At 70.7% G+C, this 54,791-nt stretch carries 61 protein-coding genes (2 of these 61 cut by a window edge); 25 read left to right on the top strand and 36 right to left on the bottom strand.

Going from position 1 to position 54,791, the window contains the following annotated elements:
• From CRP56_RS24725 to hemL, 4 genes are all read right to left on the bottom strand, one after another.
• A protein-coding gene (locus CRP56_RS24725) for a TlpA family protein disulfide reductase (protein ID WP_097267449.1) crosses the window boundary here: on the bottom strand, window positions 1–176 show its start. It extends 457 nt beyond the left edge of the window; 176 of the gene's 633 nt are visible here — the first part of the coding sequence; it begins with the start codon at window positions 174–176; its stop codon lies off the left edge, out of view.
• Between the two features lie 66 nt (window positions 177–242).
• Entirely contained in the window at window positions 243–1,523 is a 1,281-nt protein-coding gene (locus CRP56_RS24720) for a hypothetical protein (protein ID WP_097267447.1), read from the bottom strand.
• Between the two features lie 111 nt (window positions 1,524–1,634).
• Window positions 1,635–2,318 (bottom strand): histidine phosphatase family protein, encoded by a 684-nt coding sequence (locus CRP56_RS24715; protein WP_097267445.1) that lies wholly within the window; start codon window positions 2,316–2,318, stop codon window positions 1,635–1,637.
• Window positions 2,315–3,634 carry a glutamate-1-semialdehyde 2,1-aminomutase gene (gene hemL / locus CRP56_RS24710; protein ID WP_097267443.1) on the bottom strand — a complete coding sequence of 440 codons (1,320 nt, stop codon included), beginning with the start codon at window positions 3,632–3,634 and terminating at the stop codon, window positions 2,315–2,317. The genes CRP56_RS24715 and hemL overlap by 4 nt, the downstream gene beginning before the upstream one ends.
• Before the next feature lie 488 nt (window positions 3,635–4,122).
• Here hemL and CRP56_RS24705 point away from each other — a divergent pair, with 488 nt between their 5' ends.
• Window positions 4,123–4,560, top strand: coding sequence for a hypothetical protein (locus CRP56_RS24705; RefSeq protein WP_003974483.1), 438 nt, complete (start codon window positions 4,123–4,125; stop codon window positions 4,558–4,560).
• Window positions 4,561–4,676: 116 nt separating this feature from the next.
• Here CRP56_RS24705 and CRP56_RS24700 read toward each other — a convergent pair whose 3' ends face one another.
• Window positions 4,677–5,153, bottom strand: coding sequence for an SRPBCC family protein (locus tag CRP56_RS24700; RefSeq protein WP_097267441.1), 477 nt, complete (start codon window positions 5,151–5,153; stop codon window positions 4,677–4,679).
• 107 nt (window positions 5,154–5,260) lie between these two features.
• Between CRP56_RS24700 and CRP56_RS24695 the strand changes: the two genes are divergently transcribed.
• The 6 genes from CRP56_RS24695 to CRP56_RS24670 all read left to right on the top strand — a co-directional run bounded on the left by CRP56_RS24695 (window position 5,261) and on the right by CRP56_RS24670 (window position 9,405).
• The gene (locus CRP56_RS24695) at window positions 5,261–5,614 is read left to right on the top strand and encodes a DUF3040 domain-containing protein (protein ID WP_257040982.1); all 354 of its coding nucleotides are present in this window, start codon (window positions 5,261–5,263) and stop codon (window positions 5,612–5,614) included.
• 37 nt (window positions 5,615–5,651) lie between these two features.
• Complete coding sequence (locus CRP56_RS24690; RefSeq protein WP_097267437.1) at window positions 5,652–7,184, top strand: FAD-dependent oxidoreductase; 1,533 nt, start codon at window positions 5,652–5,654, stop codon at window positions 7,182–7,184.
• Window positions 7,185–7,273: 89 nt separating this feature from the next.
• Window positions 7,274–7,459 carry a hypothetical protein gene (locus CRP56_RS24685; protein WP_097267435.1) on the top strand — a complete coding sequence of 62 codons (186 nt, stop codon included), beginning with the start codon at window positions 7,274–7,276 and terminating at the stop codon, window positions 7,457–7,459.
• Between the two features lie 44 nt (window positions 7,460–7,503).
• Entirely contained in the window at window positions 7,504–8,190 is a 687-nt protein-coding gene (locus tag CRP56_RS24680) for a HemK2/MTQ2 family protein methyltransferase (RefSeq protein ID WP_097267433.1), read from the top strand.
• Window positions 8,174–8,410, top strand: a complete 237-nt coding sequence (locus tag CRP56_RS24675) for a CDGSH iron-sulfur domain-containing protein (protein WP_097267431.1) — start codon at window positions 8,174–8,176, stop codon at window positions 8,408–8,410. Before CRP56_RS24680 ends, CRP56_RS24675 begins: the two co-directional genes overlap by 17 nt.
• Complete coding sequence (locus CRP56_RS24670) at window positions 8,407–9,405, top strand: iron-containing redox enzyme family protein (protein ID WP_097267429.1); 999 nt, start codon at window positions 8,407–8,409, stop codon at window positions 9,403–9,405. The genes CRP56_RS24675 and CRP56_RS24670 overlap by 4 nt, the downstream gene beginning before the upstream one ends.
• 29 nt (window positions 9,406–9,434) lie before the next feature.
• Here CRP56_RS24670 and CRP56_RS24665 read toward each other — a convergent pair whose 3' ends face one another.
• The 6 genes from CRP56_RS24665 to CRP56_RS24640 all read right to left on the bottom strand — a co-directional run bounded on the left by CRP56_RS24665 (window position 9,435) and on the right by CRP56_RS24640 (window position 14,003).
• Window positions 9,435–10,241: an MBL fold metallo-hydrolase gene (locus CRP56_RS24665; RefSeq protein ID WP_097267427.1), complete on the bottom strand. Its 807-nt coding sequence runs from the start codon at window positions 10,239–10,241 to the stop codon at window positions 9,435–9,437.
• A gap of 50 nt (window positions 10,242–10,291) precedes the next feature.
• The gene (locus CRP56_RS24660; RefSeq protein ID WP_097267425.1) at window positions 10,292–10,909 is read right to left on the bottom strand and encodes a DsbA family protein; all 618 of its coding nucleotides are present in this window, start codon (window positions 10,907–10,909) and stop codon (window positions 10,292–10,294) included.
• Between the two features lie 217 nt (window positions 10,910–11,126).
• Window positions 11,127–11,621, bottom strand: a complete 495-nt coding sequence (locus tag CRP56_RS24655; RefSeq protein ID WP_097267424.1) for a MarR family winged helix-turn-helix transcriptional regulator — start codon at window positions 11,619–11,621, stop codon at window positions 11,127–11,129.
• A gap of 74 nt (window positions 11,622–11,695) precedes the next feature.
• Complete coding sequence (locus CRP56_RS24650) at window positions 11,696–12,349, bottom strand: hypothetical protein (RefSeq protein ID WP_097267422.1); 654 nt, start codon at window positions 12,347–12,349, stop codon at window positions 11,696–11,698.
• Window positions 12,350–12,393: 44 nt separating this feature from the next.
• Entirely contained in the window at window positions 12,394–13,071 is a 678-nt protein-coding gene (locus tag CRP56_RS24645; RefSeq protein WP_097274419.1) for an NAD(P)-dependent oxidoreductase, read from the bottom strand.
• An 11-nt stretch (window positions 13,072–13,082) separates the two neighbouring features.
• Complete coding sequence (locus CRP56_RS24640) at window positions 13,083–14,003, bottom strand: EamA family transporter (RefSeq protein WP_097267419.1); 921 nt, start codon at window positions 14,001–14,003, stop codon at window positions 13,083–13,085.
• A gap of 85 nt (window positions 14,004–14,088) precedes the next feature.
• Here CRP56_RS24640 and CRP56_RS24635 point away from each other — a divergent pair, with 85 nt between their 5' ends.
• The gene (locus tag CRP56_RS24635) at window positions 14,089–14,982 is read left to right on the top strand and encodes a LysR family transcriptional regulator (RefSeq protein WP_097267418.1); all 894 of its coding nucleotides are present in this window, start codon (window positions 14,089–14,091) and stop codon (window positions 14,980–14,982) included.
• 208 nt (window positions 14,983–15,190) lie between these two features.
• Here the strand turns inward: CRP56_RS24635 and CRP56_RS24625 are convergent, their stop codons facing one another.
• The 4 genes from CRP56_RS24625 to CRP56_RS24610 all read right to left on the bottom strand — a co-directional run bounded on the left by CRP56_RS24625 (window position 15,191) and on the right by CRP56_RS24610 (window position 19,221).
• Window positions 15,191–16,606, bottom strand: a complete 1,416-nt coding sequence (locus CRP56_RS24625) for a HAMP domain-containing sensor histidine kinase (protein WP_097267415.1) — start codon at window positions 16,604–16,606, stop codon at window positions 15,191–15,193.
• Window positions 16,607–17,368, bottom strand: coding sequence for a response regulator transcription factor (locus CRP56_RS24620; protein ID WP_097274417.1), 762 nt, complete (start codon window positions 17,366–17,368; stop codon window positions 16,607–16,609).
• Window positions 17,369–17,497: 129 nt separating this feature from the next.
• Complete coding sequence (locus tag CRP56_RS24615) at window positions 17,498–18,133, bottom strand: CE1759 family FMN reductase (protein ID WP_097267413.1); 636 nt, start codon at window positions 18,131–18,133, stop codon at window positions 17,498–17,500.
• Window positions 18,130–19,221, bottom strand: coding sequence for an LLM class flavin-dependent oxidoreductase (locus tag CRP56_RS24610; protein ID WP_097267411.1), 1,092 nt, complete (start codon window positions 19,219–19,221; stop codon window positions 18,130–18,132). Before CRP56_RS24610 ends, CRP56_RS24615 begins: the two co-directional genes overlap by 4 nt.
• Before the next feature lie 145 nt (window positions 19,222–19,366).
• Between CRP56_RS24610 and CRP56_RS24605 the strand changes: the two genes are divergently transcribed.
• Window positions 19,367–20,773 (top strand): MFS transporter, encoded by a 1,407-nt coding sequence (locus tag CRP56_RS24605; protein ID WP_257040975.1) that lies wholly within the window; start codon window positions 19,367–19,369, stop codon window positions 20,771–20,773.
• Window positions 20,774–20,852: 79 nt separating this feature from the next.
• Here CRP56_RS24605 and CRP56_RS24600 read toward each other — a convergent pair whose 3' ends face one another.
• Window positions 20,853–21,746, bottom strand: a complete 894-nt coding sequence (locus CRP56_RS24600; protein WP_097267407.1) for an NADP-dependent oxidoreductase — start codon at window positions 21,744–21,746, stop codon at window positions 20,853–20,855.
• A gap of 151 nt (window positions 21,747–21,897) precedes the next feature.
• Between CRP56_RS24600 and CRP56_RS24595 the strand changes: the two genes are divergently transcribed.
• The gene (locus tag CRP56_RS24595) at window positions 21,898–22,308 is read left to right on the top strand and encodes a winged helix-turn-helix transcriptional regulator (RefSeq protein ID WP_097267405.1); all 411 of its coding nucleotides are present in this window, start codon (window positions 21,898–21,900) and stop codon (window positions 22,306–22,308) included.
• A gap of 7 nt (window positions 22,309–22,315) precedes the next feature.
• Here CRP56_RS24595 and CRP56_RS24590 read toward each other — a convergent pair whose 3' ends face one another.
• Both CRP56_RS24590 and CRP56_RS24585 read right to left on the bottom strand, forming a co-directional pair.
• Window positions 22,316–22,789: a MarR family winged helix-turn-helix transcriptional regulator gene (locus CRP56_RS24590; RefSeq protein WP_097267403.1), complete on the bottom strand. Its 474-nt coding sequence runs from the start codon at window positions 22,787–22,789 to the stop codon at window positions 22,316–22,318.
• Between the two features lie 80 nt (window positions 22,790–22,869).
• Window positions 22,870–23,358: a hypothetical protein gene (locus tag CRP56_RS24585; protein ID WP_097267401.1), complete on the bottom strand. Its 489-nt coding sequence runs from the start codon at window positions 23,356–23,358 to the stop codon at window positions 22,870–22,872.
• 110 nt (window positions 23,359–23,468) lie between these two features.
• Here CRP56_RS24585 and CRP56_RS24580 point away from each other — a divergent pair, with 110 nt between their 5' ends.
• A complete protein-coding gene (locus CRP56_RS24580; RefSeq protein ID WP_097267399.1) occupies window positions 23,469–23,804 on the top strand; it encodes a YnfA family protein in 336 nt (111 codons plus the stop codon).
• 13 nt (window positions 23,805–23,817) lie between these two features.
• Here the strand turns inward: CRP56_RS24580 and CRP56_RS24575 are convergent, their stop codons facing one another.
• Window positions 23,818–24,252, bottom strand: a complete 435-nt coding sequence (locus tag CRP56_RS24575) for an ester cyclase (RefSeq protein WP_097267397.1) — start codon at window positions 24,250–24,252, stop codon at window positions 23,818–23,820.
• A gap of 179 nt (window positions 24,253–24,431) precedes the next feature.
• Between CRP56_RS24575 and CRP56_RS24570 the strand changes: the two genes are divergently transcribed.
• From CRP56_RS24570 to CRP56_RS24565, 3 genes are read left to right on the top strand one after another with little or no spacing between them, the layout of a single operon-like run.
• On the top strand, window positions 24,432–25,196 hold the full coding sequence (locus CRP56_RS24570; protein WP_097267395.1) for an SDR family NAD(P)-dependent oxidoreductase: 765 nt from the start codon (window positions 24,432–24,434) through the stop codon (window positions 25,194–25,196).
• The gene (locus tag CRP56_RS47705) at window positions 25,196–25,339 is read left to right on the top strand and encodes a hypothetical protein (protein WP_179851111.1); all 144 of its coding nucleotides are present in this window, start codon (window positions 25,196–25,198) and stop codon (window positions 25,337–25,339) included. The genes CRP56_RS24570 and CRP56_RS47705 overlap by 1 nt, the downstream gene beginning before the upstream one ends.
• An 11-nt stretch (window positions 25,340–25,350) precedes the next feature.
• Window positions 25,351–26,607 carry a GNAT family N-acetyltransferase gene (locus CRP56_RS24565; protein WP_097267393.1) on the top strand — a complete coding sequence of 419 codons (1,257 nt, stop codon included), beginning with the start codon at window positions 25,351–25,353 and terminating at the stop codon, window positions 26,605–26,607.
• A gap of 38 nt (window positions 26,608–26,645) precedes the next feature.
• Here CRP56_RS24565 and CRP56_RS24560 read toward each other — a convergent pair whose 3' ends face one another.
• The gene (locus CRP56_RS24560; RefSeq protein WP_097267391.1) at window positions 26,646–27,839 is read right to left on the bottom strand and encodes an RtcB family protein; all 1,194 of its coding nucleotides are present in this window, start codon (window positions 27,837–27,839) and stop codon (window positions 26,646–26,648) included.
• A 207-nt stretch (window positions 27,840–28,046) separates the two neighbouring features.
• On the opposite strand from CRP56_RS24560, the gene CRP56_RS24555 reads away from it, so the two are divergent.
• From CRP56_RS24555 to CRP56_RS24545, 3 genes are all read left to right on the top strand, one after another.
• Window positions 28,047–28,874: a hypothetical protein gene (locus CRP56_RS24555; protein WP_097267389.1), complete on the top strand. Its 828-nt coding sequence runs from the start codon at window positions 28,047–28,049 to the stop codon at window positions 28,872–28,874.
• Window positions 28,875–28,998: 124 nt separating this feature from the next.
• Complete coding sequence (locus CRP56_RS24550; RefSeq protein WP_257040971.1) at window positions 28,999–29,865, top strand: DUF3558 domain-containing protein; 867 nt, start codon at window positions 28,999–29,001, stop codon at window positions 29,863–29,865.
• Window positions 29,866–29,995: 130 nt separating this feature from the next.
• Window positions 29,996–31,342, top strand: a complete 1,347-nt coding sequence (locus CRP56_RS24545) for a DUF2637 domain-containing protein (RefSeq protein WP_257040970.1) — start codon at window positions 29,996–29,998, stop codon at window positions 31,340–31,342.
• A 76-nt stretch (window positions 31,343–31,418) separates the two neighbouring features.
• On the opposite strand, the gene lysS is transcribed toward CRP56_RS24545, so the two are convergent.
• On the bottom strand, window positions 31,419–33,149 hold the full coding sequence (lysS, locus tag CRP56_RS24540) for a lysine--tRNA ligase (RefSeq protein ID WP_097267382.1): 1,731 nt from the start codon (window positions 33,147–33,149) through the stop codon (window positions 31,419–31,421).
• A 246-nt stretch (window positions 33,150–33,395) separates the two neighbouring features.
• On the opposite strand from lysS, the gene argS reads away from it, so the two are divergent.
• On the top strand, window positions 33,396–35,153 hold the full coding sequence (gene argS / locus CRP56_RS24535) for an arginine--tRNA ligase (RefSeq protein WP_097267380.1): 1,758 nt from the start codon (window positions 33,396–33,398) through the stop codon (window positions 35,151–35,153).
• A gap of 7 nt (window positions 35,154–35,160) precedes the next feature.
• Here argS and CRP56_RS24530 read toward each other — a convergent pair whose 3' ends face one another.
• Entirely contained in the window at window positions 35,161–35,580 is a 420-nt protein-coding gene (locus CRP56_RS24530) for an ATP-binding protein (protein ID WP_097274415.1), read from the bottom strand.
• Window positions 35,581–35,693: 113 nt separating this feature from the next.
• Here CRP56_RS24530 and CRP56_RS24525 point away from each other — a divergent pair, with 113 nt between their 5' ends.
• Together CRP56_RS24525 and CRP56_RS24520 are read left to right on the top strand one after the other, a co-directional pair.
• Window positions 35,694–36,521, top strand: a complete 828-nt coding sequence (locus CRP56_RS24525; protein ID WP_097267378.1) for a helix-turn-helix domain-containing protein — start codon at window positions 35,694–35,696, stop codon at window positions 36,519–36,521.
• Window positions 36,518–36,763 (top strand): DUF397 domain-containing protein, encoded by a 246-nt coding sequence (locus CRP56_RS24520; RefSeq protein ID WP_097267376.1) that lies wholly within the window; start codon window positions 36,518–36,520, stop codon window positions 36,761–36,763. Before CRP56_RS24525 ends, CRP56_RS24520 begins: the two co-directional genes overlap by 4 nt.
• On the opposite strand, the gene CRP56_RS24515 is transcribed toward CRP56_RS24520, so the two are convergent.
• Entirely contained in the window at window positions 36,760–37,968 is a 1,209-nt protein-coding gene (locus CRP56_RS24515) for an aminotransferase-like domain-containing protein (protein WP_097267374.1), read from the bottom strand. The genes CRP56_RS24520 and CRP56_RS24515 overlap by 4 nt on opposite strands.
• Window positions 37,969–38,181: 213 nt before the next feature.
• On the opposite strand from CRP56_RS24515, the gene CRP56_RS24510 reads away from it, so the two are divergent.
• A complete protein-coding gene (locus CRP56_RS24510) occupies window positions 38,182–38,376 on the top strand; it encodes a hypothetical protein (RefSeq protein ID WP_097267372.1) in 195 nt (64 codons plus the stop codon).
• On the opposite strand, the gene CRP56_RS24505 is transcribed toward CRP56_RS24510, so the two are convergent.
• A complete protein-coding gene (locus CRP56_RS24505) occupies window positions 38,322–39,608 on the bottom strand; it encodes a helix-turn-helix domain-containing protein (RefSeq protein ID WP_097267370.1) in 1,287 nt (428 codons plus the stop codon). The two genes, CRP56_RS24510 and CRP56_RS24505, sit on opposite strands and share 55 nt — an antisense overlap.
• 175 nt (window positions 39,609–39,783) lie before the next feature.
• On the opposite strand from CRP56_RS24505, the gene CRP56_RS24500 reads away from it, so the two are divergent.
• Complete coding sequence (locus tag CRP56_RS24500) at window positions 39,784–40,491, top strand: DUF4232 domain-containing protein (RefSeq protein ID WP_097267368.1); 708 nt, start codon at window positions 39,784–39,786, stop codon at window positions 40,489–40,491.
• Here CRP56_RS24500 and hemB read toward each other — a convergent pair.
• From hemB to CRP56_RS24470, 7 genes are all read right to left on the bottom strand, one after another.
• Window positions 40,485–41,489, bottom strand: a complete 1,005-nt coding sequence (gene hemB / locus CRP56_RS24495) for a porphobilinogen synthase (RefSeq protein ID WP_097267366.1) — start codon at window positions 41,487–41,489, stop codon at window positions 40,485–40,487. The genes CRP56_RS24500 and hemB overlap by 7 nt on opposite strands.
• 61 nt (window positions 41,490–41,550) lie before the next feature.
• On the bottom strand, window positions 41,551–41,691 hold the full coding sequence (locus tag CRP56_RS47700; RefSeq protein ID WP_179851109.1) for a hypothetical protein: 141 nt from the start codon (window positions 41,689–41,691) through the stop codon (window positions 41,551–41,553).
• 306 nt (window positions 41,692–41,997) lie between these two features.
• Window positions 41,998–43,704, bottom strand: coding sequence for a uroporphyrinogen-III synthase (locus CRP56_RS24490; protein WP_097267364.1), 1,707 nt, complete (start codon window positions 43,702–43,704; stop codon window positions 41,998–42,000).
• Window positions 43,701–44,660, bottom strand: a complete 960-nt coding sequence (gene hemC, locus CRP56_RS24485) for a hydroxymethylbilane synthase (protein WP_097267361.1) — start codon at window positions 44,658–44,660, stop codon at window positions 43,701–43,703. The genes CRP56_RS24490 and hemC overlap by 4 nt, the downstream gene beginning before the upstream one ends.
• On the bottom strand, window positions 44,657–46,393 hold the full coding sequence (locus tag CRP56_RS24480; protein WP_097267359.1) for a glutamyl-tRNA reductase: 1,737 nt from the start codon (window positions 46,391–46,393) through the stop codon (window positions 44,657–44,659). Before CRP56_RS24480 ends, hemC begins: the two co-directional genes overlap by 4 nt.
• Entirely contained in the window at window positions 46,390–47,157 is a 768-nt protein-coding gene (locus tag CRP56_RS24475) for a redox-sensing transcriptional repressor Rex (RefSeq protein WP_097267357.1), read from the bottom strand. Before CRP56_RS24475 ends, CRP56_RS24480 begins: the two co-directional genes overlap by 4 nt.
• Window positions 47,158–47,392: 235 nt before the next feature.
• Window positions 47,393–47,677: a glutaredoxin family protein gene (locus tag CRP56_RS24470; protein WP_097267355.1), complete on the bottom strand. Its 285-nt coding sequence runs from the start codon at window positions 47,675–47,677 to the stop codon at window positions 47,393–47,395.
• 118 nt (window positions 47,678–47,795) lie between these two features.
• Between CRP56_RS24470 and CRP56_RS24465 the strand changes: the two genes are divergently transcribed.
• From CRP56_RS24465 to CRP56_RS24455, 3 genes are all read left to right on the top strand, one after another.
• Window positions 47,796–48,716, top strand: coding sequence for an HAD family hydrolase (locus tag CRP56_RS24465; RefSeq protein ID WP_097267353.1), 921 nt, complete (start codon window positions 47,796–47,798; stop codon window positions 48,714–48,716).
• A gap of 367 nt (window positions 48,717–49,083) precedes the next feature.
• On the top strand, window positions 49,084–49,857 hold the full coding sequence (locus CRP56_RS24460) for an ECF subfamily RNA polymerase sigma factor, BldN family (RefSeq protein WP_097267351.1): 774 nt from the start codon (window positions 49,084–49,086) through the stop codon (window positions 49,855–49,857).
• Between the two features lie 235 nt (window positions 49,858–50,092).
• Window positions 50,093–51,328: a DUF5667 domain-containing protein gene (locus CRP56_RS24455; RefSeq protein ID WP_097267349.1), complete on the top strand. Its 1,236-nt coding sequence runs from the start codon at window positions 50,093–50,095 to the stop codon at window positions 51,326–51,328.
• A gap of 78 nt (window positions 51,329–51,406) precedes the next feature.
• Here CRP56_RS24455 and CRP56_RS24450 read toward each other — a convergent pair whose 3' ends face one another.
• The 5 genes from CRP56_RS24450 to CRP56_RS24430 all read right to left on the bottom strand — a co-directional run.
• The gene (locus CRP56_RS24450) at window positions 51,407–52,462 is read right to left on the bottom strand and encodes a lysophospholipid acyltransferase family protein (RefSeq protein ID WP_097267347.1); all 1,056 of its coding nucleotides are present in this window, start codon (window positions 52,460–52,462) and stop codon (window positions 51,407–51,409) included.
• A gap of 14 nt (window positions 52,463–52,476) precedes the next feature.
• Window positions 52,477–53,550: an NAD-dependent epimerase/dehydratase family protein gene (locus tag CRP56_RS24445; protein ID WP_059193133.1), complete on the bottom strand. Its 1,074-nt coding sequence runs from the start codon at window positions 53,548–53,550 to the stop codon at window positions 52,477–52,479.
• 250 nt (window positions 53,551–53,800) lie between these two features.
• The gene (locus CRP56_RS24440; RefSeq protein ID WP_003948845.1) at window positions 53,801–53,899 is read right to left on the bottom strand and encodes a 30S ribosomal protein bS22; all 99 of its coding nucleotides are present in this window, start codon (window positions 53,897–53,899) and stop codon (window positions 53,801–53,803) included.
• 159 nt (window positions 53,900–54,058) lie between these two features.
• Window positions 54,059–54,271 carry a helix-turn-helix domain-containing protein gene (locus CRP56_RS24435; RefSeq protein WP_004984898.1) on the bottom strand — a complete coding sequence of 71 codons (213 nt, stop codon included), beginning with the start codon at window positions 54,269–54,271 and terminating at the stop codon, window positions 54,059–54,061.
• 129 nt (window positions 54,272–54,400) lie between these two features.
• On the bottom strand, window positions 54,401–54,791 hold the 3' end of the coding sequence (locus tag CRP56_RS24430; protein WP_097267345.1) for a phosphatase. It continues 425 nt past the right edge of the window; the window shows 391 of its 816 coding nt (coding positions 426–816); its start codon lies beyond the right edge, outside the window; it ends in the stop codon at window positions 54,401–54,403.

Below are 54,791 nucleotides of genomic sequence, written 5' to 3'. Positions count from 1 at the left end.
ACGCCGTTGTTGCCGGTCACGAAGTTGGTGTCGCCGCCACCCCCCGACACTCCGCCGGAGCCGCAAGCGGTGAGGGTCAGCGCGGCGGCCGCGGCTGTCGCGGTCAGCAGGACGGCGCGGCGGCGGGTGCGCTCGGTGCGGTTCGGGCGCTGGAAAGCGCTGCTGGCGGCACTCATGTGAAAAGTTTCGCATGCCCGTTCTGAGGATCTTGCGCACCCCCCTCGGGGGCGGAAACCCGCATATCAGGCGGCGTTTACAGAGCTCTTCTTCGTGTCCTTCAGATACGAAGCCCACCCCCCGGCGGGCGCCTGACCGACGTCGAGCCCGCGCAGCTTCTCCAGCACCTCGGGCTGCTGCACGTCCATCCAGTCGACGAACTGCCGGAAGGAGACGAGGCGTACGTCCTCGCCCTTCTCCTTCTCCGCGGCGATGTGCTTCAGCGCCTCCTCGACGGCGTCCATGTAGATGCCGCCGTTCCAGTGCTCGAAGTGGTTGCCGATGAAGAACGGGGCGCGGTTCGTCTCGTATGCCCGCTTGAAGCCGGATATGTACGCATCGGCGGACTGCCTGCGCCAGGCCGGGTAGTTGTAGCTGGGCGCGTTGGTGGAGTTGATCGACTGGTTGGCGAGCATGTTGTAGTCCATCGAGAGGACCTCGAAGCTGCGCCCCGGGAACGGGATCTGCTGGAGCGGCAGATCCCACAGCCCGCCCGTCTTCCGCGGCCACACCTGCCGACCGCCGGGCGACGAGGCGTCGTAGCGCCAGCCGAGTTCCTTCGCGGTGGGCAGCAGGTTGTCCTGCCCGAGGAGACACGGCGTCCGCCCCCCGACGAGCTCCTTGTCGTAGTCGAAGGGAAGCGCCGGCAGATCGGTCCACCCGGTGTTCGTCCGCCACTCCTTCACGAAGGCCTTCGCCTGGTCGATCTCGCTGCGCCACTGCTTGGGCGTCCAGTTGCCGACGCTGCCGTAGCCGCCGCAGAAGTGGCCGTTGAAGTGGGTGCCGATCTCGTGCCCTTCGAGCCAGGCGCGGCGGACGTTGGTGAGGGTGGCCTTGACGTGCTCGTCGGTGAGATAGCCGATGTCGGAGGCGCCGACGGGGTTGTTGGGCGGGTCGTAGAGCCGCTTCTTCGACTCGGGCAGGAGGTACAGCCCCGAGAGGAAGAAGGTCATGTGCGCGCCGTGCTCCTTGGCGAGGTCGAGGAAGCGCGGGAAGAGACCGTTGCCGACCTCCCCCGCCCCGTCCCAGGAGAAGACGACGAACTGCGGCGGCGTCTGCCCCGGCTCCAGCGGCTCGGGCTTGGCGGGCTGGCCGGGCTGCTTGCCGGTGTACGCGGTGGAGCCGTCGCCGATGGGGCGGGCCTGGTGGGCCGGCTTGCTCGGTTTGCCGACGGGGGTGGAACCCTTGGAACCCGATGCCGGGCTCGGCCCGTCAGACGACGTGAGAGTGCCGCACCCCGCAAGCCCGACAGCGGCGGCACCCCCGACGCCGAGTCCGATGGCTCCCCTGCGGGTGTGAGTGCGCATGGCAACTCCGTTCGTCACGTTCTCTGGTGGTCACCCATTCAGAGGACGGGACGAACGGAGACGTTCCGTCTGTTTTTTCGCGATTGCGTAACAGACGCCCCCAAGCGGAACTCAGGCCCCGAAGGCCTTGTCCTTGCCCTTGACCGGCTTGGCGCCGGCGCGCAGATGCGCGGGGACCAGGTCGATCGCGGGCTCGCTGTACCCCACGGACACGATCTTGTCGCCCTGGTACGTGAAGGTCGTCAGGGAGGCGAGCGTGCACTGCCGCTTGCGCGGGTCGTGCCACAGGCGGCGCCGCTCGACGTACGACCGCACGATCCAGATCGGCAGCTGATGGCTGACCAGCACCGCCTCGTGCCCGCGGGCCGCGTCCTTGGCGGCGTCCAGCGCCCCCATCATCCGGACGACTTGGTCGACGTACGGCTCACCCCACGACGGCTTGAAGGGGTTGACGAGGTGCTTCCAGTTGTCGGGGTTCTTCAGCGCGCCGTCGCCGACGCCGAAGGTCTTGCCCTGGAAGACGTTGTCGGCCTCGATGAGCCGCTCGTCGGTGGCGAGGTCGAGGCCGTGCGCCTTGGCGATCGGCGTCGCGGTCTCCTGCGCCCGCTCCAGCGGGGACGCGCAGACGTACGTCACGTCCCGCGAGGACAGGTGCTCGGCGACCCGGTCGGCCATCTGCCGGCCCAGCTCGGAGAGGTGGTACCCGGCGAGGCGGCCGTAGAGGACGCCGTCCGGGTTGGCGACCTCGCCGTGCCGCATGACGTGGACGACGGTGATGTCAGGGGTGCTCGTCATGCTGCCGTGGCCTCCGCTGCCGCACGGGCCGCCGCCGGAAGGGCGTCGGCGATCTTCTGAACCGCCTGGTCGTCGTGGGCGGTCGACACGAACCACGACTCGAAGGAGGAGGGCGGCAGATAGACGCCCTGCGCCAGCATCGCGTGGAAGAACGCGGTGAAGCGGAACGACTCCTGCTTCTTGGCGTCCTCGTAGTCGCGCACCTCACGGTCGGTGAAGAAGACGGAGAACATGTTGGAGGCGGTCTGCAGCCGGTGCGCGACGCCTTCCTTGGCGAGCGCCTCGGTGACGAGCGACTGGATCTGCGCGGACACGGCGTTCACCTTGTCGTACGCCGCCTCGTCGAGCAGCCGCAGCTGGGCGAGACCGGCGGCGGTGGCGACCGGGTTCCCGGAGAGCGTGCCAGCCTGGTAGACGGGCCCGGCGGGGGCGAGGTGGGCCATGACGTCGGCGCGCCCACCGAAGGCGGCGGCGGGGAAGCCACCGCCCATGACCTTGCCGAAGGTCATGAGGTCGGGCCGGACGCCGTCGATCCCGAACCACCCGGCGCGACTCGTCCGGAAGCCGGTCATGACCTCGTCGGAGATGTAGAGGGCGCCGTTCTTGGCGCAGGCGTCCTTGAGGCCCTGGTTGAAGCCGGGCCGCGGCGGGACGACGCCCATGTTGCCGGGCGAGGCCTCGGTGATGACACAGGCGATCTCGCCGGGGTGCCGGTGGAAGGCCTCCTGGACGGCTTCGAGGTCGTTGTACGGCAGCACGATGGTGTCGCCGGCCTGGGCACCGGTGACGCCGGGGGTGTCGGGCAGCGCGAACGTGGCCACGCCGCTGCCGGCGGCGGCGAGGAGCGAGTCGACGTGACCGTGGTAGCAGCCGGCGAACTTGATGACCTTGGTGCGCCGGGTGAACCCGCGGGCGAGGCGGATGGCGGACATGGTCGCCTCGGTCCCACTGGACACGAGCCGCACCTGCTCAAGGGGCTCGATGCGATCGACCATCTCCTCGGCGAGCGCGACCTCGCCCTCACCGGGCGTGCCGAACGACGTACCGCGCGAGACGGCGTCCTGCACGGCGGCGATCACGTCCGGGTGGGAGTGCCCGAGGATCATCGGCCCCCAGGAGCAGACGAGGTCGACGTACTCGCGTCCGTCGGCGTCGGTCAGCCAGGCACCCTTGCCGGACACCATGAACCGGGGCGTGCCGCCGACGGCGCGGAAGGCGCGCACCGGGGAGTTCACGCCGCCTGGCGTGACGGCGGCCGCACGGTCGAACAGGGCCTGTGAGGCAGGCGCATCGTATGAATAGGGCGTTTCGCTCATGACCTGCGACTTCTCCGACCTCTCGGACTCCGGTTTGCCGACGTTCCTCCTCAGGGTAGGCCAGCTCTCCCGGCCGACCGTGGGCTGAGGTGTGGTGGCATCTGCGAAACTGGGACCTGATACACACAGCTCGTACGGCCCGTGGTGTTCGACAGGCCGCGAAGATCCTTGTGAGGATCCTGCGGACAGGTGTTTCAACGCACGTTTCGGCGGGCGGCCGTGGGGGAGGTCACTGACACGATGATCGGGTTGCGCGGCGGGGGCCACGCATCCTAGAAAAGCAGTCGGGTGGAGATATGCATCGCGGTGGCGGACTGGGCGAGGGGACTGATGACCTGGGTCCTCGACGTGCCCGGCGGGGAAGGCACCGACGCGACGCGGAGGAAGCCGCGGAAGCGGCACGCGTACCGAGTGAGTCAGACCAGGACGAGCGACGTATCGAACGTCGGATCGACCGGCTGAGGGCGGGGAGCAGGAATGGTGGTCGGGTGGGGGTGACGTACAAGTACTTCGGTGCGCCCGACGGCGCGACCGCGGCCCGCGTCCCGATCTCGATGCGCCCCGAGGAACTCGGCGGCGACGAGCTCGGCATGAACGGCATGTTCACCAAGATCAAGCCGGAGACGATGGCCGCGATGGTCCTCACCGGCATAGAAGGCGTCCCGCTGCACAAGGTGCCCCCGCTGGAACTGGTCGTCCTGCACCCCGACTACGCGGTGGTCAAGCTCCCCATGACGGTCGTCGACCCGCTGCGCGGCATCGGCGAGGAAGCGGTGGGCGCGGCGGCGTTCATCTGGTCGACGGTGCCGGACCGGGGCGGCCCACGGGACGCGTTCAACGTGTACCAACTGCTGCACGAGTGGCAGGACTTCAGCCATCGGCTGCATGAGGCGGGGCATCAGCCGTACTGCCTGGTGTGGCCGTGACCCAGGGCTTCTTACGAAAAGGGCGAGGCCTTCGGGCCTCGCCCTTTTTCGGAGTGCGGCGGCACCCACCGCCGCACTCCTCACCCCAGACCTGCGCGATCCGGCTCAGCGCCTGATCACAGCGGCGACATCCCCGGGTCCTCGGGGCGGATCCGGCCGCGCCAGCCGCCGCTCTCGGCGCCGCCCTCGACGTAGTCCTTGAAGCGGCGCAGGTCGCCGGAGACCCGGCGGTCGATCAGGCCGAGCGCGTCCGCGCCGCGTTCGGCCATGCCGGTGGGCTCGACGTCCATGGTCAGCTCCACCTTGGTGTGCAGGTCGTCCACCCGCTCGAAGCGGACCGAGCCGCGCTGCGAGGTGTCGCCGCCGACGGTGCGCCAGGTGATCCGGTCGTCGGGCAGCTGGTCGACGATCTCCGTGTCGAACTCGCGCCGGACGCCTCCGATGCTGGTGGTCCAGTGGTTGTGGCGGTCGTCGAGCTGAGTGACCTCGTCGACGCCCTCCATGAACTTCGGGAACTCCTCGAACTGGGTCCACTGGTTGTACGCCCGGTGCAGCGGTACCTCCACCTCGACGGCCTTCTTGACCGTGCTCATGAGTTCCTCCCTGTTCCTCGGTTCCGTACGTGCACGGCGTCGAGTACCCGGGAGGCGTCGCCTCACCCCGACGGGGAACTCGGCCGGCGACGAAAGAGGTAGTGATCGTGAACGACCGCAGCGACCCCGACGACGTCGTGCTCTCCCCGCACGAACGCCTGGCCCTCCGGCGGATAGAGGCGGAACTGAGCGCCGACCGACGCCTCACCCGCCGTATGGGCCACCACCCGAACCGCCGGCCGCGCCGCTCCGCCTCCCGCCGCTTGCTGCCGCTGTCGACGGCCGCGCTGCTGGGCGCCTCGGTGTTCCTCGTCGTCATGGGCGTCCGCACCTCGAACCCGGCCGTCCTGTGGTGCTTCGCCGTGCTGTGGCCCCTCACCCTGCTCCAGGGCTTCCGGCTGCTGTGCCGCGCCGGCCGGGAAGCGGCCCGTCAAGAGAAGCGCGGCACACCGTGGCGGTGAAGTCGGTGACACGACGAGCACGAGACAGGAGGCGGCCATGAACGCCGACGCAGGACTCCGGGGGTCGTACTGGCTCGAGACCGCCCCGCCCGGCGACCCCGCACCCCCACCCACCGGTGACCTCACCGTCGACGTCGCCGTGATCGGCGGCGGCATGGCCGGGCTGAGCACGGCCTGGGAGCTGGTCCGGGAGGGCCGCGAGGTGGCCGTGCTGGAGGCCGGCCGGCTCGCCGCCGGGGTGACCGGCCGCACCACGGCCAAGCTGAGCGCCCTGCACACCCTCGTCTACGACCGGCTGCGCCGCACACGCGGACCGGAGGGGGCGCGGCTGTACGCCCTGTCGCAGACGGAGGCGATCCGGCACGCCGCGGAGATCGTGGCGGAGCTGGGCGTGGACTGCGAGTGGGAGGAGGCGTCCGCGTTCACGTACGCCGAGGACGCGGACGGCGTCGCGGAGCTGCGGGCCGAGGCGGAAGCGGCGCGCGAGGCGGGCCTGGCGGCCTCCTTCGTCACCGACACCGAGCTGCCGTTCCCGGTGGCGGGCGCGGTCAAGGTGGCGCGGCAGGCCCAGTTCCACCCCCGCAAGTACCTGCTGGCGCTCGCCGAGGACCTGCGCAGGCGCGGCGGCACGGTGTACGAGGACACGCGCGTCGTCGCCCTGACCGAGGGCGAGCCGTGCGTCCTGACGACCGACGCCGGGGTGAAGGTGCGGGCCAACGACGTGGTCGTCGCCACCCACTACCCCGTGTTCGACCGGGCGCTGCTCTTCACCCGCCTCTCCCCCCGCCGCGAGCTGGTCGTGGCCGGGACGATCGACGCCGGCCGCGCCCCGCGCGACATGTACATCACGCCGGAGCAGAACACCCGCTCGGTGCGCAGCGCGCCCTACGGCGACGACGACGGCGTACGGCTGCTGATCGTCACCGGCGAGCACTTCACCCCCGGCACCGCCGACGTCGACAAGCGCTTCGCGCGGCTCGCGGAGTGGGCCGCCGACCGCTTCCACGGACTCACCCTCACCCACCGCTGGGCGACCCAGGACAACGACTCCACCGACTCCGTGCCCCTCGTCGGCCCGCTCCACCCCGGCAGCGGGCACACCTACGTGGCCACCGGCTTCGGCGGCTGGGGCCTGAGCGGCGGCATCATGGCGGGCCGCCTGATCACCGACCTGATGACCGGCCGTGAGGTCGCGTGGGCGGGCCTGTACGACCCGCGCCGCCTCGGCTCCGTCGTCCGCGAGGGCGTGTCCTTCCTCAAGCACCAGACGCAGGTCGCCCGGCACTTCGTCGGCGACCGGCTGCCGCCCCGGTCGGGCCCGGCGCCGGAGGACCTCGCGCCGGGCGACGGCGCGGTGCTGCGGGTGGGCGGCCACCGGTGCGCCGTGCACCGCGACGAGAGCGGCCGGCTCCGGGCGGTCTCGGCGAACTGCACCCACCTCGGCTGCGTCGTGGCCTTCAACCACGCCGAGCAGGCCTGGGAATGCCCGTGCCACGGCTCCCGGTTCGCCCCCGACGGCAGCATCCTCCAGGGGCCCGCGGTACGCCCGCTGGAACAGCGCGACCTGTGAAGAACACCGTTTCCCCGCGGCCCAGCAGGGCACTCGGCCGACAGCTCGACGAGACACCTCGCCGAGAGACAGAGAGAAGTTGAACCGCCGTGACCGCGTCCACCGTCCAGAACGACCCGACCGCCGTCCTCCGTGTGGCGAGGACAGGCTGGCGAAGGGCTCGCACCGTACGCGACAAGGGCGTACGCACCTGTCTCTCCGCCGTCGACGACGGCACCCGCGCGTCCGCCACGGACACCGGCGGCGAGGGCAACATCGTCCGCGGCGACGACTGACCGGAGCGCCCCTCACTCGCACCCTCACCCCCCACAGGACGCCCATGCCCCCCACCACTGTCGGCTGCCCCACCCCCGCCGACGCCCGCCGCTGCTGGGCCCCCCGGGGCGTGTACGCGCCGCAGGCCGACACCCGGCTCCTGGGGCGGGCCCTGCACCGGGAACCGATCACGGACCGCACGGACGTGCTGGACCTCGGCACCGGCAGCGGGGCGCTCGCGGTCGAGGCGGCCCGGCTCGGCGGCCGGGTCACCGCGGTCGACATCTCCTGGCGGGCGGTCGCGACCACCTGGCTCAACGCCCTGCTGAACGGCCAGAGCCTGCGCGTCCGCCACGGCGACCTCGCCTCGGCGGTCCCCGGCCGCCGCTTCGACCTGGTGCTCGCCAACCCGCCCTACGTCCCCGGCCCCGGTGCGCTCCCGCCCCGCGGCCCCGCCCGCGCCTGGGACGCCGGCCCGGACGGCCGGCTGCTGATCGACAGGGTCTGCGACTCCGCGCCGGCGGTCCTGCACCCCACGGGCGCCCTGCTCCTCGTCCACTCCCATCTCTGCGGCGTCGACGCCACCCTGGAGCGCCTCACCGAGGCCGGTCTGCGCGCGGAGGTCGTCGACCGCACCCGGCTGCCGTTCGGCCCGGTGCTGCGCTCCCGGCTCGACTGGCTGCACGACCGGGGCCTGGCGAACGGCGACACGACGGAGGAACTGGTGGTGATCCGTGGCCGCCGCCGCTGACCGCCCGCGTCGCGTCCGCGTCCAGCGCGACGGGCCCCTGCTGATCGAGGGGCCGGTCGAGGTGGTCGACGAGCACGGCGAGGTGACGGTGTCCGACCGTTTCGAGGTCGCGATCTGCACCTGCCGCCGCAGCCGCCTGTACCCGTGGTGCGACACCAGCCACCGCCGCCGCGAACGCCCCACCGGCAGCAAGGCGGCCGACGAAGGCCACCACACATGACCAGCGCCTCCCGGCACCGGCCCCCACCGCTCCCCACCCCCCGCGGCCCGCTCTCCGCAGCGATACGCGCCGCCCTCCTGGGCGCGCCCGCCCCGCGGAACGTCCCGGACGACTCCCCTGCGTACGGCGACGACCTCCAACTCGCCCTCTACACCCTCTACGAACTGCACTACCGCGGCTTCCGCGACGTCCGCGACACCCTGGAGTGGGACAGCGCCCTGCTCGCCTGCCGCGCCACCCTCGAAGACCGCTTCCTGACGGCCCTGCGCGAGGACGTACCGACCACCGGCACGACCGCCACCGCCGCCCTCGACGAGCTCCAGGTCGAACCGACCGCCGACCCCGACGGCACGAGCGTGTCGTTCTTCCTGCGCGACGAGGGCACCCTCGACCAGCTGCGCGAGTACGCGGCCCTGCGCTCGCTCTACCACCTCAAGGAGGCCGACCCGCACGCCTGGGTGATCCCCCGGCTGCACGGGCGGGCCAAGGCGGGGATGGTCGCGGTGGAGTTCGACGAGTTCGGCGCGGGCCGCCCGGACGAGATCCACGCGCAGCTGTTCGCCGACCTGATGACGGACCTGAAGCTGGAGACGGCGTACGGCCACTACCTCGACGCGGCCCCGGCCGAGGCGCTGGCCACCGTCAACCTGATGAGCCTGTTCGGCCTGCACCGGGCGCTGCGCGGCGCGCTGGTCGGCCACTTCGCGTCCGTGGAGGTGACCTCGTCCCCCGGCTCCCGCCGCCTCGCCGAGGCACTGCGCCGGGTGGGGGCGGGTCCGGCGGCCGTACGGTTCTACGCCGAGCACGTCGAGGCCGACGCCGTGCACGAGCAGGTCGTACGACAGGACGTCGTCGCCGGACTCCTGGAGAGCGAGCCGGAGTTGGAGGCCGACGTGGTGTTCGGCGTCCGCGCGACGACGTACCTGGAGGAACGCCTGGCCGCCAGGCTGCTGGGAGCCTGGCGGCAGGGGGAGACGGCACTGCGCGGCCCCTGACGGACCGCTGCCGACTCAGTCAGTCATGGTCAGCCCCACTTCATCTCGCCCTTGGCGACCTTCGCGCCGATCTGCGCCGCGATCAGCATCCCGTGGTCCGGGAAACGCTTGACGAGCGCCTCGGTCAGCCCCGCACCATCGGCGGCCCGGTCCAGCTCCTCCTCGAAGGCGACCAGGTACTCCCGGGTGGCGGTGATGGCGGTGGCGTCCGCGGCGGTACCGGGCAGCCGGTGACCGGGAACGACCAGCCCGGGCTCCAGCGCCGCCATCTCGTCGAGCACCCCGATCCAGGCGGCACGCGAGGCGGGCGTGGCGGTGTCGGCGACCCACACGTGCTCCTGCTGGAAGAGCAGGACACCACCGAGCAGGGCACGGTGCTCGGCCTGCCACAGGTAGTGCCGGTCCGACAGCTCAGGCACCCCGCCCTTGAGCTCGAAGCGGTGGCCCTCCAGGGTCAGGTCACCGGTGAGCGGCTCGAGGTCGACCAGCCGGGTGGGCAGGTTGGGGCCGAGCGCGGCCCACGCCTTCAGCTTGCCCTCGTAGGAGTGGGCGATGTGCTCGATCACGATCTCGGTGGCGACGAACTTCGCCTCCGGGAAGGCGTCGGCGACGACCTCGGCACCGAAGTAGAAGTCGGGGTCACCGTGGGAGACGAACACCGTGGTGAGCGTCTTGCCGGAGTCCAGGATCTCCGCGACCAGACGATGACCGTCCGCACGCGTGAAACCGGCGTCGACCAGCAGGGCCTCCGTCTCACCGGTGACGAGGGTGGCGGTCTTGTTCTTGCTGCCGGCCGGGAAGTCGAGGTCCAGGACCTTGAACGAGAGAGTGCTCATCGAAAACTCCTTGCGGGAAGGCGTGGAGACGGGGGCGGGGACGGGGGAGGTCAGCGGGTGCGGGCGGACGCGAGCCGACGGTCGACGTCGTCGGCGGTGGAGTGGCCGTGCGCGAGGACGGTGACGAGGTCGCCGTCGATGCCGAGGAGGGTGGGGAAGCCCGTGACGCCCAGTCCGGCCGACCGGCGGAAGTCGGCCACGGCGGCGTCCTGGCCCGCGGGCGCCTCGAAGGCGGCGACGACGGCATCGGCGTCCAGACCGGCGGCCTCGGCGACGGTCCGGTAGGTGGCGGGGTCGGAGAGGCTCAGGCCGTCGACGTAGAAGGCCCGCTGGAGGGCGGCGGCGAGCTCGGCGGCCCGGTCGGGGGCGGCCTGGCGCAGGGCGGCGACACCGCGGGCGGCGGCCTCGGAGTCCATCACGAAGGAACCGTCGGCGATCAGCCGGTCGTACCCGGGCCCGAACTCGGCGCCGGTCAGCTCGGCGATCTGGGCGTTGGCGCCCTGGACGTAGCCGAACTCGCGGATCGGCACCCGGCGCGGCCCGGTGAACAGGCCGCCCGAGACGACCTCGACGGGCAGCTCGGGGTGGCGGGAGACGACCTCGCGCAGGGTGCCGGAGAAACCGTGCGACCAGCCGCAATAGGCGTCGAAGACATAGACGAGCTTCATCGAGGACCTCGGCAAGGGGTGTGGGCGCCCGCGGGACGCGAGCGATTCACCTGACAGAACAGTAACTGATCCGTCAGATATTTCCCCGAGCCGGCGACCGCCCATGTGACGGGCGCCACACCCGAGCCCGACAAGACAGTGAACCAGCGCCACCCACAGCCCGAAGCCGCCCCGCACGCCCCCAACCTCCAGCCGCCCCGCCCCCGCAGCCCCCGCGTCAGGGCAGTCGCGGCAGCACGTCCCGCGCCGAGTGGCTCAGGATGCGCAGGTCCTCGGCGAACCGGTCGTGGTCCTCGGGCGGCAGCGGCGCCAGGAAGTAGCGCCGGATGTTCTCCACGTGCACCCGCGAGGCCCGTACCGCCGTCTGCTCCCCCAGCTCGGTCAGCCGGACCAGCCGCCCACGCCGGTCACCGGGGTCCTCGGCGCGCTCGACCAGCCCGGCCGCCTCCATCCGGTCGACCAGCCGGGTGGCGCCGCCGGTCGTCAGCACCTGCTCCTGGGCGATCGCCCGCATGGACAGCCCGGCCCCCTCGGCCCGCCCGAGGATGAGCAGCACCTCGAACATCAGGTGGCTGATCCCGCACTCCTCCTCCAGGGCCCGGCCCAGGATGTACTCCAGCCGGTTGGCCGCCCCCTGGAGCCGCCCGAAGGCCAGGACCAGCGGATTGTCCGCGGCCTCCTTGGCCGAAGCGATCTCCGCCCGCTCGTCCACGTCCCCGCCGCCCTTTCCGTCCGCCGTACAGTCCCCCGATCATGCCGTGTACGCCGACCAACCCGCCCATGCGTCTACGCGGGACCGAACACCGACGGCCGCAGGGAGTCCCCCGCGGGCCCGACGTCCCCCTCCTCCCAGTTGGGGTCGTAGGCGCACGGAACGCCGGCGCCGCCCATGAAGTACTCGCGGTCCGGGAACCAGGTGAACGACATCCGCTCGTCACCGTCGTCCCGCCGCACGAACAGGCTCCAGTCCTGCCCGTCCTTGCCCTCCCGGTACGACGTGACCTCCCACCCGTCGTCCTGCAACCGCTCGCGCAGCCGCCGCAGCCCGGGCACGGCCTGGCTCGCCGGCACCTGGTCCAGGGCCCATTCGTGGCTCATCGCATAGGCGCCGTCGACGGTCCGGTCGTCCATGCCCAGCAGTCCGCCGTCATAGCAGAAGCCGGAGTCGAAGGTGTTCTCCGTGCTGACGCCGACCTTCTCGACGCCCGGCGGCACGGTCCGCGTGAACCCCAGGACGTCGTACGCCTCCTGGGACCGCTGGAAGGCGCGGTCCGCCATCTCCTCGGGCGCGACGCGGGGATAGTCCGGCGACCCCGCCGACCCCCAGGCGAGCCCGACGAACAGCAGAACAACCACACCGAGCAGGGCGACCAGCGCGACACACCCGCAGCCGAGCGCACCGGCGGCGGAGGGACGGGAAGGGGAGGCGTTCGAGGACATGAGAGGACGCTAGGCCGCCCCCGGCCCCCGCCGGATGAGCGCGATCACCCGCTCGACCCTGGGTACGGGTACTCATCCTCACCGTCCGCCACCACGGTGAAGTGCCGCACGCCGCCACCGCCCTCCAGTTCGTCGAGCACGGCGACGGCCAGATCCTCGGCACTGATCCACGACCGCCCCGCCGCATCCGCGAGCAGCGTGTCGGTGCCACGCCGATAACGCCCGGTCCGCTCACCCGGCTCCAACAGCCCGGGCGGACTCAGATAAACCCAGTCGGCCCCGAAGTGCCCCTCACACGACCGGAGTTGAGCAACCCCTGCCTCGGCGACGGCCCGCAGCGCATCCGGCACATACACCGGATCACGAGCGACCAGCAACTCCCCCTCCCCCGGGCTGCGCAGGGCCCCGGCACCACCAACCACAAGCACCCGGACACCGAGCCGCGCGGCAGCGTCCAGCACGGTCCGGGTCACCCCCACGAGAAAGTCCTCGTCGACCGGATGACTCCGCACGGCAAGAACGAACGCATCCGCACCGGCGCCCGCAAGCACCTCGGCAAGGGTCCCCGAGTCACCGGCATCGACCGCGACCCCGGTGACACCGTCCCCCACCACCTCCCCCTTCCGCGACAGGGCGAGCACCCGATGCCCCCGCACCCCGGCCGCCTCCGCGACCACCCGACGCCCGACCATCCCGGTGGCACCGAGCACCACGAGATTCATGCCCGTCCTCATCAACGGCTCTCTCTCCCCGTCCACTTGCCCCACCCCGGGGCATCCAGTTGCGCCGCGAGCATCGCGGCCAGCGCCAGCACGAACCCGAGGGTCTGCGGCAGGCTCAGTGACTCGCCCAGTACGACGCCCACGACGGCGGCGACCAGCGGGGACAGCAGCACCAGCGGGGCCGACGCGCCCACCGGCAGCCTGCCGATCCCGCGGGACCACAGCATGTGGGCGATGAGCCCGCCCATGCTGCCGAGCCACAGATAACCGGCGACGGCCCCCGAGTCGATCCGCTCCGGCACCCCCTCACCCACCAGAACAAGGGGCACCAACACCAGCCCCCCGACCACGAGTTGCCAACTCGCCAACGCCAGCGGCCCGACCCCCGCCGGCCGCCCCCAGCGCTTCAGCAGCACCACCCCGGCGGCCATGGACGCCGTACCGGCAAGCCCCGCCACCACCCCCACCCCATCCAGCCGCGCTCCCGGCCCGAGCACGACGAGCCCGACCCCGATGACCCCGGCCACCCCCCAGGCCCAGCGCCACAAGGTCGGCCGGTCGTGCAGCACGGCGGCGGCGATCCCGGCGACGAGCAGGGGCTGGGTGGCACCGAGGGTGGCGGCGGCTCCGCCGGGGAGCCGTTGGGCGGCGAGGAACAACAGGGGATACAGGGCACCGATGTTGAGCACGCCGAGCACCGCGGCCTTCCACCACCACGCCCCGCGCGGCAGCACCCGGGTCAGGGCGAGCCCGACCAGCCCGGCGGGCAGGGCACGCATCAGCCCGGAGAACAACGGATGCCCGGGCGGCAGCAGTTCGGTGGTCACGGCGTACGTGGTGCCCCAGGCCGCCGGGGCGAGCGCGGTGAGCGCGACGGTGGCGGCCTGCCGCGTCTGCGAGGTATCCGGGGGCCGTTCGAGCAAGGCAGTCATGGCCCGAGTGTCGGAGCAACAACTAATGAATCCAAAGCATCATCGAGATGGCAGCGATGCACACCCCCCATACATACTGCCGACCATGGACCTCCAGCAGATGCGCTACGTCGTAGCCGTCGCCGAAACCCGCAACTTCACCCGCGCCGCCGAGCGCTGCGAGGTCGTCCAGTCCTCCCTGAGCCACCGAATAGCGGGGCTGGAAAGGGAGTTGGGGGTACGTCTCTTCGCCCGCACCAGCCGCCGCGTCGAACTGACCAGCGCGGGCGAGGCGTTCGTCGCCGCGGCACGCGACTGCCTGGCCGCGGCCGACCGCGCGGCGGCCGACGCCGCGGCCGCGACGGGGGTGGTACGGGGCCGGCTCGCCGTGGGCGTGATCGTGACGACGGCCGCGGTGGACGTACCGGAACTGCTCCAGCGTTACCGGGCGCGGCACCCGCAGGTCCGGGTCGACCTGCGCTCGGGCCGCAGCGACGACCTGGCGGCGGCCGTCCGGGACGGCAAGCTGGACATCGCGTTCCTGGGCCTGCCGGAGAGCCAGCGCCCGACCGACGTAGAGGCCCTGGCCCTGGACCACGACAGACACGCCCTCCTCGTCCCGGCGGATCACCCCCTGGCCCACACACCCCAGGTCACCCTGCGCGAGATCACCGACGAGACATTCGTGGACTTCGTCTCCGGCACCCCCGCCCGCGCCCAGTCCGACCAGGCGTTCGCCGCCGCGGGCCTGGTCCGTGACGTCGCCTACGAGGCCGGAGTGGTCGAGCTGATCACCCGCCTGGTCGCCCGCGGCCTGGGCGTGGCACTCCTCCCGTCGGCCTTCATCACCCCACTCGCACAGGCGGACCCCACTCTGGCCCTGATCCCGGTCTCGGACGGCCCGAGCCGCATCGAATACCTCATCTGGAGCCGCTTCAACCCCAGCCCGGCGACGAGGGCGATGCTCAAGGTCCTGGGCGTACCGGACAGTCGCCCCTGAAGGGCGCACCCCCGCGGCGCGGAACCCGGCGACGGCGGGAAGGGCACGTGTCGGGGGGTGTCCGCCCGCAGCGGTTGGCGCGTCAACACGGGCGCCTTATCTGAACGCCCGATTCCGCGCCGCTCCGAGGACGGACACCCCCCGGCGCGGCCCCGACCCCCACCGAACCGCCCCCGCGGAGGCGAACCCCCACAAGGCCGCATCCGGCTCAGACCCCGCCCCCCACGGTGAACCCCATGACCATCCCGCCCCCGTCCCGCCGCACGGCGAACGGCGCACCCCCATGCGCGAGCGCAACCTCCCGCACGATCGACAGCCCCAGCCCCGACCCCGGCAACGACCGAGCATCCGCAGCCCGATAGAACCGGTCGAACACCCGCACAAGATCCGCGTCCCCGATCCCGGGCCCCCGATCCAGCACCTCCACCCGCACGACGCCCGCCCGCGCAGGCCCGGCCACCCGAATCTCGACCGGCCCCCGCCCCTCCCGGTCGAACTTCACCGCGTTCTCCACGAGGTTGGACACGGCCCGGGTCAACATCCCCGGCCGCCCATCGGTGGACGTGGCGCCGCTCGCCCGCACGAGGATCTCCCGCCCGGTACGCCGCCGGGCCACCCCCGCCACGTCCTCCGCGATGTCGGCGAGATCCACCCGCTGCGGCGGCTCGGTGTCGGACTGCCCCGCGGCCAGCTCGACCAGCTCGTTCACCAGGTCGGTCAGTTCCCGCGCCTCCTGACCGAGGTCGGCGACCAGCTCCTCCCGGGTCTCCGGAGGGAACTCGTCGATCCGCCGCAGCAGCGAGATATTGGTCCGCAACGAGGTCAACGGCGTACGCAGCTCATGCCCCGCGTCCTGCACCAGCCGCCGCTGGTCCTCCTCGGACTGCGCGAGCCGCCCGAGCATCCGGTCGAAGGCCCGCCCGAGCCGCCCCACCTCGTCATAGCCGGTGACGGGCACCTGGACACCGAGCCGTCGCGTACGGGCGACGTCCTCCGCGGCAGCGGTGAGGACGACAAGCCGCCGAGTGATCCGCCGAGCCAGCCACCACCCGAACAACCCGGCCCCGACGACGACGGCCGCCATGAGGATCAGCGTCCGCTGCTGAAGCGCCTGCAACAGATCCTCGGTGTCACTGAACTCCTGGGCGACCTGCACGGCCCCCCGCCCACCGCCGAGCGCCACGGTCGCCACGCGATACACGTCGCTGCCGACGTCGACGTCCTTGTGCTCGGTCAGCTCCCCGGCCGCCGAGGCGCGCGCGACGGCCCGGTCCGCAGGCCTGACGGGCAGCCCGGGACTGCCGGGATCGACCACGGACCCGTCCGCCCCCAGCACCTGCACGTCCGTACGGGCCGGCCGCACCAGATCGTGCCCCGGCGCCGACGAGGAGAAGTCCTCCGGCGACATCCGGTGCTGGCGCACCTCGTCCCGCAGATCCTGCACGACCTCGTCGAACACGGACTGCTGGTCGACCCGCACCAGCCGGGCGGCCGCGCTGTAGGAGAGGATGCCGACGACGACGGTGACGGCGGCGGTGACCGCCGCGAAGGACACGGCGAACGTGGTCGCGAGGGACACCAGCCCGGGCCGCCGCCGACGCAGCAGCCGCGCGAGGCGTCCCACTCAGTCCTCCCGCAGCACGTACCCCACGCCGCGCACGGTGTGGATCAGCTGCGGCGCCCCCGGCTCATCCAGTTTGCGCCGCAGATAGCCGACGTAGACGGCGAGGTTCTTCGAGCCGGGCCCGAAGTCGTAGCCCCAGATCCGGTCGTAGATGGTCGAGTGGTCGAGCACGATCCCGGCGTTGCGGACGAGCAGCTCCAGCAGCTCGAACTCGGTACGGGTCAGCTCCAGCTCCCGCCCGTTCCGCCAGGCCCGCCGCGCCTGCGGATCCATGCGCAGCCCGGCGGCTTCCAGATACCGCTCGGCCACGACCTTCTGCGCGAGGTCACCGCTCCCGGAAACCCCACCGCCGCCCGCACCCGGACCGGCACCCGTGCCGCCACCCCCACCGGCACTTCCGCTTCCGCCTCCGGTCCGCCGCAGCAGCGCCCGCAACCGGGCGAAGACCTCTTCGACGTCGAACGGCTTCAGTACGTAGTCGTCGGCGCCCGCGTCCAGCCCGGCGATCCGGTCCTGGGTCTCCACGAGCGCCGTCAGCATCAGGATCGGCGTCCGGTCGCCCTCGGCCCGTAGCACCCGGCACACCTGGAGCCCGTCGATGCCGGGCATCATCACGTCGAGGACGAGCACGTCAGGAGGGGTGCGATGGGCCTGCGCGAGTGCCTCGACCCCGTCGGCGACCGCGGTGACCCGGTAGCCCTCCAGGGTCAGGGCGCGCTCCAGCGCATGACGGATGGCGCGGTCGTCTTCAGCGAGCAGCACGGTCTGAGGCACGCCTCCATAGTGCCAAGGCATCCGCCGGTTCAGCCGGGTGAGCGACCCGACGATCAGCCTTTTTACCCGCCTCTCACCGTCACAGAGACAACCGCGCCCCGTACCCCTACCGTCCTCTCACCGCTTGGGCGCCAGCGCGGCCAGCTGCTCGGCGAAGGGAACGACCTCGAATCCACGGTCGCCCCCGCCCCGCGCGGCCGGCAGATCCACCGCGTCGGCCGCGCTCACCCCAGACCTCCCGGACAACCCCACCATCAGCCCGACCAGCTCCCCCGCGGCCCGCTCGATCCGCCCTTCCAGCCCCTCCGCACCCCAGTCCTCGGAGGCGGCGTAGACGGCGGTCGGCACGACCACGGCCCGCAGATAGGCGAACAGCGGCCGCAGCGCGTGCTCCAGCACGAGCGAGTGCCGCGCGCTGCCCCCGGTCGCGGCGACGAGCACCGGCTTCCCGACCAGCGCGTCCTTGTCGAGGACGTCGAAGAACGACTTGAACAGCCCGCTGTACGAGGCGGAGAACACCGGCGTGACGGCGATCAGCCCGTCGGCCCCGGCCACCGCCTCCTGCGCGGCGGCCAGTGCCTTGCCGGGGAACCCGTTGGTGAAGAAGTGCGCGATCTCGACGGCGAGCTCACGCAACTCGACGACCTGCACGTCCACCGGCGCCGCCCGCCCCACGGCGGCGGCCAGCCGGTCGGCGAGCAACCGCGTGGAGGAGGGCACGCTCAGCCCCGCCGAGACGACGACAAGCTTCATGACGACACAGTCTCCTTCTTCGCAGCGGCCAGCAGCGACGCATGGGTGGGCGCCTCCGGCACATCATCGGGGCGGCCCTTCGCGAACTCCTCGCGCAGCACCGGAACGACTTCCTCGCCGAGGATGTCGAGCTGTTCGAGGACGGTCTTCAGCGGCAGCCCGGCGTGGTCCAGCAGGAACAGCTGGCGCTGGTAGTCACCGGCGTACTCGCGGAAGGTCAGCGTCTTCTCGATGACCTCCTGCGGCGAGCCCACGGTCAGCGGCGTCTGGTCGGTGAAGTCCTCCAGGGACGGCCCGTGCCCGTACACCGGGGCGTTGTCGAAGTACGGCCGGAACTCCCGCACCGCGTCCTGCGAGTTCTTCCGCATGAACACCTGACCGCCGAGGCCGACGATGGCCTGCTCGGGGGTGCCGTGCCCGTAGTGCGCGTAGCGCGTCCGGTACAGCTCGATCATCCGCTTGGTGTGGTCGGCCGGCCAGAAGATGTTGTTGTGGAAGAAGCCGTCGCCGTAGAAGGCGGCCTGCTCGGCGATCTCGGGCGAGCGGATGGAGCCGTGCCAGACGAACGGCGGTACGTCGTCCAGCGGCCGCGGGGTGGAGGTGAACCCCTGGAGCGGCGAACGGAACTTCCCCTCCCAGTCGACGACGTCCTCGCGCCACAGCCGGCGCAGCAGGGCGTAGTTCTCGATGGCGAGGTTGATGCCCTGCCGGATGTCCTGCCCGAACCAGGGGTAGACCGGCCCGGTGTTCCCGCGCCCCATCATCAGGTCGACGCGCCCGTCGGCCAGGTGCTGGAGCATCGCGAAGTCCTCGGCGATCTTCACCGGGTCGTTGGTGGTGATGAGGGTCGTGGAGGTGGACAGCACGAGCCGCTCGGTCTGGGCGGCGATGTAGCCGAGCATGGTGGTCGGCGAGGACGGCACGAACGGCGGGTTGTGGTGCTCGCCGGTCGCGAAGACGTCGAGCCCGACCTCCTCGGCCTTCAGCGCGATGGCGACCATGGCCTTGATGCGCTCGCGCTCGGTCGGCGTCCGACCCGTGGTGGGGTCCGGAGTGACGTCACCGACGCTGAAGATCCCGAACTGCATGGCCGATCATCCTCCAAGTTGTTGACCGTTCAACTATACCCCTGAACGACCACCGCACCTGGGCTATTCCTCAGATTCCCCAGCCATGCTCCCCGCCGGCAGATCCCGGTTGACACCGACCAACCCACCCTTCATATTTATCTGCGTGACGCAGACACTGCACAACGCAAACACCAAGCGGGACGACATCCCCGCCCGCACCCGCTGGGCGATCCTGGCCGTGATCCTCGCGGCCGACGTCCTCGACCTCCTCGACGCGACGATCACCAACATCGCCGCCCCGACCATCACCGCCGACCTCGGCGGCGGCGCGGCCCTGGTCCAGTGGCTGGGCGCGGCCTACGCACTCGCCCTGGGCGTGCTGCTCGTCCCCGGCGGACGCCTCGGCGACAAGTACGGCCGCCGCAAGCTGTTCCTGATCGGCCTCGCCGGTTTCGTCGCCGCCTCTCTGGCCTGCGGCCTCGCCCCCACCCCGGCCACCCTGGTGGCCGCCCGCCTGCTCCAGGGCGCCTTCGGAGCCCTCGTCATCCCGCAGGGCTTCGGCATCCTCGGCGCCACCTGGCCCCGCGACCAGATCGGCAAGGCCTTCGCCCTGTTCGGCCCCGCGATGGGTCTGTCCGCCGTCGGCGGCCCGGTGCTGGCCGGCTTCCTCATCGACGCCGACATCGCGGGCCTCGGCTGGCGCCCCATGTTCCTGATCAACCTGCTCCTGGGCGGCGCCGCCCTGCTCGCCGCCGCCCGCCTGCTCCCCCGGGACACCGGCGACCGCTCCGTCTCCGTCGACGGCCCCGGCTCCGCCCTCCTCGCCGGCGCGATGCTCGGCGTCCTGGGCGGCCTGATCGACGGCTCCGGCAACGCCTGGACCGCCCGCCCCCTGACCCTCCTGCTCCTCGGCCTTGCCGCGTTCGCCGCCTTCGGCCACCGCCAGCGCACCGCGGCCCATCCGCTCATCGAGCCGTCACTCCTGCGCAACCGCGGCTTCGCGGCGGGCCTCACCCTCGGCGTCGCCGCCTTCGCCGCGACGTCCGGCCTCCTCTACGTCATCTCCCTCTTCCTCCAGCAGGACCTCGGCCGCACCCCCGCCGACACCGCGCTGGGCCTGATCCCGCTGACCCTCGGCATAGTGATCGCCTCGATCGCCTGCCACGGCCTGCTCCACACGTACGGCCGCCGCCTCGCCGTAACCGGTCTGCTGATCCTCCTGGCAGGCTGCGCCTGGCTGATCCTCGTCATCCACAACTCGGGCACCCACACCACCAGTTGGTCCCTGACCCCACCCCTCGTGATCCTCGGCATCGGAATGGGCACCTGCTTCGGCACGATCTACGACCTCACGATCGGCGATATCGCCCCGTCCGAGGCGGGAAGCGCAAGCGGCTCCCTGAACGCGGTCCAGCAACTCGCCAACGCGACGGGCGCGGCAACAGTGACGACGGTGTACTTCCACAGCAACGGCACGGTGAGCTTGCTGGTGGTGGCGGCGGGGTTGGCAGCATGCCTGCCCTTGACGGCGCTACTGCCGCGCAAGCCTCAAAAGGAAGGCCACCACTGACGCCGCCAAGGGGCGCGGGGAACTGCGCGACAAGCCACACTCCACCCGCACCCGCCAAACAACACCCGGCACCGAGCTCCTAGGCACCCGGCACCAACACAACCCGCCCCCGAACCCCACCCCCCGCCAGCACCGCATGAGCCTTCGCGGCATCCTCCAGCGAGAACGTCTCAGCAACCCGCAGCCCCAACACCCCGGAATCCACCAGCCCAGCCAACTCCGCAAGCCGCCCCCCATCGGCCTGCACCTCAACCGCCATAGCCCGAACCCCCCGAACCCCCTCAGGAGCAGCCTGCGGAATCACCCCCACATACGCCCCTCCCTCCCGCACCCACTCCAGCGCACCGGCCCCAAGAACGGCCGCATCCAGCACCGCGTCGAACGCCCCGGCCCGCCCCTCCGTGACGAAGTCGCCCGCCCCCAGCGACCGCACCAGCTCCTCGTCCCCCGCCCGGGCCAGCCCGGTCACCACAACCCCCCGCGCCGCGGCAAGCTGCACAGCGAACCCCCCGACAGCCCCCGCGGCCCCGGTCACCAGCAGCGAAGACCCGGCCGAAAGCGACAGCAGATCCAGCGCCTGCGCAGCCGTCAGCCCGTTCAACGGCAAGGTCGCCGCCTCCACCGCCCCCACCGTCCGAGGCGCGAGCGCCACGGCGTCCGTGGGCACGACGACGTACTCCGCGTGCGTCCCGAGCGGCTTCACCATCCCGTAGTCGAGCGCGACCACCTCGTCCCCCACGCTCCACGCACTGGCCACCCCCACCGCGTCCACGGTCCCGGCGACATCCCAGCCCAGCCCGATCCGCTTCCCCGCACCGCCGAAGACGCCCTGCCGCACCCCGGCGTCGACGGGGTTCACCGTGGCCGCCGCCACCTTGATCCGCACCTCGCGGGCGCCCGGCTCGGGCACCTCCGCCTCCAGGACCTCGACGACCTCGGGCCCACCGAAAGCGTTCACGACCGCAGCACGCATGACTACAACTCCCTTGAGAAAACCGGCTGTTGACGTCCCGGCCGCCGAGAACCCCCGGCGACCGCGTTCCATCTGCCGACAACCCTAGGAAGAGCTACTATCTATCGGTAAGTAGTTACCTGAGAGTGCGTATGTCCCCCAGAGGTGAGCCATGGCGACCATGACGGCGGCCCAGCGACGCGAGCAGGCCCGCATCGAGTACGACGCGTTCATCAAGGGCTGCCCGACCAACCAGCTCCTGGACCGCCTCAGCGACAAGTGGGTCAGCCTGGTCGTCTCCGCCCTCGCCGGCGGCACCATGCGCTACAGCGACCTCGGCCGGAAGCTCGCCGGCGTGAGCCCCAAGATGCTCACGCAGACCCTGCGTTCACTGGAACGCGACGGCATCCTGGTCCGCACGGTCACCCCGTCCGTCCCGGTCCGCGTCGACTACGAACTCACCCCGCTCGGCCACAGCCTGGCGCTGCTCCTGACCGCGGTGAAGAACTGGGCGGAGACCCATATCGAAGAGGTCCACGAGGCCCGCGAGCGCTACGACACCGAGCTCGCGGAAGCCTCCTAGCGCAGCTCTAGACGTCCCCGGCCCGCAGCCGGGCCACCTGCGCCGCGCTGAACTCCGTCGTCCGCTTCATGTGGTCGACGATCAGCGCGAGTTCCCCGGCGTCGAGATCGTCGAAGAGGGCGGCCCAACCGCCCCCCAGCCGGTCCCACACCCGCCCGAACTCGACGATCTTCTCCGGCACGGTGGTCACCAGCACCCGCCGCCGGTCGACCACGTCCCGCTCCCGCACCACGTACCCGGCCCGCTCCAGCCGGTCCACGAGCCGCGTCGCGGACCCCGTGGTCAGCCCCGTCAGCTCGGCGATCCGCCCCGTCGTCACCGGGCCGCCCTCAAGGGTCAGCAGGTTCAGACACTGCAAGTCGGTGGGGTGCAGGCCGAGATGGTCGGCGAGGGCCTGGTTGAACAGGGCGTACGAGGCCATGTACCGACGGGAGACGGCCGACAACTCCTCGAGCACCCGCTCCCGAGCCGCTCCGCTCATACCGCCCCCACCTCCATCGCCTGCGCCGTGCAGCAATCGTACGACGCACAGAACCGGCCTCGGGCTTACCGCGCCCGGCGTCAGAAGTAGTACGAGTCCCCGGTGTCCAGCACCAGCACCCGCTGCCGGTCATTGGCACGGTTCCGGTCCACCACGCCACCGCTCCACACCGTGTCCATCTCCAGCAGCACCTCCGACGGCTCCCCCCGCAACCGCACCCGCAGCTCGATCTGCTCCCCCAGCCCGTCCGCGTCCAGCGCCCCCACCCGGCACAGCACCACCCGCGCACCCGACCGCGCACACCCGTCCGGCAGCGTCTGCCGGTTGACCAGCGGCTCCGACCAGCGCAGCCGTACCGTCGCGTCCGGGACCGCCGAAGGCCCGTGGTTGCGCGGCGTGAACCGTACGTCGACCCGGCCGGCCGCCATGCTCGCGGCACCGTGATAGGCGAGATCGGCCTCGGGGACGTAGGCGAACCACCCGTCGTCGGGCCCGTCGGCCGCCACAGCGCCCGGAGCCACCCCGCCGACCGCCAGCACGGCCCCGACGCACACCGCAAGAACTCGCATACCGCCCACTCCTCAGAGGAGACTCCACCGTGGTCGTACGGATGTATCCCACGCGGAGCGGCGGACAGGCGCCGTCCATCAGGTGAAGCCGCTGTGCGACCCTGCCGACCATGAACGTGCTCCGCTCCGCCGCCCTCTTCGTCGTCGCCGCCCTCTTCGAGATCGGCGGCGCCTGGCTGGTCTGGCAGGGCGTGCGGGAACACCGCGGCTGGGCCTGGATCGGCGGCGGCGTCCTCGCCCTCGGCGCGTACGGGTTCGTCGCCACGCTCCAGCCGGACGCCCACTTCGGCCGGATCCTCGCCGCGTACGGCGGTGTCTTCGTCGCCGGTTCGATCCTGTGGGGCATGGCCGCGGACGGCTACCGTCCCGACCGCTGGGACGTCACGGGCGCACTGATCTGCCTCGCGGGCATGGCGGTCATCATGTACGCGCCGCGAGGAGAGTGAGCCTTCCGGGTCGTCAGGGCGTGTCTTCGGGCAGCAGGCCCAGCTGCCCCAGGAACTCCATCTCGTCGAAGTAGAGCCGGTACTCCGTGATCCGGCCGTCCTTCACCGTGGCGAGATCCACCCCGCGGACGCCGATCTCCTTGCCCGTGGCGGGCAGGGTGCTGCCGTCCGGCAGATTCAGCGGGCCGGTGTTGTGCCCGTGGTAGACGCCCTCGTCGATGGCGGTGTCGCCGATCTCGTACGAGTGCAGCGTCTCGAACCTGCCGTCGGGGACGGACTCCGTCATCTGCCGCCAGTACTCCACGATGTTGTCGCGCCCGTGGATCTCCCCCTCGTCGGGGGTGTAGGCGACGGCGTCCTCCGCGTACAGCTCGGCAACGGCCTTCAGGTCCGCGTGCCCGGTCACCGCGTCCGTGAACCGGTCCATGACCTCACGCGCTTCTCCCATGATCCACCTCCGTCTTCCAGGGGATCACCTCCCTCATTCTCCCACCGGCCCGCGATACGGACCGCCCGGAGGAGATCCCGGCACCCCGCCTATCCTGGGAAAGGCCACCGAAGACCACCCGAGGCCGTCGAAGGCCAGCCTCAAGCCCCCCTGATCGCCGACCCGAGGAGCCCCCGCCCATGCCCAGCGCAGCGTCCCGCATCGCCGTCGTCACCGGTGCGAGCAGCGGCATCGGCGCCGCCACGGCCCGCGGGCTGGCCGCCGCCGGCTACCGCGTCGTCCTCACCGCCCGCCGCAAGGACCGTATCGAGGCCCTCGCGGAGGAGATCAACGCGGCGGGCCACCAGGCCACGGCGTACCAGCTGGACGTCACCGACCGGGCCGCGGTCGACGAGTTCGCCACCGCCTTCAAGACGATCGGCGTCCTGGTCAACAACGCGGGCGGCGCGCTCGGCGCCGACCCGGTCGCGACCGGCGACCCGGCCGACTGGCGCACGATGTACGAGACGAACGTCATCGGCACCCTCAACCTCACCCAGGCCCTGCTCCCCAAGCTGGTCGCGAGCGGCGACGGCACGGTGGTCGTCGTCTCCTCCACCGCGGGCCACGGCACGTACGAGGGCGGCGGCGGTTACGTGGCCGCCAAGCACGGCGCCCATGTCCTCGCCGAGACGCTCCGCCTGGAGATCGTCGGCCGGCCGGTCCGGGTGATCGAGATCGCGCCCGGCATGGTGAAGACGGACGAGTTCGCGCTCACCCGCTTCGGCGGCGACGAGGAGAAGGCCGCCAAGGTCTACCAGGGCGTCGCCGAGCCCCTGACGGCCGAGGACGTGGCGGAGACGATCACCTGGGCGGTCACCCGCCCCGCCCACGTCAACGTCGACCTCCTGGTCCTGCGCCCGCGCGCCCAGGCGTCGAACACGAAGGTGCACAGGGAGCTGTGATGGAGGATGCCGAAGCGGAGCAGCGCCGCCTGGCGCTGGAGAAGAAGCGCGAGCGGATCGTCTGGTACTACCTCGGTTACTTCCTCTTCGGCATCCATATCGTCGCGTTCGTGATGATCTACGCGGTCATGCACGCGAAGTAGGGTTCCGAGCCGTGGACAGACACATCTCTTTCGACGGCCTGCACAACTTCCGTGACCTGGGCGGCTATACGACGGCCGACGGCCACCGCGTCCGCCCGGGCCGCCTCTACCGCGCGGACTCCCTGGGCAAGTTGACGACCGGCACCGCCGACTGGGACCGCTTCCTCGCCCTCGGCATCGGCACGGTGATCGACCTGCGCCACGACTGGGAGATCGAGGCACGGGGCCGCGTCCCGGCCGCCGCCTCCTTCGACTGGATCAACCTCAGCATCGAGCACCGCCCGTACGACCAGCCGTCGTTGGGCCCCGAAGTCGACCCCGGCCCCTACCTGGCCGAGCGTTACCTGGAGGTCGCGGAGGACGGCGCGAAGGAGATCCGCAGAGCGCTGGAGCTGATCGCGGAGGCGGACGCCCCCGTGGCCTTCCACTGCGCCTCCGGCAAGGACCGCACGGGCGAGATCGCGGCCTTCGTGCTCGGCCTCCTCGGTGTCGAAGACGCCACGGTCATCGAGGACTACAGCCTCACGGAACTGGCCGCCCCCGCCCTCCTGGCCGACTGGAAGGCGCGCAACGACGGCAAGGCCCCGACCTGGCTCGGCTTCGGCAGGGCCCCGGCGTCGGTGATGCGCCTGTTCCTCCAAGCACTCAGGTCCCGCTACGGCTCCCTGGAGGGCTATGTCACCCAGGTCCTCGGCCTGGACGCGGACGCCCTGTCGGCGAGACTGCGCGCGAACCTCCTGGAGCCATTGCCCACCGCCTCGGGGCCCCTGACGTACCGCAAGGCGACCCCGACGGACGCCAAGTCGCTGGTCCGCCTCCGCGACTCGGTGGCCCTGTGGATGCTGGCCCGCGGGATCGACCAGTGGAAGCCGTCGGAAAAGGACGAGGCGCACTTCGTCCGCCGCATGACGGAGGGCGAGGTCTGGCTGGCGTACGCCGGCCACCACCTGAGCGGCGCCTACGAACTCTGGTGGACGGACGAGGCGGCCTGGGGCCCGCGCCCCGCCGACGCCGGCTACATCCACCGCCTGATGACGACCCCGCACCTGGCCCCACCCGGAACCGGCCGAGCCCTCCTGGCCCACGCGGAATCCCGCATCACCGCGGCCGGCCTCCCCCACGCGCGCCTGGACTGCCTCGCCACCAACCCCCGCCTGCGCACGTACTACGAGTCGGCGGGCTACACGGTCGTAGGCGAACAGCCCGCAAAGGACGGCGGGTTGGGCAGCCCGTACGCGGTGACGCTGCTGGAGAAGCACGTGCGGTGAACGAGGAAGGCCCCGGCCGAAGCCGGGGCCTTCCTACGTCAGCCCTTCACGCACACGACCTGCTTGAGCTTCGCGACGACCTCCACGAGGTCCCGCTGCTGATCGATGACCTGCTCGATCGGCTTGTACGCCCCCGGGATCTCGTCCACGACGCCGGAGTCCTTACGGCACTCCACGCCCCGCGTCTGCTCCTCCAGGTCCTTCGTCGAGAAGCGTCGCTTGGCCGCGTTACGGCTCATGCGCCGACCGGCGCCGTGGGACGCCGAGTTGAAGGACAGCGGGTTTCCGAGGCCCTTCACGATGTACGACCCCGTGCCCATCGAACCCGGGATGATCCCGAACTCGCCGGAACCGGCCCGGATCGCGCCCTTGCGGGTCACGAGCAGGTCCATCCCGTCGTAGCGCTCCTCGGCCACGTAGTTGTGGTGCGCGCTGATCTCCGGCTCGAAGGTCGGCTTCGCCTTCTTGAACTCCTTGCGGATCACGTCCTTGAGGAGCGCCATCATGATCGTGCGGTTGTACTTGGCGTACTCCTGCGCCCAGAACAGGTCGTTGCGGTACGCCGCCATCTGCGGGGTGTCCGCGACGAAGACGGCGAGGTCGCGGTCGACCAGGCCCTGGTTGTGCGGGAGCTTCTGGGCGATGCCGATGTGGTGCTCGGCCAGTTCCTTGCCGATGTTCCGGGAACCGGAGTGGAGCATCAGCCAGACAGCACCGGTCGTATCTGTGCAGACCTCGACAAAGTGGTTTCCGCTTCCGAGCGTCCCCATCTGCTTTCCGGCGCGCTCCTGCCGGAACTTCACCGCCTCGGCAACCCCGTCGAACCGCCCCCAGAAGTCGTCCCACCCCGCGGTCGGCAGCGCGTGGAACCGCCCCGGATCGACGGGATCGTCATGCATCCCCCGCCCCACCGGAATGGCCTGCTCGATCTTCGACCGCAGCCGCGACAGATCCCCCGGCAGGTCATTGGCCGTCAGCGACGTCTTCACCGCCGACATCCCGCAGCCGATGTCGACACCGACCGCGGCCGGGCACACCGCACCCTGCATCGCGATGACCGACCCGACCGTCGCACCCTTCCCGTAGTGGACGTCCGGCATGACCGCCAGGCCCTTGATCCACGGCAGCGTCGCGACGTTCCGCAGCTGCTGGAGCGCGACCTCCTCCACCGACGCGGGATCGGTCCACATACGGATGGGAACCTTCGCACCCGGCATTTCCACGTACGACATATCGTCCTCATTCCCCCGGAATCACAAACAAAGGCTTAAATCGCAAAACCTGCGCCAGGGTCAACGAAAGGGACAACGGACCGGCGTCCACGGCTGTGCGTGCGATACACATGGTGCGCAGGGGGCACCCCTGCCCGGCAAGCGAATAACCAGCAGCGATCCAGTAACTGCGCAGCAGTTGCCCAGCAGCATCGAGAGGAGCCGACCGTGCAGCGGAAGGCGTACGTACCCGGCGTCGCGGCCCTCCTCGTGGCGCTGCTCGCCGCCGGCTGCACCAGCGGCTCGGACACCGGCGGCACGGAGGACAACTCCAACCCGGGCAACGCCGGCACCGCCTCCCCCGTCGCCGAGCCCGGCCGCTACCGCACGCTCCCCGAACCCTGCGGCGCGGTCAGCCAGGACACCCTCGACACGCTCCTGCCCGGCATCCAGCAGCTCACGGACGAGGACCAGCGGGAGAAGGCGTACGAGGGCACCCCGACGACCACCTTCGACATCGACCGCAAGGTCGGCTGCCAGTGGAAGGTGGAGTCGGCCGACGCCACCGACCATCTCCTCGTCGACCTGGAGCGGGTCGTGTCGTACGACAACTCCGTCAGCGACGACAACCAGGCGCAGGCCCTGTTCGCGGAGCGGCAGACGGACGCGCATCTGCCGGAGCCGTCCGAGTCGGCGACGTCGGACGTGAGTTCCTCGACGACCCCGAGCGACGCCGCGTCGGCCTCCGCCTCCGGCGCCCCCTCCTCTTCCTCTTCCTCTTCCGCCTCGCCCTCCGACGGGTCCACGTCCGCCGATCTCCAGCCCCGCGTTCTCGACGATCTGGGCGACGAGGCGTTCCTGAACGACGTGGTGAGCAGTTCGGGTTCGGCGGCCCGGCAGCGCACGGTGACTGTGGCGTTCCGCACGTCCAACGTGATCGTGACGGTCGAGTACGAGGAGCAGCCGACGACCATCGGCACCGCCCCGGACAGCAAGGAAATGCAGGACAGGGCAAGGAATCTGGCCGCCGAGCTGGCGGAGGCGCTGGCGGGCTGATGCCTGTCGGTGACGTTCCGCAATGGCCGTGAAGCAGAACCGCACAGCTGTCCCACCGCGTACCGTGGCCCCTCGGACCCGTTCCGACCGCAGGAGCACGAGCAGCGTCATGAGTGAAGGAACCATGCAGCGAGCAGCACAGAGCGACCAGCGTGACCCGCGAACGAAGCGCGCCTACCGGGTGCTTCTCGGCGCAGCCGCCGTCCCCCTGATGCTGGTGGCCACGGCCTGTTCCTCGGACTCCGGCTCCGGCTCGTCGTCGGACGACAACGCCGCCGGCGCCGGCCAGACGACCGAGAGCTCCGCGCCCGTCAGCCCGTCGCCGACCGTGCAGGCGGCGGCGTACAAGTCGCTGCCGGACGCGTGCGACACCCTGTCGAAGGGCACGCTCGGCGATCTGGTCCCGAAGGCGTCGAAGTCCGGCAAGCAGGGCAAGTCGGACGATGTGGCGACGCGTGGCAGCTGCTCCTGGTCGAGCCTCGACAACAACGGCGTCAAGGGCTCCCAGTTCCGCTGGCTGAACGTCTCCCTGCTCCGCTTCGACTCCGACGTCACGCGCGGCGAGGGCGACAAGCTGGCGCAGGAGTACTACGACAAGCAGGTCCAGGACGCCCAGTCGGCGGACGGCGCGAAGAACGTGAAGACGGAGCCGGTGACGGGCACGGGCGACCAGGCGACGCTGGTCCGTTACGACCTGAAGAAGAAGGAAGGCTCCTTCAAGCAGCAGACGCTGGTCACCCGCGTCGAGAACGTCGTCGTCACCCTCGACTACAACGGCGCGGGCCTGGCCGGCGAGAAGACGCCGAGCGCCGACACCCTCGCCAAGCTGGTGAAGTCGGCGGCGAAGGAGGCGGTGGCGTCGGTGACGAAGGCGAACACCGGCGGCGGCGACACGGGCGCGTCCAGCCCCTCCCCGTCCGCGTCGAAGTCGGCGTCCAAGTCGGCCTCTCCCTCCGCATCTCCGTCCAAGTCGACCGCGACGAAGAGCTGACAAAGCCCTGATACGGGGCTGACGAGCCCTACCGGCCACCCGTGCGCCGCACACATGTGCCACTCTGTTGCGCGCAACAACACGCAAGGGGAGGGGAGTACGGGTGGCCGCGCCTATGCAGCTGACTCGGATGCACCGCGTTCTGATCGGCGTGGTCGTGTTCGGCGCAGTGATCATCGCCGGCATCGGCTTCGCGGGTTCGTACGCCGCAGTCCGCGAACTCGCCATCAAAAAGGGCTTCGGGAACTTCAGTTACGTCTTCCCGGTCGGTATCGACGCGGGCATCTGTGTGCTGCTGGCCCTGGATCTGCTCCTGACCTGGATCCGCATCCCCTTCCCGCTGCTGCGCCAGACGGCGTGGCTGCTGACGGCGGCCACGATCGCCTTCAACGGCGCAGCGGCCTGGCCGGACCCGCTGGGCGTGGGCATGCACGCGGTGATCCCGGTCCTGTTCGTGGTCGCGGTCGAGGCCGCCCGGCACGCGATCGGCCGGATCGCGGACATCACGGCGGACAAGCACATGGAGGGCGTCCGCCTGACGCGCTGGCTGCTCTCCCCGATCCCGACCTTCCTCCTCTGGCGCCGCATGAAGCTGTGGGAGCTCCGCTCCTACGAGCAGGTCATCAAGCTCGAACAGGACCGCCTGGTCTACCAGGCCCGCCTGCACTCCCGCTTCGGCCGCGCCTGGCGCCGCAAGGCCCCGGTGGAGTCCCTGATGCCCCTGCGCCTGGCCCGCTACGGCGTCCCCCTGGCGGAAACGGCCCCGGCGGGCCTGGCGGCGGCGGGCATCGAACCGGTACTCCTGCCTCCGGCCCCGCAGGTGGAGATGGAGCGCGCCCCCACGCCGCCGGCGATGCCCGCGGTGGAGAGCGGTGCCGCGGACGTCAGGGAACAGCTTCCCGCCCCCGAAGCCCCCGAGCACCCCGCCGAACAGCAAGGGCAGCAAGGGCAGCAAGGGCAACAAGGGCAGCCTGAGGAGTACGCCGAGCAGCAGAGCCCGTGGCTCCAGGCGCGGGATCCCCATGCCGTCGAGTACCAGGGCGGCTACGACCCGACGTACGACCCGGACGCCGCGTACCGGCAGTGGTACGAGGAGCAGCAGCAGGCCGAGGAGTTCGAGGAGCAGCAGCGGTTCAGGCTTCGGCAGCGGTTCGAGGAGCAGCAGGCCGGAGAGCAGCAGCAGTTCGAGGAACAGGCCCCCGAACCGTCTCCGGAGGACACGGGTACCTTCCAGATCCCGTCCGGTCCGGGCCGTACCCGGGAGATGGGCGCGGGCGGCGGCACGGAGCTGACCGAGGACGACTACTACCTGGTCTTCAAGAAGTCGATAGACGGCAGCTATCCGACCTCGGGCCAGTTCAGGGGCGACGTGGAGGCCACGTACGGCACCACGCTCCCGCAGCGTGAGGCGGAGCGGATGGTCAACCGCTTCACCAACCGCCACACGGCGGAGCTCCAGGAAGACCACATCGCGTAGCGACCGACGAAGAAACGAAGAAGGGGCCCTCACCAGGGCCCCTTCTCGTTACCGCTTACGGCTTACCGCTGACCGCCTACTCGCCGAGCAGGCTCCGCACCCGCTCCTGTCCCACCGCCAGCAGCAGCGTGGGCAGCCGTGGGCCGGTGTCGCGGCCGACCAGCAGCTGGTACAGCAGCGCGAAGAACGTCCGCTGGGCCGTCTTGATCTCCGGCGGCAGCTCCTTGGGCGTGGCGTCGGCGGAGAACCCGGCCTGCACCTTCGGCACGCCGTAGACGAGGTGCGTCAGGCCGTCCAGCGACCAGTTCGCCTCAAGTCCCTCCAGCAGCAGCCGCAGGGACTCCCGGGACGGCTCGTCGAGCGACTTCAGCAGCTCGGCGTCCGGCTCCTCGCGCACGATGGTCCGCTGGTCGGCGGGGACGTGCGTGTTGATCCAGGCCTCGGCCTTGTCGTACCGCGGACGGGCCTCGTCCAGGGACGTCAGCGGGTGCGTCGGGTCCAGCTCGCTCAGGATGCGCAGCGCCTGGTCCTCGTGCCCGGCGGTGATGTCGGCGACGGAGGCAAGGGTCCGGTACGGCAGCGGACGCGGCGTCCGCGGCAGCTCCCCGCCCGCCGTACGCACCGCACGCGAGTGCGCGGCGACGTCGGCCGGAAGCGCGGACCCGTCCGCGACCTTGGCGTCCAGCTTGTCCCACTCGTCGTAGAGCCGCTGGATCTCCTGGTCGAAGGCGATCTTGAAGGACTGGTTGGGACGACGGCGGGCGTACAGCCAGCGCAGGATCTGCGGTTCCATGATCTGGAGCGCGTCACCGGGCGTCGGGACCCCGCCCCGCGACGACGACATCTTCGCCATCCCGGAGATCCCCACGAACGCGTACATCGGCCCGATGGGCTGCTTGCCCCCGAAGATCCCGACGATCTGCCCGCCGACCTGGAAGCTCGACCCCGGGGACGAGTGGTCGACGCCGCTCGGCTCGAAGACGACCCCCTCGTACGCCCACCGCATCGGCCAGTCGACCTTCCAGACCAGCTTGCCGCGGTTGAACTCGTTGAGCCGCACGGTCTCGGCGAAGCCGCACTCGTTGCAGGTGTACGACAGCTCGGTGGTGTCGTCGTCGTACGAGGTGACCGTCGTCAGGTCCTTCTCGCAGTTGCCGCAGAACGGCTTGTACGGGAAGTACCCGGCCGACCCGGAGGACCCGTCGTCCTCACCGGCCGCGCCGGACCCCTCGGCGGCCTCCAGCTCGGCCTCGTCGAGCGGCTTCTGCTGCTGCTTGGCCGGGGCCTTCTTCGTCCGGTACTGGGCGAGGATGGCGTCGATGTCGGCGCGGTGCCTCATGGCGTGCAGGATCTGCTCGCGGTACACGCCCGCGGTGTACTGCGCGGTCTGGCTGATCCCGTCGAACTCCACGCCCAGCGCGGCGAGCGCCTCGACCATGGCGGCCTTGAAGTGCTCCGCCCAGTTCGGGTACGACGAGCCGGCGGGCGCCGGGACCGAGGTCAGCGGCTTGCCGATGTGCGCGGCCCAGGACTCGTCGACCCCGGCGATACCGGCCGGCACCTTGCGGTACCGGTCGTAGTCGTCCCAGGAGATCAGGTGCCGCACCTGGTGACCACGGCGGCGGATCTCGTCGGCGACCAGATGCGGGGTCATGACCTCACGCAGGTTCCCCAGGTGGATCGGCCCCGAGGGTGACAGCCCGGACGCTACGACGACCGGTTTGCCCGGGGCCCGACGCTCCGACTCCTCGATGACCTCATCCGCGAAACGGGAGACCCAGTCGGTGGTCTCGGTGCTCTGAGCCACGGGGCACGTCCTTCTTTCTCCTGAAGCAGCCGGTACGGTCTACGGCTGGCGTTGCCATTGTCCCAGCTCCATCGGCAAGCGCGAAAACGCCTTTTCGCGGACGCGCCCGAAGGCGGCGCAGCCGCCTCCAGGGGCGCGGGGAACTGCGCGACCAGCCCCCACCGGCCCGCAGCCGCGAAAACCCTTTTACCCCCCGTGGGATACTGACTCCGTCTAAGCAACCCCGAGGAGAACGGCTCCCACCCCATGGCCCCGGTCAAGCCCCTCAGCGCCTCCGTCGCACAGCAGCTCACGTCCGCCATCTCCGCCACCCTGCCGGAGACCACCGACGTCGACCCCCTGCTCCGACGCAGCGACCGGGCCGACTACCAGGCCAACGGCATCCTCGCCCTCGCCAAGAAGAACAAGGCGAACCCCCGCGACCTGGCCACGGACGTCGTCGCCCACATCACCACCGGCGACGTGATCAAGGACGTCGAGGTCTCCGGCCCCGGCTTCCTGAACATCACGATCTCCGACAAGGCGATCACCGAGACCCTCGCCGCCCGCGCCGCCGACGGCGACCGTCTCGGCGTCCCCCTCAAGGACAAGCCCGGCATCACGGTCATCGACTACGCCCAGCCGAACGTGGCCAAGGAGATGCACGTCGGCCACCTGCGCTCCGCGGTGATCGGCGACGCCCTGCGCGGCATGCTCGACTTCACCGGCGAGCAGACGATCGGCCGGCACCACATCGGCGACTGGGGCACCCAGTTCGGCATGCTCATCCAGTACCTGATCGAGAACCCGGACGAACTGTCCGCGGAGACCGACACGGACGGCGAGCAGGCCATGTCGAACCTGAACCGGGTCTACAAGGCCTCGCGCGCGGTCTTCGACTCCGACGAAGCCTTCAAGGAGCGGGCGCGGAAGCGGGTCGTGGCGCTCCAGTCGGGCGACAAGGAGACCCTCGACCTCTGGCAGCGGTTCGTGGACGAGTCGAAGGTCTACTTCTACTCCGTCTTCGAGAAGCTCGACATGGAGATCCGGGACGACGAGATCGTCGGCGAGTCGGCGTACAACGACGGCATGCCGGAGACCGCCCGCCTCCTGGAGGAGATGGGCGTAGCGGTCCGCTCCGAAGGAGCCCTCGTGGTCTTCTTCGACGAGATCCGCGGCAAGGACGACAAGCCGGTCCCGCTGATCGTGCAGAAGGCGGACGGCGGCTTCGGTTACGCGGCCTCCGACCTGACCGCGATCCGCAACCGCGTCGTCGACCTGCACGCGACCGCGCTGCTCTACGTCGTGGACGTCCGCCAGTCGCTGCACTTCAAGATGGTCTTCGAGGCGGCCCGCCGGGCAGGCTGGCTGACCGACGAGGTCACCGCGCACAACATGGCCTACGGCACGGTGCTGGGCGCGGACGGCAAGCCGTTCAAGACGCGTGAGGGCGAGACGGTACGGCTGGAGGACCTGCTGGACGAGGCGGTGCAGCGGGCCGCCGAGGTCGTCCGGGAGAAGGCGCTGGATCTCAGCGAGGCCGAGATCCAGGAGCGGGCCGCGCAGGTCGGCATCGGTGCCGTGAAGTACGCGGACCTGTCGACGTCGGCGAACCGGGACTACAAGTTCGACCTGGACCAGATGGTGTCGCTGAACGGCGACACGTCGGTGTACATCCAGTACGCGTACGCCCGTATCCAGTCGATCCTGCGCAAGGCGGAGGCCGTGGCCCCCGCCGCGCACCCGGAGCTCGAACTGCACGCGGCGGAGCGGTCGTTGGGCCTGCACCTGGACGCGTTCGGCGACACGGTCTTCGAGGCGGCGGCGGAGTACGCCCCGCACAAGCTGGCCGCGTACCTGTACCAGCTGGCGTCGCTGTACACGACGTTCTACGACAAGTGCCCGGTGCTGAAGGCGGACACGGAGGAGCAGAAGGAGAACCGCCTCTTCCTCTGCGACCTGACCGCCCGCACCCTCCACCAGGGCATGGCCCTCCTGGGCATCCGGACGCCCGAACGCCTCTGACCCGGCGCTAGTTGAGCAGGACCCCGGCAGGGTGGACGAACTCGCACCACACCACCTTGCCGGGGTCTCGCTGTCCCACCCCCCACTTGTCGGCGAGCGCGGCCACGAGAAAGAGCCCGCGCCCGCCCTCGTCGGCATGGTCCGGCACGCCCGGCTCACCGCCGCCGCTGTCGTGCACCTCGACCCGCAGGACGGCACCGTCGTACCGCACCCGTAGCAGGAACCCCCGCCCCGGCGGCGCCCCGTGCAGCAGGGCGTTGGTCGCGAGCTCGCTCACACACAGCGACACGTCCTCGCCCCGCTCCCAGTCGCCGAGCCCCCAGTAGATCAGGGCCCCCTGGACCAACCTCCTGGCAGCGGGCACGGATCGGCGGTCCCGGGCGTAGAACTGATCGCGCTGGTAGGGGAGTTGGCTTTCCTCGTTCACGGGACGAATGTCGCGCAGAGTCACTACCGTGGATCACTCGGTGAACTCGTACAGATTTTTTGTACGGGCTCCTACCCGGTGACGTACGTGGGCCCTGGGGGATTGAGACCAGCATGAGCGCGAAGAAGCCGCCGCGGCCGAAGAATCTGACCTCTATGAAGATGCTGGGCAAGCAACTCGGCGCGGCGCGCCGGGCAGCGGGCTACACGCAGAGTGCGCTGGGCACGCTCGTCGGGCTGGACGAGGAGACGATCGCGTCGATCGAACAGGGTCGGCGAGCCCTGAAGCCGGATCTGGCGGGCCTGTTGGACGAGATCCTGGAGACCAAGGGGATGCTGTCGGCGGGCGTGGCCAACCTCCCCGAGATCGACCAGTTCCCGATGTGGGCCGAGCTGTACATGGAGCATGAGCGGGAGGCGATCGCGCTGTCCTGGTACGACAACGCGGTGCTTCCTGGGCTGCTCCAGACGCGGGCCTACGCAGAAGCGGTGCTGCGAGAGCGAGTTCCGGTGTACGACGAGGACGAGATCGAGACCAAGACCGCAGGTCGCTTGGAACGCCAGGAGATCCTGAACCGCAAGAGCCCACCGACGCTGAGCTTCGTCGTCTGGGAACCGGCGCTGCACATGATGATCGGCGGCTCGGCGACACGCCTCGATCAGCTCCGGCATCTGCGGGCGGTGGCGGAACTCCCCTGCATGTCCTTGCAGTTCCTGCCTCTCGACAGTCCCTCCCACGCCGGGTTGAACGGCCCCTTCACCCTCCTCGAAACCCCCGACCACCAACACCTCGCCTATACCGAGTCGCAAGGCGGCAGCCAATGGGTTTCCGACGCAGATGAGGTGTCCAGGCTGGCACGCAAGTATGCGATGCTGCGGACACAGGCCCTGACCCCTCAGGACTCGAAGAGCCTGCTCGACCGCCTGCTAGGAGAGCAATGAGCACCGAAGCACTTCAGTGGTTCAAGTCGACCTACAGCGGAGATGAGGGCGGCCAGTGCCTTGAGGTCGCCTACGAGTGGTTCAAGTCGAGCTACAGCAGCAGCGAAGGCGGCGCCTGCCTCGAAGTCGCCACCACCCCCCACACCGTCCACATCCGCGACTCCAAGAACCCGGCAGAAGACGCCCCCACCCTCCACCTCACCCCCACCACCTGGGCCGCCTTCACCGCCTCCCTCCGCTAAAACAGCCCCGCGCCCAACCGCCGCAGCCCCTCCCCGATCCGCTCCGGCGTCTCCGTCACGAAGCAGAGCCGCAGCGTGGCCCGGTCCGGGGTGCCGGCGTAGAAGGGCGCACCCGGCACATAGGCGACGTCATGCCGTACGACCTCGGGCAACAGCGCCGTCGTGTCGTACGCCGAAGGCAACCGCACCCACAGGAACATCCCGCCCTCCGGCCGCTGCCAGCTCGCCCCCTCCGGCAGCACCTCGGAGAGCCCCGCGAGCATCGCGTCCCGCCGCTCGCCGTAGACGGCCGCGACCCGCGCCACGTGGGCGTCGAGGTCCCGGTCCGCCAAGTACCGTGCGGCGGCGAGCTGGTTGACGGTCGGGGTGTGCAGGTCGGCGGCCTGCTTGGCGACCACACAGGCGCGCCGCACCGCCGCGGGCGCCCGCAGCCAGCCGAGCCGCAGCCCCGGGGCCATGACCTTGGAGAAGGACCCGAGGAGGACGGTACGGTCCGCCGCTTCCGCCTGCGCGGCGATCCATGGCACCCGCTCCCCCTCGAACCGCAGCTCGCCGTACGGGTCGTCCTCGATGATCCACAGCCCGTGCCGGGCCGCGACGGCGGCGACCTCGGCCCGCCGCTCCGCGGGGACGGTACGGCCGGTGGGGTTCTGGAAGGTGGGGACGGTGTAGAGCAGCTTCGGCCGTTCCCGTACGACGAGTTCGGCGAGCGCCTCCGGGTCGGGGCCGTCGGCGTCCCCGGGCACCCCGAGGACCCGTGCCCCGGCGAAGCCGAACACCTGAAGTGCCGCCAGATAGCAGGGCTCTTCGACCAGGACGGTGTCGCCGGGTTCGACGAGCGCGGTCGCGAGCAGGGACAGGGCCTGCTGGGAGCCGGTGGTGATCAGGACGTCGTCGGCGGTCGTGGGCAGCCCGCGCACCGACATCCGCGCGGCGAGCGCGGCCCGTAGCGTCGGCTCGCCCTCGGTGGTGGAGTACTGGAGCGATTGCGCGGGCGCCTCTTCCAGTACGGCCCGGAAGGCCGCCGCGACGCCTTCGGCGTCGAAGAGTTCGGGCGCCGGGAGCCCGCCCGCGAAGTTGATGACCTCGGGCCGTGCGGTGACGGCGAGGATGTCCCGTACCGGAGAACCACCGATCGACCGGGCCCGCGCGGCGAGCGGGGGCACGGGGGCGGAGACGTCTGCGGGCGCGCTCGTAAGGGTCATGCGGAGCACCCTAGACAATTACCTGCCCTCTACAAGTAGCTTTCCACGATCCGGTCCCGCGTCCCGGAACGCCCGCCTGGGACGCCCCGAACGCGCAGGTCAGCGGCCGTCCCACCGCGCTCGCGTCCCGAATCCCCAGGCCGGCTCTGGCGCTCGCCGATCACCACCGCGCAGGCTGGACCCGCCGAACTCCCCACCTGAGAGGCCCGTGCCATGCCCAGGTCCGCACCCACCGCCCGCCCCGCCCGGCTGCTCGCCGCGCTGACGGTCGTAGTCGCCGTGTTCACGCTCACGGCGTGCGAGGACGGCGAGGGCCTGCGCGACGAGGGGCCGTCGTCCTCGACCTCCCTGTCCTACGACGACCCGTCACCCGCCTCCCACGCCTCCCCGCCGAGCGGGAACTCGTAGGCGGGCCGCCCGTTGTTGCCACTGGTCCGGAACGGCTTGCCCGCGTCGTCGATCCGCAGCGTGCCGCTGCGCGAACCGCTGGCCCAGTCCAGCTCCAGGTACCAGCTCACGTCGTACGCGGAGGCGTCGGCCCGGATGTAGTAGACCTCGGGGTCCGACTCGCTCACCTTGAACGGGAAGTCCCGGTGCCCCGCCTCGGGCACGACCGCGGGCCGCGTCGCGTCGAGGGCGACGGTGAAGGACCGGGTCGGCACATTGCCGCCGCAGCCGACACCCGGATACCCCATGGCGTAGTCGTTCCAGGCGACCGGCGACCGCTTGCCGGCCATGTGCACGGTCAGATCCTTGACGACCACCGTCTCCTCGCCGGTGCCCTGCACGGTGAGCGTCACGTACTGCTCCCCGGACGACACCGCCCCCGTCGCCGCCACCCACGCCGCCGCGTCCTGCTCGAGCGGCGGCGGGGGCACCTGGCTCGGCGGCTTGTCGATGAGATAGCGCTGGGAGCAGGGGCTCTCCCAGGAGTACGGGGCGGCGGACACGGTCAGCGGAACAGCGGCGGAGGCGCCGGAGTCGGCCGACGGACTGGCGCTCACCTCCCTGCCGGCCTCCTTCCCCTTCGCGGTGGCCGTGGGTGAGGCGGACGGCGAGCTCTTCGACGGCGAGGGTGACGCTGCCGTGCTCTCCCCCGCCCGGTCGTCATCCCCGGCCACGGACACGGACCCGGCGGGCCGCTCACCCCGGTCGCCGTCCCCGCCCGAGGGCAGCCCCAGGGCGAGCCCGACGGCACCGAGCACACCGGCCACGGCGATGGCGGCGACGAGAGCGGTACGACGACGACTGCGCCGGGGCGCCTCGACCGCGGGGGCATCCCTGACCTCGGCAGCCTCCGCAGGAGCCGCAGCCTCCGCAGGAGCCGCAGCCTCCGCAGGAGCCGTAGGAGCCGTAGGAGCCGCAGGCAGCACAGCCGCCCCCTTCTTCCCCCGCCCCGCATCCGCCAGCACCCACCGCCGATGCAGCTCGACGAGCTCCTCCGGCGTGGCCTTGCACAGCCGCGCGAGCCGCTCGACGGGCGCGTAGTCCGCCGGTACGGCATCGCCGTTGCAGTAGCGGTGCAGCGTCGACGTACTCATGTGAAGCCGCTTGGCGAGCACCCCGTAACTGAGCCCGGAGCGGTCCTTCAACTCCCGCAGAAACTCGGCGAACGCATCCGCGCCGGAGCCGTCGGTCACCGTTCTCCACCCCCATGTCGTCCCGTTCCGGCGTTCCAGGAACGGGGTGTTCTAGCAGGTCAAAGCACCTGTGGGCGTTCCAGCGTCCCGTATGGTCCGGCGGCGCTGGCGGCCGGGACGAGGCACCCCACAAGCTCTGATCATCCCAACCAGCGCTTCCGAAAGGGAACTTGCCATGCGTACCGTTCGCCACCACCTGCTCGCCGCCGCCGGCCTCACGCTCGCCACCCTCGCACTGACCGCGTGCAATGACGGAACGGGCACGACGGACGAGGGAGCGGCAAAGCCGACCGCATCCGCGACGGCATCGACCACGGACAAGCCTGCGGCCGAGAAGCCGAAGACCGAGAAGCCGGCCGCCACCCCCGCGAGCGACAACACCACGAAGCCCTCGACGGCCCCCTCCTCCGCGAAGGACTCCGCGAAGGACTCCGCGAAGGAGGACAACCCCACCGCCTACGCCTTCTGCAACGGCTCCAACACCACGACCACCGCCCAGCCGGTCTCCCGCCCCCTCAACCACATGCTCCTGACGGTCAAGAACACCGGCTCGAAGCCCTGCAACCTCACCTACTACCCGGTGCTGCGCTTCGACGGGATGCAGTGGGCGCCCCGCCCGGTCGAGGCCTCGCACCCGCAGGCGGTCGTCACCCTGAACCCCGGTGAGTCCGGTTACGCGGGCGTGCTGCTGTCGGCCGCCGACGGCAGCGGTGACGGCGGTACGACGGGCCGGAAGCTGACGGTGATGTTCCAGGCGGGCACCCCGAACAGCGACGGGGGAGCGTCGGCGATCCCGGCGCTCCCCGCGAAGGGCGTGTACTACGACAGCACCCTGACGCCGACGTACTGGCAGACGACGGCGGACGACGCCCTGTCCTACTGACGGCCGTCGCTGATCATCTGGGCCGCCTCGACGGCCCAGTAGGTGAGGATGTTCCGGGCCCCGGCCCGCTTGATGCCGGTCAGGGTCTCCAGGATCGCCCGCTCCCGGTCGATCCACCCCTTCTCCGCCGCGGCCTCGACCATCGAGTACTCGCCGGAGATCTGGTAGGCGGCGACGGGAAGGTCCACGGCGTCGGCGACCCGGGCCAGGATGTCGAGGTAGGGCCCGGCCGGCTTGACCATCACCATGTCGGCCCCCTCCTCCAGATCGAGGGCCAGCTCCCGCAGCGCGTCCCCGACGTTGGCGGAGTCCTGCTGGTAGGTCTTGCGGTCACCCTTGAGCGAGGAGCCGACGGCCTCGCGGAACGGCCCGTAGAACGCGGACGCGTACTTGACGGTGTAGGCGAGGATGGCGACATCCTCCCGGCCGATCTGGTCGAGGGCGTCGCGGATGACCCCGATCTGCCCGTCCATCATGCCGCTGGGCCCGACGACATGGGCGCCGGCGTCGGCCTGCACCTGGGCCATCTCGGCGTAGCGCTCCAGGGTGGCGTCGTTGTCGACGCGCCCTTCGCTGTCGAGGACGCCGCAGTGCCCGTGATCGGTCGTCTCGTCGAGGCAGACGTCGGACATCACCAGCAGGTCGTCGCCGACCTCGGCCCGGACGTCCCGAAGGGCGACCTGCAGGATCCCGTCGGGATCGGTCCCCGCGGTCCCCACGGCGTCCTTCTTGCTCTCCTCGGGCACCCCGAAGAGCATGATCCCGGAGACCCCGGCGGCGACGGCCTCGGCAGCGGCCTTCTTGAGGCTGTCCCGAGTGTGCTGCACCACGCCCGGCATGGCGGCGATCGGCACCGGCTCGCTCACGCCCTCCCGCACGAAGGCGGGAAGGATGAAGTCGGCGGGGTGCAGCCGAGTCTCGGCGACCATCCGCCGCATCACGGGCGAGGTCCGCAACCGCCGCGGCCGGCTGCCAGGAAACGATCCGTACTTCGACATACCTCTAAGCTACGCCCGGCCGCACCCTGCCTTTACCGACGCCTCGTCGGGCACCGGCGTCTCACGAGGAGGAGTGCCGCCAGGCCAGGACGGTCGGCTTGGCGCCCCTGGACTGGGCGAACTGGTACGGGTCGTAGACGACGTACAGCGTGCTGCCGAAGCCCCTCGGCACCCCGAGCCCGACGGCGTCGGCGGCGAACACGGTCGCCTTCGTGGGCCGGCGGACGTCGTTGAGGGCATAGCCGCTGCCCGACCAGGTCGCCAGGCGGTCCTTGGTGACCCGGTCAACGGTGTAGAAGCCGTTGATCGCCTTGCCGACCTTGACCGGAGCCGTCTTGGCGCCGATCGTCGACGGACGGCGAAGCCGCCGCTGCCGGTGAACGTCGCCACCTTCACGGCGGTCGTCGGGTACTGCCCGAGGCCCAGGCGGTAGGTGGTACGGATGCTCGTCGCGCCGCCCGCGGTGAGGGCGGCCGACACGGGCGCCACCCTCACCGGAACGGTCACATCACGTCGTACGCCGCCGCCGCGCCCCCGGCCGCCGCTCGCTCGGCCGCGTCACCGGATCCCCGGCCTCGACCGCCGCCGCCCGCCGCTTCAGCCCGAAGTCGGCCAGCGCCTCCGCGAGCTTGTGCACGGACGGCTCCGGAGCCATCACGTCCACCCGCAGCCCGTGCTCCTCGGCCGTCTTCGCCGTCGCCGGCCCGATACACGCGATCACGGTCACGTTGTGCGGCTTGCCGGCGATCCCCACCAGGTTCCGCACGGTCGACGACGACGTGAAGAGAACGGCGTCGAAGCCACCGCCCTTGATCGCCTCCCGCGTCTCCGCCGGCGGCGGCGAGGCGCGCACGGTCCGGTAGGCGGTGACGTCGTCGACCTCCCACCCGAGCTCGATGAGCCCGGCCACCAGGGTCTCGGTGGCGATGTCGGCACGGGGGAGGAACACCCGGTCGATCGGGTCGAAGACCGGGTCGTACGGCGGCCAGTCCTCAAGGAGGCCCGCCGCGGACTGCTCACCGCTCGGCACCAGATCAGGCTTCACACCGAAGGCGATGAGCGCCTTCGCGGTCTGCTCGCCCACCGCGGCCACCTTGATGCCCGCGAAGGCCCGGGCGTCGAGCCCGTACTCCTCGAACTTCTCGCGTACGGCCTTGACCGCGTTGACGGAGGTGAAGGCGATCCACTCGTAGCGGCCGGTCACCAGGCCCTTCACGGCCCGCTCCATCTGCTGGGGCGTGCGCGGCGGCTCGACGGCGATCGTCGGCACCTCGTGCGGCACGGCGCCGTAGGAGCGCAGCTGGTCGGAGAGCGAGGCCGCCTGCTCCTTCGTACGCGGCACGAGGACCCGCCACCCGAACAGGGGCTTGTTCTCGAACCACGACAGCTGGTCGCGCTGGGCGGCGGCGGAACGCTCACCGACCACGGCTATCACCGGCCTGCCGCCCTCCGGCGAGGGCAGCACCTTGGCCTGCTTGAACGTCTGGGCGATGGTGCCCAGGGTCGCCGTCCAGGTGCGCTGGCGCGTGGTCGTACCGGCGACCGTGACCGTCATCGGGGTGTCCGGCTTGCGGCCCGCGGCCACCAGCTCGCCGGCCGCCGCCGCGACCGAGTCGAGGGTCGTCGACACGACGACCGTGCCGTCCGAGGCCCCCACCTCCGTCCAGCACCGGTCGGAGGCGGTCCGGGCGTCCACGAACCGCACGTCCGCGCCCTCGGCGTCGCGCAGCGGCACACCGGCGTAGGCGGGCACGCCGACCGCGGCCGCGACACCGGGAACCACCTCGAAAGGCACCCCGGCGCGGGCGCACGCCAGCATCTCCTCGGCGGCGTACGCGTCGAGCCCGGGGTCCCCGGACACCGCACGCACGACCCGCCTGCCGCCCCGCGCGGCCTCCATGACAAGATGTGCGGCATCCCGCACGGCGGGGACACCCGCGGTTGCTGACGAGCCGTCAACAACCGTCAGCTGAGGCGCGCCTGTGCCCGGGGCCGGGTCCGACGAGGACCCTGGTTCGGTGTTCACGACGGCGACGCCCGAACGGGCGTGGACGCGTACGACGTCGAGCACCTCGTGCTCGGCGACGAGGACGTCCGCGCTCGCCAGCGCCTCCACGGCGCGCAGAGTCAGTAGTCCCGGATCCCCGGGTCCGGCACCCAGGAAGGTGACGTGCCCGTGCTCAGGACCGGCGGCAGGAAGGGCGGTGGGGCTCACTGTGCTCGCTCCCCCATCAGACCGGCCGCGCCCTGGGCAAGCATCTCGGCGGCGAGTTCACGGCCGAGCGCCATTGCCTGGTCGTATGTCTCGGGCACGGGACCGGTGGTGGACAGCTGCACCGTACGGGAGCCGTCGGTGGTACCGACTATCCCCCGCAGGCGCATTTCCTTGACAACGTGCCCGTCGGCCAGCAGGTCGGCCAGCGCGCCCACAGGGGCGCTGCAACCGGCCTCCAGGGCGGCGAGCAGCGACCGCTCGGCAGTCACGGCGACCCGCGTGAACGGGTCGTCGAGCTCACCGAGCGCGGCGATCAGGTCCGCGTGGTCCGCGGCGCATTCGATCGCCAGTGCTCCCTGGCCGGGAGCGGGCAAAACCGTGTCGACCGACAGGAAGTCGGTCACCTCTTCGATGCGCCCGATGCGGTTCAGGCCGGCCGCGGCCAGCACCACCGCGTCCAGCTCACCGTCGTGGACGTATCGGATGCGCGTGTCCACGTTCCCGCGGATCGCGACGGTCTCGATGTCGAGGCCGTGGGCCCGCGCATACGCGTTCAGCTGGGCCATGCGCCGCGGCGAGCCGGTACCGATCCGGGCCCCGCGGGGCAGGTCGGTGAACTTCAGCGCGTCCCGGGCGACGATGACGTCCCGCGGGTCCTCGCGCTGCGGGATCGCGGCGAGCGCGAGCTCCTCGGGCTGGCCGGTCGGCAGGTCCTTGAGGGAGTGGACGGCGAAGTCCACCTCACCCTTGAGCAGCGCCTCCCGCAGCGCGGTGACGAACACACCCGTGCCACCGATCTGCGCGAGCTGCTCCCTGCTCACATCCCCATACGTGGTGATCTCGACGAGCTCGACGGGCCGCCCGGTCACCTGGCTCACGGCGTCCGCCACCTGCCCGGACTGGGCCATGGCGAGCTTGCTCCGCCTGGTCCCGAGCCGTAGCGCCTTCTCACTCATGCCGGCCCTCGGTCTTCCTCATCGGTGTTGCTGTGCTCGGCGCGGGACACGGCGGCGACCGTCTCCTGGTCGAGGTCGAACAGAGTCCGCAGCGCGTCCGCGTACCCGGCACCGCCGGGCTCGGCCGCGAGCTGCTTGACCCGTACGGTCGGAGCGTGCAGCAGCTTGTCCACCACGCGCTTCACGGTCTGCGTGATCTCACCGCGCTGCTTGTCGTCGAGCCCCGGGAGGCGTCCCTCCAGCCGGGCCATCTCCATCGCCACGACCTCGGCGGCCATGGTGCGCAGCGCGACGACGGTGGGCGTGATGTGCGCGGCCCGCAGCGCGGCCCCGAACGCAGCCACCTCGTCGGCGACGATCCGCCGCACCTGGTCCACGTCGGCGGCCATGGGCGCGTCGGCGGAAGCCTCCGCCAACGACTCGATGTCGACGAGCCGCACCCCGGCGATCCGGTGCGCGGCGGCGTCGATGTCACGGGGCATGGCGAGGTCGAGCAGGAAGAGCACGGGCTCCGGCCCCGCGGCGAGGGGCTCGGGCCGGCGCCGCTCGGGAATCCGCCCCCCGGCGGCCGCGGCGGCGGCGAGCGCGGCGATGGCCTCCGCCTCGTCGACGACGGACCCGGTGCCCTGCGGCCGCGGCGCGTTGTCGACCCAGGCGGCATGCTGCTCAAGCTCGGCGGCGGCCATCCCGGCGACAGCGGCTTCCCCGAGCACGGAGAAACCGGGGGTGTTCAGTTCCAGGGGACAACTGTCGTCCTCAGCGGAACCTGCGGGCAGTCGTGCCGCTTGGGCGGCACGGGTGGGCGCAGGCGGCACCCCGACAGCGCCGGGCCGCGCGACCCCCTCGGCCTCAGCCCCTGCCACGGGCACCCGCCCACGAACAGCACCCGAAACGGCCTCACCAGTGAGCACCAGCCCGGTCGCGCCCGTACAAGACACCACAACATCGGCACGTGTCAGCTCGCCCGACACCGCGTCCATCGGTACCGCCCGAGCCACCACGTCCCCGTCACCGGAGTCGGAGGAAGCCCCGTCATTGAGAATCTCGGCCAGCCGATCGGCCCGCTCCGCGGTCCGGTTGGCGATGACCACCTCCGCCACCCCGGCCCGCACCAGCGTCGCCGCGGCCAGCGAGGACATCGACCCGGCCCCGATGACCAGCGCCTTCTTCCCGTGCGCCCACTCCGCGACCTCACCGCCGGAGGCACCCGCGGCGAGCTGCTCAAGGCCGAAGGTCACCAGCGACTGCCCCGCCCGGTCGATCCCGGTCTCGGAGTGCGCCCGCTTGCCGACCCGGAGGGCCTGCTGGAAAAGATCGTTGAGCAGCCGCCCGGCGGTGTGCAGATCCTGCGCCTTGGCCAGCGAGTCCTTGATCTGCCCGAGGATCTGCCCTTCCCCCACGACCATGGAGTCGAGCCCGCACGCCACCGAGAACAGATGGTGAACGGCCCGGTCCTCGTAGTGCACGTAGAGATAGGGAGTGAGCTCCTCAAGGCCCACCCCGCTGTGCTGGGCGAGCAGCGTGGACAGCTCGGCGACACCGGCGTGGAACTTGTCGACGTCGGCGTACAGCTCGATGCGGTTGCAGGTCGCGAGCACCGCGGCCTCGGCGGCCGGCTCCGCGGCGACCGTGTCCTGGAGCAGCTTGATCTGGGCGTCGGCGTTCAGCGCCACCCGCTCCAGCACGCTGACCGGGGCGCTGCGATGGCTCAGCCCTACGACGAGGAGACTCATGCCGGCATCACGGCGGGTACGTCCCCGTCAGGCCCCTGGTCGGCGGACTCGCTGCGCGCGGCGACGGCCGGAGCGCCCCCGTCGGTCCCGGCGGCGGCCTCCTCACCGGCCTTGCGCTGCTCGTGGAAGGCGAGGATCTGGAGTTCGATCGACAGATCCACCTTGCGCACGTCTACCCCGTCCGGAACGGACAGCACGGTCGGCGCGAAGTTCAGGATGGAGGTGACACCGGCGGCGACGAGCCGGTCGCAGACCTGCTGGGCGACGCCCGGCGGGGTGGTGATCACGCCGATGGAGACGCCGTTGTCGGAGATGATCTTCTCCAGGCCGTCGCTGTGCTGCACGGCGATCCCGGCGACCTGCCGTCCGGTCATGGCCGGGTCGGCGTCGATGAGGGCGGCGACCCGGAACCCCCTGGACGCGAACCCGCCGTAGTTGGCGAGGGCGGCGCCCAGATTTCCGATACCGACGATCACAACCGGCCAGTCCTGGGTGAGCCCGAGCTCACGCGAGATCTGGTAGACGAGATACTCGACGTCGTACCCGACACCACGCGTTCCGTAAGAACCCAGGTAAGAGAAATCCTTGCGCAGCTTCGCGGAGTTGACCCCCGCCGCGGCCGCGAGCTCCTCGGAGGAGACCGTGGGCACCGAGCGCTCCGACAGTGCGGTCAGCGCGCGGAGGTACAGCGGAAGCCGGGCGACGGTGGCCTCGGGAATCCCTCGGCTACGGGTCGCCGGTCGGTGAGTTCGGCCAGTTGCCACGGTGCTCCTGCGGGTAGAGCGGGGCTGCAGGCGGTCACACGTACCTAGACCGCCCCGTCGAATGCAGGCTATGTCTTTGTGAACGCGTGCACAAAGATGGTGTCCGATTTGCCCGGCCAACGTGACCGGGGTCACGCACTGCAGTCTCGGGGGCAAAACAGGTCACTCTCCTCACGAATCCCACCCCCAAGGCCAAGCCGCCAACGATCCTAAGCGAGTTTGCGGATCGTTTGGACTACTCGGTCAGTGCCCTGCGCAGCCGATCTTCGTTCACCCGCCAGAACGTGTGCTGTTCACCGTCGACGAGTACGACGGGAATCTGCTCCCAGTACTCGTCGTGCAGCGTCTGATCTGTGGAGATGTCCTTCTGCTCCCACGGCACACCGAGCTCGCCGCACACCTTCTCCACCACGAGCTGTGCGTCATCACACAGATGGCAGCCCGGCTTGCGGATGAGAGTGACCAGCCTGTCCTGGGGCGCCGGCGGCTTCCGGCGGAAGAGGGGACTCATACGAGCCATTGTCCCGCTCCCCTCGACTCGCCCGCGAGCAGTCCTTTAACGATGGAGTCGCGGAGAGTTCACACCCTCCAAACCTCTCGACTCCGGAACCAACGAACAGACTGGCTATGCTCACGCCATGGCCGCTCTCGGATGGCTCACTCCCCGTAGGCGCTCCGCCACGGCGCGGAGCGTGTTGGCAGGCGAGGCCTCGGCGGAGGCCGCGCGCAAGTCGTCACAGGAGGTCGAGGAGACCTCAACACCGGAACCGGAGTTCCCGGTGTCCGGCGACGACAAGGCCGCCGCCTTCTTCGACCTCGACAACACGGTGATGCAGGGCGCCTCGCTCTTCCACTTCGGCCGGGGCCTGTACAAGCGGAAGTTCTTCGAGACCCGCGACCTCGCCAAGTTCGCCTGGCAGCAGGCCTGGTTCAGGCTGGCCGGCTTCGAGGACCCCGAACACATGCAGGAGGCCCGCGACTCGGCCCTCTCCATCGTCCAGGGCCACCGCGTCTCCGAGCTGATGTCCATCGGCGAGGAGATCTACGACGAGTACATGGCCGAGCGCATCTGGCCGGGCACCCGCGCCCTCGCCCAGGCCCACCTGGACGCGGGCCAGAAGGTGTGGCTCGTCACCGCGGCCCCCGTGGAGATCGCCCAGGTGATCGCCCGCCGCCTCGGCCTGACCGGCGCGCTCGGCACGGTCGCGGAGTCGGTGGACGGCGTCTACACCGGCAAGCTCGTCGGCGAACCCCTGCACGGCCCCGCGAAGGCGGAGGCGGTACGCGCGTTGGCCGCCGCGGAGGGCCTGGACCTCTCCCGCTGCGCCGCCTACAGCGACAGCCACAACGACATCCCCATGCTCTCCCTGGTCGGCCACCCCTACGCGATCAACCCGGACACCAAGCTGCGCAAGCACGCCCGCCAACTCGACTGGCGTTTGCGCGATTACCGCACCGGAAGGAAGGCCGCGAAGGTGGGCATTCCGGCGGCGGCGGGAGTAGGGGCGGTAGCTGGAGGCACTGCAGCCGCGATCGCGTTGCATCGCCGCCGCCGGTAAGAGGCCTTTGCCTTTTTGTCTTCAGGGGCGCGGGGAACTGCGCGACCAGCCCCCACGCGCCCGCACTCAAAACACAACCAATACCCCCCACCCCCCTCACCCAGTCCTCTTGTCGGCACACGGCCACAACACGCCCCGCTCCTGACCGAAACTCGATCCAAATCGATCAACAACCGGTCACCCTGCGGCACTTGAGAGGGCACCAATCGGTTACAGAAGCGACGTAATCGATGAATAGAGCAACTGGGTGTAGCAGTGCCTGCACGAAGCGTTATTCTCCTCAGACGCAATCCGGTACCCCTCCGTCGCTACGACGGGTGAACGGTCCCGCACTGCACGTGATGGAAGCTCTGCCTCTGGGAGTCCCGTGTACTCACACGTCGGGGTTGACGCCTCGGGCCTGGCTACGCTGCGCGCGACGGTCAACAACCTCATGCGCTTCGTCCCCACCGCGTACGCCGTCCCCGCCCTTGCCGTAGCCACCGCACCAACCGGCCCGTGCTACGCACTGGCCGAGAGCAGCGCGGCCGTCGGCAGAAGGGGACGCTCGGCCGGCGCCGCCACCACCGCCCGCCGTCCCGCGGCGGACAGCGACAGCGCCCGGATGATGGATCTCGTGGAGCGCGCCCAAGCGGGCGAGGCCGACGCGTTCGGACGGCTCTACGACCAGTACAGCGACACCGTCTACCGGTACATCTACTACCGCGTCGGCGGAAAGGCGACCGCCGAGGACCTCACCAGCGAGACGTTCCTGCGGGCGCTCAGAAGGATCGGCACCTTCACCTGGCAGGGCCGCGACTTCGGCGCCTGGCTGGTGACCATCGCCCGCAACCTCGTCGCTGACCACTTCAAGTCGAGCCGCTTCCGCCTGGAGGTGACCACCGGCGAGATGCTCGACGCCAACGAGGTGGAGCGCTCCCCGGAGGACTCTGTCCTGGAGTCCCTCTCCAACGCCGCGCTCCTGGACGCGGTCCGCCGCCTCAACCCGCAGCAGCAGGAGTGCGTGACGCTCCGCTTCCTCCAGGGCCTGTCCGTCGCCGAGACCGCGCGCGTGATGGGCAAGAACGAGGGCGCGATCAAGACCCTCCAGTACCGGGCCGTCCGCACCCTCGCCCGGCTTCTGCCGGAAGACGCCCGCTGACACCGGGCACTCTGAGCGACTCTCAACTCACGGTCGGTTAAAGTCCGTTGACTTCGCGATCCGATCATCCGCAGTCCGTAACCCAAGTGCCGCGCCGCTCGTTGTGCGGGATGCAGGCTCCCTGTGGTCACTCCCTGGCCGACATCGATCACTCGATCGTGTGCATGTGGTCAGGGCGTGCAACCCTCAGGACCCCCTGGGGAGTCGACCGTCATGACGAGAGGAGGTGCCGCCAGTGATCGCGAACGTATCGGCGCACCGGCGGGCGAACGCCTTCGCCCAGGCCCTGGAGGACCAGTCCGACCGGGGCACGGCGGCCCAAGAGGCCGAAGGACCGGCGCCCGATGCGGCCGCCGTCGAACAGACCGAGCAGGGCCGCATGCTGGCCCTCGCGGAATGTCTCGGCGAGCTGCCGAGGCCGACGCTGGATCCCGAGGTCAAGGTCGTCCAGCGGGCCCAGCTGGTGGCAGCGTTCGAGGCCATGCTCCAAGAGGGCACCGTCGGAGGCGAGGCAGGCGAGCGTTCGGTGCCCGAGCAGCGCTCGCATCGTGCGCGGGGCGCCCACCGGGCGACCGGACTGGGCAAACTGCGACCGCGTTCCCGGCTCACCAAGGGACTCGCCGCCGGCGGGCTCAGCGTCGGGGTCGCCGCGGGAGCCTTCGGCGGAGTCGCAGCGGCCAGCTCGGACGCCCTCCCGGGCGACTCGCTCTACGGCCTCAAGCGCGGCATCGAGGACTTCAAGCTCAACTACCTGTCCGACGGGGACGACGAGCGCGGCGTGGCCTACCTCGACCAGGCCTCCACCCGGCTCAACGAGGCCCGCCGGCTGATGGACCGCGACCGCGGCGGCCAGTTGGACCACGAGTCGCTGGGCGAGATCCGCCGCGCCCTGTCCGGCATGCAGCACGACGCGACCGAAGGCCACCGCCTGCTGCACGAGGCGTATGAACGCGACCCGGACTCCCTCGGCCCCATCCAGGCCCTCTCCTCCTTCTCGCGCTCGCACCGCGAGGTCTGGGGCGCGCTCCGCGACCGCCTCCCCGTCCAGCTGGGCGATGTCAGTCAGCAGGTGTCGTCGGTGTTCGACGCCATAGACGAAGAGGTCGCCCCGCTCCAGTCCCTGCTCCCCCAGCCCCCGGCCCAGGACGGCGGCGCGAGCAGCAGGCAGGGCGGTTCCGGTACGGCGTCCAAGGGCACCTCCGGCTCCGACCGCTCCGCCGCCCCGAGCAAGGGCAACGGCACCTCGGACAGCTCGGGCACCGACTCCGGCAGCCCCAGCCACTCCGCCTCCTCCGGCAGCGACGACGGCCTGCTCGGCGGCAACACCGGCGGCCTCCTGGACCCCCCGGAGACCGGCACCGGCACCTCCACGCCGACGACCACCCCGTCCACCGAACCGGACGTCACCCTCCCGCCCCTCCTCCCGGGCCTCCTGCCCGGCCTGGGCATCAACGGAGAAGACGCCAGCTAGAAACGGCGGTACGACGATGGGGGCGCCCTCCTTGGGAAGGGCGCCCCCATCGTCGTACCGCCAACTACTGGGCCACTGCTAGAAGAACACCGACCGGCGCTGCACCAGCAGCTTGTAGAGCGTGTGCTGGATCTGTTCGCGTACCTGGTCCGTGAGGTTGAACATCAGCATCGGGTCCTCCGCCGCCTCCGGCGGATAGCCGTCCGTGTGGATCGGCTCGCCGAACTGGATCGTCCACTTCGTCGGCAGCGGGATCGCGCCGAGCGGGCCGAGCCAGGGGAAGGTCGGCGTCAGCGGGAAGTACGGGAAGCCGAGGAGGCGCGCCAGGGTCTTGGCGTTGCCGATCATCGGGTAGATCTCCTCCGCGCCCACGATCGAGCACGGGATGATCGGGGCGCCCTGGCGCAGGGCCGTCGAGACGAAACCGCCGCGGCCGAAGCGCTGGAGCTTGTAGCGCTCGCTGAACGGCTTGCCGATGCCCTTGAAGCCCTCCGGCATCACCCCGACCAACTCGCCCTGGCCGAGGAGCCGTTCCGCGTCCTCCGCGCAGGCCAGCGTGTGACCGAGCTTGCGGGCCAGCTCGTTGACCACCGGCAGCATGAAGACCAGGTCCGCGGCGAGGAGGCGCAGATGCCGGCCCGCCGGGTGGTTGTCGTGGACCGCGACCTGCATCATCAGGCCGTCCAGCGGCAGCGTCCCGGAGTGGTTGGCGACGATCAGCGCACCGCCGTCCGCCGGGATGTTCTCGACGCCCTTCACCTCGACCCGGAAGTACTTCTCGTACACCGGCCGCAGCAGGGACATCAGGACCTGGTCGGTGAGCTCCTCGTCGTAGCCGAAGTCGTCGACGTCGTAGTCCCCGGTGAGCCGGCGGCGCAGGAACGACAGCCCGCCGGCGATACGCCGCTCGATTCCACCCTCGTCCTGCGGCCCGGCCGGCGGCTGTTCCTCACGCGTCACAGGGACATCATCCTGCGCCGACGCCATGCCGGGCAGGGGTTGAACCTCACGGACCTCACGGACCAGCGACGATTCCTTGCGTCGGCTCCCCGCGCCGCGGCGCCGCGACGGCCGCTGCACGGCAGCCCCGCGGGACCTGTCGTCGTCGAACGGAATGACCTTGGCGTCCGCCATCGTTGATGCGCTCCTCAGTTGGCGCTCTGCGTCGGGGGGTGGCTCGGGAGGTGGCCGCCGCCCAGGGCGGGCAGCGCGGCGATCCGGTCGACGGCCCCCGCGAGGGCCTCCGGCGGCAGCAGCCCGGGGCCGCGGACCCGCGCGAAGTCCGCGAAGGTCTCCGCCGTCGTGTACTTCGGCTGGAAGCCCAGCGTCTCCCGCATCTGGTCCGTCGACACGACCCGGCCATGGGTGAGCAGCCGGATCTGTTCGGGCGAGAAGTCCGTCATGCCCAGCGTACGGACCAGCGAGCCCGCCCAGGTGACGGCGGGCAGCAGCAGCGGCACGGTCGGCCGCCCCAGCCGCCGCGAGCACTGGGAGAGCAGCAGCACCCCGTCGCCGGCGATGTTGAAGGTGCCGCTGTTGAGCGTGCCCCGCTCCGGTTCGTGGGAGGCGATCCGCAGCACCTCGATCACGTCGTCCTCATGGACGAACTGCAGCCGCGGGTCGTACCCGAACACGGTCGGCAGCACCGGCAGCGAGAAGTACGAGGCGAGCGGGGTGTCCGCGCTCGGCCCGAGGATGTTCGCGAACCGCAGCACGCACACGGCGACATCGGGCCGCCGCCGCGCGAAGCCGCGCACATACCCCTCGACTTCGACGGCGTCCTTGGCGAACCCGCCGCTGGGCAGGGACTTGGGCGGGGTGGTCTCGGTGAAGACGGCCGGATCGCGGGGCGCCGAGCCGTACACGTTGGTACTGGACTTCACCACCAGCCGCTTGACCGTCGGCGACTTCTGACAGGCCCCGAGCAGCTGCATGGTGCCGATGACGTTGGTCTCCTTGACCGTGGTCCGGCTGCCACTGCCGAGTGCCATCGCCGTCACGTCCAGGTGTACGACTGTGTCGGCGGCCGTCTCGGCCAGCACCCTCGCTATGGTCGGCTGCCGGATGTCGGCCTGGATGAAGTCGGCACCGCCCAGATGGTGCTCGGGCGGCACGGCGTCCACGGCGATCACCCGGTCGACCCGCGGGTCCCGCTGGATGCGCCGGACGAACCGACCGCCCAGTTGACGGGCCACTCCGGTCACGAGCACGACCTTGCCCAAGATCAGCGCCTTCCTTCCAGCACTCGTCCCCCTGCACACCATGTCGCGTTCCCCGTGTGCGGCCAACCTAGCGGGTCGATGTTGCGCTGTGATGACCACCCAATGCACGAAGTGACGACATCCACAGTCGTACGACCAGACCAGGCCATGTGAAGCGGGGCGTCTGACCGTGGACCTGCGCGTGGATATGCGTGTGGCCCCCCACCGGGTGTGGTGGGGGGCCACATCACGCTACCTGCGCGGCGCCGTACTACTTCTTGTTACGACGCTGAACGCGCGTGCGCTTGAGCAGCTTGCGGTGCTTCTTCTTCGCCATCCGCTTGCGCCGCTTCTTGATAACAGAGCCCACGACTACCCTCGCTCACTTCTCATCCACTCGGCGTTTGGGCGCCATGGGCCCACACGACCTACGAGGGGCTAGCCTACCCGCCCGAGCGCTGAGGTCGTAATCGAGGAGGAGAGGGGGGTCCGGAACATGCCCTGAGGGATCCCCCCGCCCCCACAGTCATCAGGCGGTTTCCACCCCCACATAGCTCTCGCGGAGGTACTCGTGAACCGCTTGCTCGGGGACGCGGAAGGACCGCCCCACCCGGATCGCGGGCAGATGACCGCTGTGCACCAACCGGTACACGGTCATCTTCGACACTCGCATCACCGAGGCGACTTCCGCCACGGTAAGGAACTGAACCTCGTTCAGAGGCCTCTCGCCAGCTGCAGCCATGACACACCTGAACCTTCCGCACTCGACGGCCACCGGCTTCCCCTTCCGGTGACTCTTCGTCGTTGCGTGCTCACTCCCCAATGTAGGGGCGGGTGATGCGAGTGGGGAAGAGGTGCACCCATCGGCGGCCTACTGTGACAGACACGCTCGATTGAGTACGTAGCGGGTAAGCGGCAGGTAGTAATCAGACCGCACAGCGTCATCAAGTGGAACGACTACGGACACGACCCCTTCGGCCTCCCCCACGAACAACGCGGGATCATCCGTGTCGGCCAGCCCAATGGCCTCAAACCCCAGCTGACCTGCCCCGCAGACCCACCCGTGGTCCCCGATGACAAGCTCCGGCAGCCCCGTGCCGCACTCCGCGGCGGCCGCGAGCACGGTCCGAACCGGGAGCGGCGAATGGCTGTGCACGCCGGTCGCACAACCGGGGCTCAACTCGCCCGGTTCCCTTACCAGCGCGACTCCTCGTACGTAGTCAAGGTTGTACGTACGTAGACCGAACCGGGTCGTTATGTCG

The sequence above is a fragment of the Streptomyces sp. TLI_55 genome, from assembly GCF_900206255.1.
GTDB classification, from domain to species: Bacteria; Actinomycetota; Actinomycetes; order Streptomycetales; family Streptomycetaceae; genus Streptomyces; species Streptomyces aquilus.
The sequence above is the reverse complement of the archived record's forward strand: the minus strand, read 5'-3'. Positions and strand labels throughout refer to the sequence as shown.

Excerpts from the sequence above, each read along its gene's own strand:
- CRP56_RS24720 (WP_097267447.1), bottom strand. The coding sequence starts at position 1,523 with ATGCGCACTCACACCCGCAGGGGAGCCATCGGACTCGGCGTCGGGGGT.
- CRP56_RS24715 (WP_097267445.1), bottom strand. The coding sequence starts at position 2,318 with ATGACGAGCACCCCTGACATCACCGTCGTCCACGTCATGCGGCACGGC.
- hemL (WP_097267443.1), bottom strand. The coding sequence starts at position 3,634 with ATGAGCGAAACGCCCTATTCATACGATGCGCCTGCCTCACAGGCCCTG.
- CRP56_RS24700 (WP_097267441.1), bottom strand. The coding sequence starts at position 5,153 with ATGAGCACGGTCAAGAAGGCCGTCGAGGTGGAGGTACCGCTGCACCGG.
- CRP56_RS24690 (WP_097267437.1), top strand. The coding sequence starts at position 5,652 with ATGAACGCCGACGCAGGACTCCGGGGGTCGTACTGGCTCGAGACCGCC.
- CRP56_RS24680 (WP_097267433.1), top strand. The coding sequence starts at position 7,504 with ATGCCCCCCACCACTGTCGGCTGCCCCACCCCCGCCGACGCCCGCCGC.
- CRP56_RS24670 (WP_097267429.1), top strand. The coding sequence starts at position 8,407 with ATGACCAGCGCCTCCCGGCACCGGCCCCCACCGCTCCCCACCCCCCGC.
- CRP56_RS24665 (WP_097267427.1), bottom strand. The coding sequence starts at position 10,241 with ATGAGCACTCTCTCGTTCAAGGTCCTGGACCTCGACTTCCCGGCCGGC.
- CRP56_RS24660 (WP_097267425.1), bottom strand. The coding sequence starts at position 10,909 with ATGAAGCTCGTCTATGTCTTCGACGCCTATTGCGGCTGGTCGCACGGT.
- CRP56_RS24650 (WP_097267422.1), bottom strand. The coding sequence starts at position 12,349 with ATGTCCTCGAACGCCTCCCCTTCCCGTCCCTCCGCCGCCGGTGCGCTC.
- CRP56_RS24645 (WP_097274419.1), bottom strand. The coding sequence starts at position 13,071 with ATGAATCTCGTGGTGCTCGGTGCCACCGGGATGGTCGGGCGTCGGGTG.
- CRP56_RS24640 (WP_097267419.1), bottom strand. The coding sequence starts at position 14,003 with ATGACTGCCTTGCTCGAACGGCCCCCGGATACCTCGCAGACGCGGCAG.
- CRP56_RS24635 (WP_097267418.1), top strand. The coding sequence starts at position 14,089 with ATGGACCTCCAGCAGATGCGCTACGTCGTAGCCGTCGCCGAAACCCGC.
- CRP56_RS24615 (WP_097267413.1), bottom strand. The coding sequence starts at position 18,133 with ATGAAGCTTGTCGTCGTCTCGGCGGGGCTGAGCGTGCCCTCCTCCACG.
- CRP56_RS24610 (WP_097267411.1), bottom strand. The coding sequence starts at position 19,221 with ATGCAGTTCGGGATCTTCAGCGTCGGTGACGTCACTCCGGACCCCACC.
- CRP56_RS24600 (WP_097267407.1), bottom strand. The coding sequence starts at position 21,746 with ATGCGTGCTGCGGTCGTGAACGCTTTCGGTGGGCCCGAGGTCGTCGAG.
- CRP56_RS24595 (WP_097267405.1), top strand. The coding sequence starts at position 21,898 with ATGGCGACCATGACGGCGGCCCAGCGACGCGAGCAGGCCCGCATCGAG.
- CRP56_RS24590 (WP_097267403.1), bottom strand. The coding sequence starts at position 22,789 with ATGAGCGGAGCGGCTCGGGAGCGGGTGCTCGAGGAGTTGTCGGCCGTC.
- CRP56_RS24585 (WP_097267401.1), bottom strand. The coding sequence starts at position 23,358 with ATGCGAGTTCTTGCGGTGTGCGTCGGGGCCGTGCTGGCGGTCGGCGGG.
- CRP56_RS24580 (WP_097267399.1), top strand. The coding sequence starts at position 23,469 with ATGAACGTGCTCCGCTCCGCCGCCCTCTTCGTCGTCGCCGCCCTCTTC.
- CRP56_RS24575 (WP_097267397.1), bottom strand. The coding sequence starts at position 24,252 with ATGGGAGAAGCGCGTGAGGTCATGGACCGGTTCACGGACGCGGTGACC.
- CRP56_RS24570 (WP_097267395.1), top strand. The coding sequence starts at position 24,432 with ATGCCCAGCGCAGCGTCCCGCATCGCCGTCGTCACCGGTGCGAGCAGC.
- CRP56_RS47705 (WP_179851111.1), top strand. The coding sequence starts at position 25,196 with ATGGAGGATGCCGAAGCGGAGCAGCGCCGCCTGGCGCTGGAGAAGAAG.
- CRP56_RS24560 (WP_097267391.1), bottom strand. The coding sequence starts at position 27,839 with ATGTCGTACGTGGAAATGCCGGGTGCGAAGGTTCCCATCCGTATGTGG.
- CRP56_RS24550 (WP_257040971.1), top strand. The coding sequence starts at position 28,999 with ATGCAGCGAGCAGCACAGAGCGACCAGCGTGACCCGCGAACGAAGCGC.
- CRP56_RS24545 (WP_257040970.1), top strand. The coding sequence starts at position 29,996 with ATGCACCGCGTTCTGATCGGCGTGGTCGTGTTCGGCGCAGTGATCATC.
- argS (WP_097267380.1), top strand. The coding sequence starts at position 33,396 with ATGGCCCCGGTCAAGCCCCTCAGCGCCTCCGTCGCACAGCAGCTCACG.
- CRP56_RS24525 (WP_097267378.1), top strand. The coding sequence starts at position 35,694 with ATGAGCGCGAAGAAGCCGCCGCGGCCGAAGAATCTGACCTCTATGAAG.
- CRP56_RS24520 (WP_097267376.1), top strand. The coding sequence starts at position 36,518 with ATGAGCACCGAAGCACTTCAGTGGTTCAAGTCGACCTACAGCGGAGAT.
- CRP56_RS24515 (WP_097267374.1), bottom strand. The coding sequence starts at position 37,968 with ATGACCCTTACGAGCGCGCCCGCAGACGTCTCCGCCCCCGTGCCCCCG.
- CRP56_RS24510 (WP_097267372.1), top strand. The coding sequence starts at position 38,182 with ATGCCCAGGTCCGCACCCACCGCCCGCCCCGCCCGGCTGCTCGCCGCG.
- CRP56_RS24500 (WP_097267368.1), top strand. The coding sequence starts at position 39,784 with ATGCGTACCGTTCGCCACCACCTGCTCGCCGCCGCCGGCCTCACGCTC.
- hemB (WP_097267366.1), bottom strand. The coding sequence starts at position 41,489 with ATGTCGAAGTACGGATCGTTTCCTGGCAGCCGGCCGCGGCGGTTGCGG.
- hemC (WP_097267361.1), bottom strand. The coding sequence starts at position 44,660 with ATGAGTGAGAAGGCGCTACGGCTCGGGACCAGGCGGAGCAAGCTCGCC.
- CRP56_RS24480 (WP_097267359.1), bottom strand. The coding sequence starts at position 46,393 with ATGAGTCTCCTCGTCGTAGGGCTGAGCCATCGCAGCGCCCCGGTCAGC.
- CRP56_RS24470 (WP_097267355.1), bottom strand. The coding sequence starts at position 47,677 with ATGGCTCGTATGAGTCCCCTCTTCCGCCGGAAGCCGCCGGCGCCCCAG.
- CRP56_RS24465 (WP_097267353.1), top strand. The coding sequence starts at position 47,796 with ATGGCCGCTCTCGGATGGCTCACTCCCCGTAGGCGCTCCGCCACGGCG.
- CRP56_RS24450 (WP_097267347.1), bottom strand. The coding sequence starts at position 52,462 with ATGGCGGACGCCAAGGTCATTCCGTTCGACGACGACAGGTCCCGCGGG.
- CRP56_RS24435 (WP_004984898.1), bottom strand. The coding sequence starts at position 54,271 with ATGGCTGCAGCTGGCGAGAGGCCTCTGAACGAGGTTCAGTTCCTTACC.